The sequence below is a fragment of the Streptomyces sp. NBC_00433 genome, from assembly GCA_036015235.1.
GTDB lineage: Bacteria > Actinomycetota > Actinomycetes > Streptomycetales > Streptomycetaceae > Actinacidiphila.
Window position 1 is genome coordinate 4228046 of sequence record CP107926.1, and the last position, 55976, is coordinate 4284021.

56 protein-coding genes and 1 pseudogene (2 of these 57 running past the window's edge) are annotated in these 55976 nt (G+C 72.9%); 30 read left to right on the plus strand and 27 right to left on the minus strand.

The features are described from left to right. A protein-coding gene (locus tag OG900_17840; protein WUH91789.1) for an aminoglycoside phosphotransferase family protein crosses the window boundary here: on the minus strand, nucleotides 1-165 show its start. 750 nt of this gene lie to the left of the window's left edge; only the first 165 of its 915 coding nucleotides appear in the window; it begins with the start codon at nucleotides 163-165; its stop codon lies off the left edge, out of view. A gap of 55 nt (nucleotides 166-220) precedes the next feature. Continuing rightward, nucleotides 221-1096 (minus strand): sigma-70 family RNA polymerase sigma factor, encoded by an 876-nt coding sequence (locus OG900_17845; protein ID WUH91790.1) that lies wholly within the window; start codon nucleotides 1094-1096, stop codon nucleotides 221-223. Between the two features lie 74 nt (nucleotides 1097-1170). Between OG900_17845 and OG900_17850 the strand changes: the two genes are divergently transcribed. Next, complete coding sequence (locus OG900_17850; protein WUH91791.1) at nucleotides 1171-1938, plus strand: NAD(P)H-binding protein; 768 nt, start codon at nucleotides 1171-1173, stop codon at nucleotides 1936-1938. Between the two features lie 92 nt (nucleotides 1939-2030). On the opposite strand, the gene OG900_17855 is transcribed toward OG900_17850, so the two are convergent. Next, nucleotides 2031-3287: an MFS transporter gene (locus OG900_17855; protein ID WUH91792.1), complete on the minus strand. Its 1257-nt coding sequence runs from the start codon at nucleotides 3285-3287 to the stop codon at nucleotides 2031-2033. 124 nt (nucleotides 3288-3411) lie between these two features. On the opposite strand from OG900_17855, the gene OG900_17860 reads away from it, so the two are divergent. The 3 genes from OG900_17860 (at nucleotide 3412) to OG900_17870 (ending at nucleotide 6588) form a co-directional block, all read left to right on the plus strand. Continuing rightward, entirely contained in the window at nucleotides 3412-4338 is a 927-nt protein-coding gene (locus tag OG900_17860) for a LysR family transcriptional regulator (GenBank protein ID WUH91793.1), read from the plus strand. A 66-nt stretch (nucleotides 4339-4404) separates the two neighbouring features. Further along, nucleotides 4405-5133 (plus strand): flavin reductase family protein, encoded by a 729-nt coding sequence (locus OG900_17865; protein ID WUH91794.1) that lies wholly within the window; start codon nucleotides 4405-4407, stop codon nucleotides 5131-5133. Nucleotides 5134-5286: 153 nt separating this feature from the next. Continuing rightward, nucleotides 5287-6588 carry a M14 family zinc carboxypeptidase gene (locus OG900_17870; protein WUH91795.1) on the plus strand — a complete coding sequence of 434 codons (1302 nt, stop codon included), beginning with the start codon at nucleotides 5287-5289 and terminating at the stop codon, nucleotides 6586-6588. A gap of 7 nt (nucleotides 6589-6595) precedes the next feature. On the opposite strand, the gene OG900_17875 is transcribed toward OG900_17870, so the two are convergent. Beyond that, entirely contained in the window at nucleotides 6596-7699 is a 1104-nt protein-coding gene (locus tag OG900_17875; GenBank protein ID WUH95811.1) for a ThiF family adenylyltransferase, read from the minus strand. A 265-nt stretch (nucleotides 7700-7964) separates the two neighbouring features. Here OG900_17875 and OG900_17880 point away from each other — a divergent pair, with 265 nt between their 5' ends. After that, nucleotides 7965-9254, plus strand: a complete 1290-nt coding sequence (locus tag OG900_17880) for a M14 family zinc carboxypeptidase (protein WUH91796.1) — start codon at nucleotides 7965-7967, stop codon at nucleotides 9252-9254. Nucleotides 9255-9465: 211 nt separating this feature from the next. Here OG900_17880 and OG900_17885 read toward each other — a convergent pair whose 3' ends face one another. The 4 genes from OG900_17885 to OG900_17900 all read right to left on the minus strand — a co-directional run bounded on the left by OG900_17885 (nucleotide 9466) and on the right by OG900_17900 (nucleotide 13592). Beyond that, entirely contained in the window at nucleotides 9466-10488 is a 1023-nt protein-coding gene (locus OG900_17885) for an aspartate-semialdehyde dehydrogenase (protein ID WUH91797.1), read from the minus strand. 95 nt (nucleotides 10489-10583) lie between these two features. Then, complete coding sequence (locus OG900_17890) at nucleotides 10584-11411, minus strand: dihydrodipicolinate synthase family protein (protein WUH91798.1); 828 nt, start codon at nucleotides 11409-11411, stop codon at nucleotides 10584-10586. A 276-nt stretch (nucleotides 11412-11687) separates the two neighbouring features. Continuing rightward, nucleotides 11688-12944 (minus strand): GNAT family N-acetyltransferase, encoded by a 1257-nt coding sequence (locus tag OG900_17895; protein ID WUH91799.1) that lies wholly within the window; start codon nucleotides 12942-12944, stop codon nucleotides 11688-11690. 66 nt (nucleotides 12945-13010) lie between these two features. Then, on the minus strand, nucleotides 13011-13592 hold the full coding sequence (locus OG900_17900) for a hypothetical protein (protein ID WUH91800.1): 582 nt from the start codon (nucleotides 13590-13592) through the stop codon (nucleotides 13011-13013). 375 nt (nucleotides 13593-13967) lie between these two features. Here OG900_17900 and dtd point away from each other — a divergent pair, with 375 nt between their 5' ends. Next, nucleotides 13968-14393: a D-aminoacyl-tRNA deacylase gene (gene dtd, locus OG900_17905; protein WUH91801.1), complete on the plus strand. Its 426-nt coding sequence runs from the start codon at nucleotides 13968-13970 to the stop codon at nucleotides 14391-14393. A 27-nt stretch (nucleotides 14394-14420) separates the two neighbouring features. Here the strand turns inward: dtd and OG900_17910 are convergent, their stop codons facing one another. From OG900_17910 to OG900_17935, 6 genes are all read right to left on the minus strand, one after another. Continuing rightward, on the minus strand, nucleotides 14421-15389 hold the full coding sequence (locus OG900_17910) for a folate-binding protein (protein WUH91802.1): 969 nt from the start codon (nucleotides 15387-15389) through the stop codon (nucleotides 14421-14423). 135 nt (nucleotides 15390-15524) lie between these two features. Continuing rightward, nucleotides 15525-15956 (minus strand): transcriptional repressor, encoded by a 432-nt coding sequence (locus OG900_17915; protein WUH91803.1) that lies wholly within the window; start codon nucleotides 15954-15956, stop codon nucleotides 15525-15527. Between the two features lie 131 nt (nucleotides 15957-16087). Next, nucleotides 16088-16651, minus strand: coding sequence for an FABP family protein (locus tag OG900_17920; protein WUH91804.1), 564 nt, complete (start codon nucleotides 16649-16651; stop codon nucleotides 16088-16090). Between the two features lie 200 nt (nucleotides 16652-16851). Beyond that, on the minus strand, nucleotides 16852-17688 hold the full coding sequence (locus tag OG900_17925; protein ID WUH91805.1) for a hypothetical protein: 837 nt from the start codon (nucleotides 17686-17688) through the stop codon (nucleotides 16852-16854). Then, a complete protein-coding gene (locus tag OG900_17930; GenBank protein ID WUH91806.1) occupies nucleotides 17688-18071 on the minus strand; it encodes a hypothetical protein in 384 nt (127 codons plus the stop codon). Before OG900_17930 ends, OG900_17925 begins: the two co-directional genes overlap by 1 nt. Before the next feature lie 520 nt (nucleotides 18072-18591). After that, nucleotides 18592-19425, minus strand: a complete 834-nt coding sequence (locus tag OG900_17935; GenBank protein ID WUH91807.1) for a hypothetical protein — start codon at nucleotides 19423-19425, stop codon at nucleotides 18592-18594. Nucleotides 19426-19572: 147 nt separating this feature from the next. On the opposite strand from OG900_17935, the gene OG900_17940 reads away from it, so the two are divergent. Continuing rightward, nucleotides 19573-19935, plus strand: coding sequence for a DsrE family protein (locus OG900_17940; GenBank protein WUH91808.1), 363 nt, complete (start codon nucleotides 19573-19575; stop codon nucleotides 19933-19935). A gap of 30 nt (nucleotides 19936-19965) precedes the next feature. Here OG900_17940 and OG900_17945 read toward each other — a convergent pair whose 3' ends face one another. From OG900_17945 to OG900_17975, 7 genes are all read right to left on the minus strand, one after another. Next, nucleotides 19966-20259 carry a DUF3099 domain-containing protein gene (locus OG900_17945; protein ID WUH91809.1) on the minus strand — a complete coding sequence of 98 codons (294 nt, stop codon included), beginning with the start codon at nucleotides 20257-20259 and terminating at the stop codon, nucleotides 19966-19968. Nucleotides 20260-20387: 128 nt separating this feature from the next. After that, nucleotides 20388-20678, minus strand: a complete 291-nt coding sequence (locus OG900_17950; protein ID WUH91810.1) for a DUF1416 domain-containing protein — start codon at nucleotides 20676-20678, stop codon at nucleotides 20388-20390. 19 nt (nucleotides 20679-20697) lie between these two features. Then, the gene (locus OG900_17955; GenBank protein ID WUH91811.1) at nucleotides 20698-21534 is read right to left on the minus strand and encodes a sulfurtransferase; all 837 of its coding nucleotides are present in this window, start codon (nucleotides 21532-21534) and stop codon (nucleotides 20698-20700) included. 376 nt (nucleotides 21535-21910) lie between these two features. Next, nucleotides 21911-22612, minus strand: a complete 702-nt coding sequence (locus OG900_17960) for a DUF2993 domain-containing protein (GenBank protein ID WUH91812.1) — start codon at nucleotides 22610-22612, stop codon at nucleotides 21911-21913. Between the two features lie 124 nt (nucleotides 22613-22736). Then, entirely contained in the window at nucleotides 22737-24068 is a 1332-nt protein-coding gene (locus OG900_17965) for a hypothetical protein (GenBank protein ID WUH91813.1), read from the minus strand. Continuing rightward, nucleotides 24065-24358 carry a MoaD/ThiS family protein gene (locus OG900_17970; GenBank protein WUH91814.1) on the minus strand — a complete coding sequence of 98 codons (294 nt, stop codon included), beginning with the start codon at nucleotides 24356-24358 and terminating at the stop codon, nucleotides 24065-24067. Before OG900_17970 ends, OG900_17965 begins: the two co-directional genes overlap by 4 nt. A gap of 131 nt (nucleotides 24359-24489) precedes the next feature. Next, nucleotides 24490-25290 (minus strand): alpha/beta hydrolase, encoded by an 801-nt coding sequence (locus tag OG900_17975; GenBank protein WUH95812.1) that lies wholly within the window; start codon nucleotides 25288-25290, stop codon nucleotides 24490-24492. Nucleotides 25291-25426: 136 nt separating this feature from the next. Here OG900_17975 and OG900_17980 point away from each other — a divergent pair, with 136 nt between their 5' ends. From OG900_17980 to pstB, 15 genes and pseudogenes are all read left to right on the plus strand, one after another. Next, nucleotides 25427-25570 carry a hypothetical protein gene (locus OG900_17980; GenBank protein ID WUH91815.1) on the plus strand — a complete coding sequence of 48 codons (144 nt, stop codon included), beginning with the start codon at nucleotides 25427-25429 and terminating at the stop codon, nucleotides 25568-25570. Continuing rightward, entirely contained in the window at nucleotides 25567-26349 is a 783-nt protein-coding gene (locus OG900_17985; GenBank protein WUH91816.1) for a response regulator transcription factor, read from the plus strand. The genes OG900_17980 and OG900_17985 overlap by 4 nt, the downstream gene beginning before the upstream one ends. A 43-nt stretch (nucleotides 26350-26392) precedes the next feature. After that, nucleotides 26393-27418 (plus strand): LacI family transcriptional regulator, encoded by a 1026-nt coding sequence (locus OG900_17990; GenBank protein WUH91817.1) that lies wholly within the window; start codon nucleotides 26393-26395, stop codon nucleotides 27416-27418. 651 nt (nucleotides 27419-28069) lie between these two features. Further along, nucleotides 28070-29065 (plus strand): annotated as a pseudogene (locus OG900_17995) (trypsin-like peptidase domain-containing protein). A gap of 191 nt (nucleotides 29066-29256) precedes the next feature. Then, nucleotides 29257-30018 (plus strand): response regulator transcription factor, encoded by a 762-nt coding sequence (locus tag OG900_18000; protein WUH91818.1) that lies wholly within the window; start codon nucleotides 29257-29259, stop codon nucleotides 30016-30018. Beyond that, entirely contained in the window at nucleotides 30015-31415 is a 1401-nt protein-coding gene (locus tag OG900_18005; GenBank protein ID WUH91819.1) for a HAMP domain-containing histidine kinase, read from the plus strand. The genes OG900_18000 and OG900_18005 overlap by 4 nt, the downstream gene beginning before the upstream one ends. Before the next feature lie 91 nt (nucleotides 31416-31506). Continuing rightward, nucleotides 31507-32703 (plus strand): MFS transporter, encoded by a 1197-nt coding sequence (locus OG900_18010; protein WUH91820.1) that lies wholly within the window; start codon nucleotides 31507-31509, stop codon nucleotides 32701-32703. After that, nucleotides 32700-33599 carry a mycothiol synthase gene (mshD, locus tag OG900_18015; protein WUH91821.1) on the plus strand — a complete coding sequence of 300 codons (900 nt, stop codon included), beginning with the start codon at nucleotides 32700-32702 and terminating at the stop codon, nucleotides 33597-33599. Before OG900_18010 ends, mshD begins: the two co-directional genes overlap by 4 nt. Nucleotides 33600-34262: 663 nt before the next feature. Beyond that, nucleotides 34263-36491, plus strand: a complete 2229-nt coding sequence (locus tag OG900_18020) for an RNA degradosome polyphosphate kinase (GenBank protein WUH91822.1) — start codon at nucleotides 34263-34265, stop codon at nucleotides 36489-36491. Nucleotides 36492-36651: 160 nt separating this feature from the next. After that, nucleotides 36652-37674, plus strand: a complete 1023-nt coding sequence (locus OG900_18025) for a CHAD domain-containing protein (GenBank protein ID WUH91823.1) — start codon at nucleotides 36652-36654, stop codon at nucleotides 37672-37674. Continuing rightward, nucleotides 37671-38078, plus strand: coding sequence for an NUDIX hydrolase (locus tag OG900_18030; protein ID WUH91824.1), 408 nt, complete (start codon nucleotides 37671-37673; stop codon nucleotides 38076-38078). The genes OG900_18025 and OG900_18030 overlap by 4 nt, the downstream gene beginning before the upstream one ends. Nucleotides 38079-38669: 591 nt before the next feature. Next, complete coding sequence (gene pstS / locus OG900_18035; protein WUH91825.1) at nucleotides 38670-39836, plus strand: phosphate ABC transporter substrate-binding protein PstS; 1167 nt, start codon at nucleotides 38670-38672, stop codon at nucleotides 39834-39836. Between the two features lie 106 nt (nucleotides 39837-39942). Next, nucleotides 39943-40929, plus strand: coding sequence for a phosphate ABC transporter permease subunit PstC (pstC, locus tag OG900_18040; protein ID WUH91826.1), 987 nt, complete (start codon nucleotides 39943-39945; stop codon nucleotides 40927-40929). Then, nucleotides 40926-42005 carry a phosphate ABC transporter permease PstA gene (pstA, locus tag OG900_18045; protein WUH91827.1) on the plus strand — a complete coding sequence of 360 codons (1080 nt, stop codon included), beginning with the start codon at nucleotides 40926-40928 and terminating at the stop codon, nucleotides 42003-42005. The genes pstC and pstA overlap by 4 nt, the downstream gene beginning before the upstream one ends. 51 nt (nucleotides 42006-42056) lie before the next feature. Then, nucleotides 42057-42833 (plus strand): phosphate ABC transporter ATP-binding protein PstB, encoded by a 777-nt coding sequence (gene pstB / locus OG900_18050; protein ID WUH91828.1) that lies wholly within the window; start codon nucleotides 42057-42059, stop codon nucleotides 42831-42833. Nucleotides 42834-42937: 104 nt separating this feature from the next. Here the strand turns inward: pstB and OG900_18055 are convergent, their stop codons facing one another. Beyond that, on the minus strand, nucleotides 42938-43933 hold the full coding sequence (locus tag OG900_18055) for an inorganic phosphate transporter (GenBank protein WUH91829.1): 996 nt from the start codon (nucleotides 43931-43933) through the stop codon (nucleotides 42938-42940). Between the two features lie 5 nt (nucleotides 43934-43938). Further along, a complete protein-coding gene (locus tag OG900_18060) occupies nucleotides 43939-44559 on the minus strand; it encodes a DUF47 family protein (protein WUH91830.1) in 621 nt (206 codons plus the stop codon). 236 nt (nucleotides 44560-44795) lie between these two features. Here OG900_18060 and OG900_18065 point away from each other — a divergent pair, with 236 nt between their 5' ends. Then, nucleotides 44796-45095: a metal-sensitive transcriptional regulator gene (locus OG900_18065; GenBank protein ID WUH95813.1), complete on the plus strand. Its 300-nt coding sequence runs from the start codon at nucleotides 44796-44798 to the stop codon at nucleotides 45093-45095. A 38-nt stretch (nucleotides 45096-45133) separates the two neighbouring features. Here OG900_18065 and OG900_18070 read toward each other — a convergent pair whose 3' ends face one another. Together OG900_18070 and OG900_18075 are read right to left on the minus strand one after the other, a co-directional pair. Beyond that, nucleotides 45134-45286 (minus strand): hypothetical protein, encoded by a 153-nt coding sequence (locus OG900_18070; GenBank protein ID WUH91831.1) that lies wholly within the window; start codon nucleotides 45284-45286, stop codon nucleotides 45134-45136. 125 nt (nucleotides 45287-45411) lie between these two features. Further along, nucleotides 45412-46269, minus strand: a complete 858-nt coding sequence (locus OG900_18075; GenBank protein WUH91832.1) for a hypothetical protein — start codon at nucleotides 46267-46269, stop codon at nucleotides 45412-45414. 84 nt (nucleotides 46270-46353) lie between these two features. Here OG900_18075 and OG900_18080 point away from each other — a divergent pair, with 84 nt between their 5' ends. Continuing rightward, entirely contained in the window at nucleotides 46354-46521 is a 168-nt protein-coding gene (locus OG900_18080; GenBank protein ID WUH96092.1) for a hypothetical protein, read from the plus strand. Nucleotides 46522-46649: 128 nt separating this feature from the next. Next, a complete protein-coding gene (locus OG900_18085) occupies nucleotides 46650-48245 on the plus strand; it encodes an FAD-binding oxidoreductase (protein WUH91833.1) in 1596 nt (531 codons plus the stop codon). 112 nt (nucleotides 48246-48357) lie between these two features. Here OG900_18085 and OG900_18090 read toward each other — a convergent pair whose 3' ends face one another. Continuing rightward, nucleotides 48358-49053, minus strand: a complete 696-nt coding sequence (locus OG900_18090; protein WUH91834.1) for a phosphatase PAP2 family protein — start codon at nucleotides 49051-49053, stop codon at nucleotides 48358-48360. A gap of 217 nt (nucleotides 49054-49270) precedes the next feature. Beyond that, nucleotides 49271-50278 carry a bifunctional lytic transglycosylase/C40 family peptidase gene (locus OG900_18095; GenBank protein WUH91835.1) on the minus strand — a complete coding sequence of 336 codons (1008 nt, stop codon included), beginning with the start codon at nucleotides 50276-50278 and terminating at the stop codon, nucleotides 49271-49273. Between the two features lie 290 nt (nucleotides 50279-50568). On the opposite strand from OG900_18095, the gene OG900_18100 reads away from it, so the two are divergent. From OG900_18100 to OG900_18120, 5 genes are all read left to right on the plus strand, one after another. Then, a complete protein-coding gene (locus tag OG900_18100) occupies nucleotides 50569-50877 on the plus strand; it encodes a hypothetical protein (protein ID WUH91836.1) in 309 nt (102 codons plus the stop codon). A 177-nt stretch (nucleotides 50878-51054) separates the two neighbouring features. After that, nucleotides 51055-51918 carry a hypothetical protein gene (locus tag OG900_18105; protein ID WUH91837.1) on the plus strand — a complete coding sequence of 288 codons (864 nt, stop codon included), beginning with the start codon at nucleotides 51055-51057 and terminating at the stop codon, nucleotides 51916-51918. After that, a complete protein-coding gene (locus OG900_18110; protein WUH91838.1) occupies nucleotides 51908-53251 on the plus strand; it encodes a hypothetical protein in 1344 nt (447 codons plus the stop codon). Before OG900_18105 ends, OG900_18110 begins: the two co-directional genes overlap by 11 nt. Then, nucleotides 53248-54792 (plus strand): hypothetical protein, encoded by a 1545-nt coding sequence (locus tag OG900_18115; protein ID WUH91839.1) that lies wholly within the window; start codon nucleotides 53248-53250, stop codon nucleotides 54790-54792. The genes OG900_18110 and OG900_18115 overlap by 4 nt, the downstream gene beginning before the upstream one ends. Nucleotides 54793-54823: 31 nt before the next feature. After that, nucleotides 54824-55976: the 5' portion of an ATP-binding protein gene (locus tag OG900_18120; GenBank protein ID WUH95814.1), read on the plus strand. It continues 275 nt past the right edge of the window; 1153 of the gene's 1428 nt are visible here — the first part of the coding sequence; its start codon is at nucleotides 54824-54826; the stop codon falls past the right edge of the window.

A 55976-nucleotide genomic window follows, 5' to 3' on the forward strand; every position in this document is an offset into this window, starting at 1 on the left:
CATGTCGTCGCCCAGCCGGTACGTGCGGTTGTCCCACCCGTCGACCGGGACCGGCCTCACCGGCAGGTCGCGCCACTGCGGGAACTGCGCCGCGATCAGCCGCCGTACCAGCCCCGCGTCGATGCCCGCACGGCCGTCCTCGCCTTCCGAACCGTCCATGGTCATCCGGGCATGATCGCCACGGCTCCCCGGCGTCCGCAACCGGTTTCCGCGCCCGCGCCTACAGCACCTCGATCCGTACGCCGCGCAGCCGCTCGGGGTCGGCGACGACGTCGATGCCGCTGATCACACCGCCGGAGAAGCTGAACACCAGCACCAGGCGGAGCCGCCCTGCCGGTGCCATGACCAGGCCCACCGAACCGTTGACCAGGGCGGGTTCCGTGAAGGCGACGCGGGCCGCGGCGGCCGACGAGCCGTGGGCCACCCGCAGGCGGCCGCGGACGTCGACGGGTCGCGGGGTGGGGCCGGCGGCGCGGTCGGCGTGCAGGACGACGTCCGGGTCGAGGACCGCGACCAGCGCGTCGATGTCACCGCGGCGGGAGGCGGCGAGGAAGGCCTCGACCAGGCCGCGCTGCCTGTCGCGCTCGTCGTCGTCCGGGACCGGGGCCGCGCCCCTGACCCGGCGCCGGGCGCGGCTGGCGAGCTGGCGGGCCGCCGCCGGGGTGCGCTCGGTCATCCGGCCGATCTCGTCGAAGGGCACCGCGAACATGTCGTGCAGCACGAAGGCGACCCGCTCGGCGGGAGCGAGGGTGTCGAGCACCACCAGCATCGCCAGGCCCACCGACTCGGTGAGCACCGCCTCCTGTTCGGGGTCGGCGCCGGCCTCCTCGACGGGCTCGGGCAGCGCGCTGTCGAGCGGGTACTCGCGGCGGGTGCCGCGGGTCCTGAGCATGTTCAGGCACAGCCGGGCCACCACGGTCGTCAGCCACGCGGGCAGGCTGTCGATCTCGTCGGCGCCGGTGCGGCTCAGCCGCAGCCAGGCCTCCTGCACCGCGTCGTCGGCCTCCGCGGCCGAGCCGAGCATCCGGTACGCCACCGACCGCAGACGGGGCCGCTGCTCCTCGAAACGCCCGGCCAGCGCCGCTTCGTCGTCCATCGGTCACGTTCCTCTTCCGCCGCGGGTCACCAAAATAACCCGCCCTCCACGAGCGAACGCACAGGAGAAACCACATGATCACCTCGACCGTCCTGGTCACCGGCGGCACCGGCACCCTGGGCCGCCACGTCGTACCGATGCTGCGCGACGCCGGCCGTACCGTACGGGTGCTCAGCAGGCACAGCCGCCCGCCGGCGGACGACGGCGTCGAACACGCCACCGGCGACCTGCTCGCGGACACCGGCGTCGAGCCCGCGGTCGCCGGAGTGCGCACGGTCCTGCACCTGGCGGGCAGCAACAAGGGCGACGACATCGCGACCCGCCACCTGGTGCGGGCCGCCGCCGGCGCCGGGGTGCGGCACCTGGTCCTCATATCGGTCATCGGCGCCGACACCGTGCCGCTCGGCTTCCTGCGCACCAAGCTCGCCGCCGAGCGGATCGTCGCCGACTCGGGAATACCGTGGACGGTGCTGCGGGCCGCCCAATTCCACGACCTCACCCTCACGATGGCCAAGGGCATGGCGAGACTCCCGGTCGTGCCCGTCCCCTCGGGCATGCGCCTCCAGCCGGTCGACGCCCGCGACGTCGCCGCCCGGCTCACCGAACTGGCCCTCGGCGAACCCGCCGGCCGCGTCCCCGACCTGGCGGGCCCCGCCGTCTACCCGATGGGCGACCTGGTGCGCGGCTACCTCGCCGCCCGGGCCAAGCGCCGCCCGCTGCTCCCCGTCCCCCTCCCCGGCAAGGCCGGCCGCGCCTACCGCGCCGGCGCCAACCTCACCCTGGAGGGCGCCGACACCGGCGCCAGGACCTGGGAGGACTTCCTGGCGGAACGCGTGGCCTGAGCAGGGCGCCCACCTGGGTGTCGAGCGCCTCGACGTCCACCGGCGCAGTCCCCACCGGGTCGCAGGCAAGCGCGCCGCAAGGTGCAGGCCGGTTACACGCCGCCCGGGGCGGGGACTCGGGGGCTCGCGCCCTCGGGGCGGGTGGGGGCGGCAGGGCGTGGGAGGAGGAGGGGGGTCGCCAGGAGGAGGGCGCCGGCCAGGGCGATGGCGACGCGCGGGGTCGTCACCGCCCCGAGCACCCCCCACAGAGCCGTCGCGCCGGCGATCCCCGCACTGGTGCTGACCGACCACGCGGAAAGCGTGCGAGCCACCCGCGAGGGCTCCGTTTGGGTGAGCCGGTACGTCGCGAGGACCGGGTTGAAGACGCCGATGCAGGTCACGAGGCCGAACTGGAGGGTGACGATCAGCAGGATGCCGGGCACGCCCGGCATGGCGAAGGCGAGGCCGAGGGGCCAGACGGCGCGGAGGATCCCGGAGGTGCGCAGGACCGCGGCGGGGCCGTGGCGGGCGACGAGGCGGCGGGCGAGGCGGGAGCCGAGGAGGCCGCCGACGCAGGGGGCCGCGAAGGCGAGGCCGTACTGCCAGGGGGCGAAGCCGAGGTGGCCGAGGAGGAGGACGGCGAGCAGCGGCTCGGCGGCCATGATCAGGCCGTTGACGGCGACGACGTTGAAGAAGAGGGGCCGCAGCACGGGGTGGGCGAGGATGTAGCGCCATCCGTCGAGGAGGTCGGCTGCCCGCAGCCGGGTGGCCGCGGGCTTGGCGGGGCGCGGCTCGGTGCCGCCGATGGCGCGGATGCCCAGCGCGGAGAGCAGGTAGCTGACGGCGTCGGCGGCGATCGTGGTGACGGGGCCGAGCAGGCCGATCGCGGCGCCGCCCAGCGGTGGGCCGACGACGGTCGCGGTCCAGGTCGTGGATTCGAACCTGCCGTTCGCGACGAGCAGGTCCGCCGGCGGCACGAGCGCCTTGAGGTGGGCGCCGCTGGCCGCTTTGAAGGCGATGTCGCAGGCGGCGACGACGATGGAGACGGCGAGGAGTTGGGCGAAGGTGAGGAGCCCGAGGGCGAAGGCGGCGGGGACGGTGGCCAGTGCGGCGCAGCGGGTGAGGTCCGTCGCCACCATGACCGGGCGTTTGCGGCGGAATTCCACCCAGGGGCCGAGCGGTACGGCGACGAGCGCCCCCACCGCCCGTCCCGCCGCGGCCAGTGCCGCGACCTGGGCGGGCCCGGAGTGCAGCACCAGGACCGCGATGATCGGGAAGGCGCCGAAGCCGAAGCCCGTGCCGTACGCGCTGACCGCGTAGGCCGCCCACAGCCATCCGAACGGCCGCCCCAGTGCCCGCCTGCCCGCCATACCCACCGCTTTTCTCGTCGACCGACCCCGGCATCCAACCGACTGGGACACGCGGGGAGCAAGCAACCGGCGGGCCGCCCGGCCACAACCGGCGGTTGTCCGCGGGCGCGGATACGCTGCCGGCGTGGATCTCGAAGCCGTGCGCACCTTCGTGGCCGCCGCGGACGCCGGGCGCTTCCAGGACGCGGCCGCCGAGCTGTCGGTGACCCAGCAGGCGGTTTCCAAGCGCATCGCCGCGCTGGAGAAGGCGCTGGGTGTGCGGCTGTTCACCCGTACCGCGCGGGGGGCGCGGCTCACCGTCGACGGGCAGGCCTTCCTGCCGCATGCCCGTGACCTGCTGCGGGCCGCGGCGCGGGCGGTCGGCTCGGTGCGGCCCGGACGGCGGGCGCTGCGGGTCGACGTGATCGGGCGGCGGCTGGCCCCGGCCGGTCTGCTGGGCGAATTCCGCCGGGCGCATCCGGAGGTGGAGCTGGACGTGGTGACCCTCTTCGACGCGGACGCGGCCGTCGACGCCATCCGGTCGGGCACGATCGACGCGTCCTTCCGGGCCGTCACCATGCCGGGCCGGCAGCTCCCGGACGACATCGGGGCGGTCCGGGCCTTCGACGAGCCCATCCAGCTCCTCACCGGACCTGGCCACCCGCTGGCCGGGGCCCGCGCGGTGACGCCCGCGCAGCTCGGCGGGCAGCGGATCTGGATGCCGGGGATCGTCGCGGGTACGGAGTGGGCCGCCTACTACGACGACCTGGCGGCCGCATTCGGGCTCACCATCGAGGTGACCGGGCCGGACTTCGGCACCGAGCCGGTGCTCGACACCATCGCCGGGTCAGGGTCGCTGGCGACCTTCGTGGGCGAGCAGACCCGCCTGGTGTGGCCGGCCGACCACGGCCTGCGGCGTATCGGCGTACGGGATCCGGCGCCGGTCTACCCGCATTCGCTGCTGTGGCACCGCGGCAATCCGCACCCGGCGCTGGCGGCCCTGCGCGACCATCTGCGCTCGGGGCGCCGCGACGTGTCGGCCGCCGGGAGCTGGACGCCGGCGTGGGCGTAGCAGGGGTGTGATCACACCGTCCGAATACCGCCAGCCGGGGAAGGGCGTGCGGGGCAGGGTGGGGGCATGACCACCCAGGACAGCACCACGATCGACCACACCCGTATCGAGCCGGGCATCCTCTACTTCGGCACGCCCGTCGTGCTGCTCTCGACCCTCAACGAGGACGGGGCGACGGCGAATCTCGCGCCGATGTCGTCGGCCTTCTGGCTCGGCTGGCGGTGCATGCTCGGGCTGGGCGCGCGGTCGCAGACGGCACGCAATCTGCTGCGGGACCGGGAGTGCGTGCTGAACCTGCCCGACGACGGGCTGGCCGCGGCGGTGGACCGGCTGGCGCTGACCACCGGGCGCGATCCGGTGCCGCCGGGGAAGGCGGAGCGCGGCTACCGCCACGAGGGCGACAAGTTCGGGCGGGCCGGGCTGACGGCGGTGGCGTCGCAGACCGTGCGGCCGCCGCGGGCGGCGGAGTGCCCGGTGGCGATGGAGGCCGTCGTGGAGGCCACGCACCCGCTGGCCGAGGACGACCCCGAGCAGCGCGGCGGCATCGTCGTCTTCGAGGTGCGCGTCCAGCGCGTGCTGGTGCACGACGCGATCCGGCTGCCGGGCAGCACCGACCGCATCGATCCGGACCGCTGGCGTCCGCTGATCATGAGCTTCCAGCAGCTGTACGGGCTCGGCCCGCGGGTGCGGGAGTCGGCGCTGGCGCGGATCCCCGAGCGGATGTACCGCGGGCCCGACATCGCGCGGTCCCGGGCGGCCGGGACGGGCCGGGGCGCCCTTGACACCTGGCAGTGACCCGCAGAGTCTGAGCAGGGCGCGCTCGCGGTCCCCGCGGGGGCGCACCGTCAACTCCCCTGCGCGAGAACGGAATCGGACCGGCACCACCCGCACTGTTGAGCAGACGAACAGACGAGCAGCTGACAGCCGCCCAGCCGAGGAGGAGCCGCCATGCGCGGGCCAGACGCGTATCCGACCGTGTCCGGTGTCGCGGCGGCGGCCCGCCTGCTCAGCGCGCGGCACCCGGACCTGTGCCGGATGCGGCTGGCCGGGGAGTCCAGGACCGGGCGGCCGCTGTGGCTGCTGTCGGTCGGGCACGGCAGGCGGCACGTGCTGGTGGTCGCCGGTCCGCACGCGGACGAGCAGGCGGGCGGCGGCACCGTGCTGTGGCTGGCCGAGCAGGCGGTCGCCGACCGCCGCCGGATGGCTGACGCCGACCTGACCTGGGACTTCCTGCTGTGCCTCGACCCGGACGGCACCGTGCTCAACGAGACGGGCCCGGCAGGGCCGCGGCCGCCCGCCGTCCACTTCCGGCACACCTACCGGCCCGCGGTCGGCGAACAGCCCGAGTGGGCGGGCTCCTTCCGCGACCCGGGCGACGAACTCCCGGAGACCTACGCGCTGCTGGCCGTCATAGACGAACTTCGGCCGATCCTGCAGTGCACCCTGCACGGCACGGACGTCGGCGGCAGTTGGGTGCAGCTGACCGCCGACATCCCGGGACTGGCCGAGCCGTTCGGGAAATACGCCGCCGAACTCGACATCCCCGTGCAGGTCGGCACCTACGACACGCTGTTCTGGCACAGCTCGGGACCCGGGGTGTACGTGCTGCCGCCCGACGGCCGCCGGGACCGCACCGCGGGCGAGCCGGAGAAGGTCGCCGGCTCGACCTGGACCCGCCCGCACCGGCACGGCGGGCTCACCGCGCTGGTCGAGGTCCCCATGTGGGCCACCCGCCGGGTCTGCGACCCCACCCCGCACCCCGAACCGTCCCACGCGGTCGCCGTGATGGCCGCCAGGCTCCGCAAGGACGGCGCCGCCCTCACCTCGACCCTGGACCGGGCCCTGCCGGTCATCGGCTCGGCCGGCCCGCCGGCCGGCGGCACCGCGCTGCTGCTGCGCGGGGTGGAGCACACGGTGGGCGCCTTCGCGGCGCTCGCCGCCGACTACGACGCGCTCGCGGCGGACCCGCCCGTGTCGCTGACGGTGGCGCATGTCGCCGCCCTCGACATCGCCTCCCGCCGCATGCCGCTGCGCGCCGCCGGGATGCTCCTGCGGCTGCTGGACGAGCAGCCCATCGGCGACCCCGACCCGGCCGCGGAGCCCGGCCGCCTGCGCGGCCGGCTCGAACGCCGCCTCGACGCGGGCGCGCGCGAGCTGGTCTCGACGCTCGACGCCCGCTGGGTGCCGGTCTTCGACCAGGTCGAACTCCAGGCCAGGACGGTGCTCGCGGCGGTGGACCGGCTGACCTGAGCCGCGCTCACGCGGCGGAGTCGCCGCAGGCGGGGCAGCCGGGGCGGCGGGGGTGGATCTGCAGGACGGGGTCGCCGAGGGACATCAGGTTGATGCCGTAGCGGAAGCCGGGGCGCATCGGCGGGATGCCGGTCAGCAGGGCCAGGGCGGCGTGGGCGACGAGGGTGCCCGACAGGGTCGCGGTGACCGCGCTCGCCGGATTCCACGGCATCCGGGGGGAGGCGGCGGTCTCGTCCTGGCCGGGCGCCAGGCGCAGGTCGCGGCGCTCGGACTCGCCGACCCGCTGGCATTCCCAGCAGGGGCCGCGGCCGGGTACGTGGACGCCCGCGGTGACCAGCGGCCCGCGGTAACCGCCCTCCACCCAGGGGAGGTTCGCGGCCAGGCAGACCCGGTTCGCCCAGCGGCGGATCTCCGGCGGCCGGTCCGCGCCGAGCACCAGCACGTCGTAGGGGCCGCCTTCGGCGATCAGCTCGGCCAGCGCGTCCTGGCCGCGGATCTCCCGGCGCTCGCCGGTCACCGCCACGTCGGAGTTCAGGGCACGCAGCGCGGCCACCGCCGCCTCGGACTTGGGGTGCCCGATGTCGGCCTCGCCGTAGAGCAACTGGCGGTTGAGATTGGACAGTTCGACGGTGTCCGGGTCCACCACGTGCAGCCGCCCCACCCCCGCGGCGGTGAGGATCTGCGCGGCGGCCCCACCCGTGCCGCCGACGCCGAGCACCAGCGCGCGGGCCCGGCGTAATCGCAGCTGCGCGTGCCAGGGGCTGGCCCGCGGGCTGAGGTCCATCCAGCGCAGCAGCGCCACCCCGCGGGTGTGCCGCAACCGGTCGCGCTCGGCCAGGCCCTGCGGCAGCGGGGCCGCGGCGTCCTCCACGTAACCGGCCTGCCGCAGCTCGCCGATGGCCGCGCCGACCGTCTCCGGCCGCACCGCCGCCGGGTGCAGCGCCGCGACCTCGGCGGCGATCCGCGGCCCGCTGCGGGTGCCGTCCATCAGCTGGGTGAGCGTCCAGATCCAGCCGTCGGGGTCGGTGATCTCCGCGCCGATGCCGTAGATGACGCTGCCGATCCTGACGTTGCCGTCGACCGTGCGGTACGCCCGGTGCTCCGGTTTGATCCGCGGCCGCAGCAATTCCGCGTCCGCTCCACCGACTTCCGTCTCCGTCGCCCCTGCCGCCATCCGGGCCCCCTTCCCCGTCGCCCTCCTTGACACTGTCGCCGTGGCGCCGGACTCTGACAAGGCGTGGGAGTCACCCGGGGTGAGTCAACTCCCTTGCATTGCAACCGACTTGGACCGGGAGGGGAGTCAACATGGCGAGCACCATCGTCATACGGCAACTGGACAAGAAGGAGACCACCGGCGACAGCAACTCCAACGGGACGTGAGCCAATTCACGGTCGATGCGTATCCGGGCGTCGCGGGGGTCGTCGCAGCGGCCTCCGCGTTCGTCCGGTTCCGGCCGGGACTGTGCTCCCTGCGGGTGGCCGGCCGGTCGCGGGAGGGCCGCCCGCTGCATCTGCTCACCGTCGGCCTCGACCGGCCCCGGGTACGCAACGTCCTGGTCGTCGCGGGGCCGCACTCCGACGAGCGGGTCGGAGCCGCGAGCGCGTTGCGGATCGCCGAGCGCGTCGCGCTCGACCCGCACCTGCACGTCGGCTCCGACGCGGCCTGGCACTTCCTGCTCTGCCTCGACCCCGACGGCACCGCCCGCACCGAAGCCGGGCCCCCCGTCCGCCGCACCCCCGCGGACCACTTCCGCCACGCCTACCGGCCGCCGGCCGACGAACAGCCCGAATGGGCGCCCTCGATCCGCCCGGCCGACGACCAGCTCCCCGAGTCCCAGGCGCTGATCAGGCTCATCGACGAGCTGCGCCCGGTGCTCCAGTGCTCGTTGCACGGCAACGACATCGGCGGCAGCTGGGTCCAGCTCACCCGTGACCTGCCAGGGCTCGCGGAACGCCTCGGCAAGCTCTCCGCCGAGCGGGACGTGCCCGTCCAGACCGGCACCTACGACGCCCTCTACTGGCGCTCCTCAGGCCCCGGCGTCTACCTCATGCCGGACCCCGGCGAACGCGCCCAGTTCGACAGCCTGCCCGAGGACGTCAGCCGGTCCACGTGGATACGGCCGCACACCCACGACGGGATGACCGCGCTGTTCGAGGTGCCGATGTGGGCGAGCCCCGGCGTCTCCGACTCCAGCCCCCACCCCGACCCCGCCCGCGCCCTCGCCGACCTCGCGGTCCTGCTGCGGCACCAGTCCGGGCTGAACCGCACGACGCTCTCCGAACTGCGGCAGGCGGTGCCCCGGCTCTCGGCCGACGAGGCCCGGCTGCTGCGCGTGGCCGACGGGCTCGTCGCGATGGGCCCGCGGGTCGCCGAGGAATGGGAAGGGCTGCACCAGTCGCCCGTACGGCTGTCCCGCGCGCACGTGGCCGCACTCGACATCGCGGCCCGCCGCATGTCCCTGCGAGCCGCGGGCGCTCTCCTGCAGATCCTCGCGCCTTCCCCCCTGCCCGACGCGGCACGCCTCCGCGCCGCGGCCACCCGCCGCCTCTCCCGCTGGGCGGACGAGCTGGCCGCGAGCCACGACCTGACCTGGCTCCCCGTCCCGACCCAGGTCGACCTCCAGTCCGAAACCGTCCTCACCACTTTCCGCCTCCTCCCGCGCTAAGGGCTGTCCTGTGATCCGCGGTGGACCGGCGCGCGGCGTCAGATGCGGTACATCGCAAGGCGAAGGGCCGCCCTCGTACCGGGTCGGCGAGCCCGACAACGCAGCGAGGTGCCGTAGCTGTCGTCGCGCGCCCGCCGGGGATTACGGGACAGCCCTTGGGAAGCGGCCCCGCCACGGCGGTGCCGCAGTCGCACCCCCACCCGGCCGCGGGTCAGAGCTCGGCGGCGACCAGCTCCGCGATCTGCACCGCGTTGAGGGCGGCGCCCTTCCGCAGGTTGTCGCTGGACAGGAAAAGCGCCAGCCCGTGCTCGACGGTCTCGTCGCGCCGGATGCGCCCGACGTACGAGGGGTCGCGCCCCGCGGCCTGCAGCGGAGTGGGGATGTCCGACACCTCGACCCCCGGCGCCTGCGCGAGCAGCTCATACGCCCGCTCCACACTGATCTCGCGGGCGAACCTCGCGTTGACCTGGAGGGAGTGGCCGGAGAAGACCGGCACCCGGACGCAGGTGCCGGACACCTTGAGGTCGGGGATCTCCAGGATCTTGCGGGACTCGTGCCGCAGCTTCTGCTCCTCGTCGGTCTCGAAGCTGCCGTCGTCGACGAGGGACCCGGCGAGCGGGACGACGTTGAAGGCGATGGGCCGGGCGTAGACGGCGGGCTCGGGGAAGGCGACCGCGCCGCCGTCGAAGGTGAGGCGGTCGGCGTCGCCGGCGACCTCGCGGGCCTGGCCGTGCAGCTCGGCCACACCGGACAGGCCGGAGCCGGAGACGGCCTGGTAGGTGGTGGCGACCAGCGCCACCAGGCCGGCTTCCTGGTGCAGTGGCTTGAGGACCGGCATCGCGGCCATCGTGGTGCAGTTCGGGTTGGCGACGATGCCCTTGGGGCGGTCGGCCAGGGCGTGCGGGTTGACCTCGGAGACGACGAGCGGGACGTCGGGGTCGCGGCGCCAGGCGGAGGAGTTGTCGATCACGACGGCGCCCTGGGCGGCGACCTTCTCCGCGAGGGCGCGGCTGGTGGCGCCGCCGGCCGAGAAGATCACGATGTCGAGCCCGCTGTAGTCGGCGGTGCCGGCGTCCTCCACGGTGACCTCGCCGCCGTCCCACGGCAGCGTGAGGCCCGCGGACCGCGCCGAGGCGAAGAGCCGCAGCTCCTTCACCGGGAAGGCGCGCTCGGCCAGCACCTTGCGTACGACTCCGCCGACCTGCCCGGTCGCTCCGACGATTCCGATCCTCATGCGGTCTCTCTCCGATCTGGTGGCGCCCGTCCGTGGCGCTGGGTGTGCCCGCGCGTTCGAGTATCACCGCAGCGGCGGGCGGGCGGCGAATGGTTTCAGGTGCCGAGACGTACGCCTGCCAGCGCCTGCGGGCTCGCGGGCAGCAGCGGCAGCCGTACGTCGGGGGTCGGGATGCGGCCCTGCGCGTGCAGGGCGGCCTTGATCACCGTCGGGTTCGGCTCCCGGAAGAGCGCGGCGGCCCGTGCGGCCAGCCGGTGGCCGAGCGCCCGGTCGCCGGTGGCGGCCAGCTCGGCCCACGCGGCGGTGTCCAGGTGCGCGGACGCGGTGACGGCGCCGGTCGCGCCCAGGGCGAGCAGCGCTGGTGCGAAGACGTCGTCGCCGGCGAGCACGTCGAAGCCTGCCGGGCGGTCGCCGAGCAGGTCGACGGTCTCGGCGTCGATGCCGCCGACGGCGTGCTTCACCCCGGTCACGCCGGGGATCGCGGCCAGTTCCCGCAGCGCGCGGGCGGTGAGCTGCTGCCCGGTGCGGAGGGGGACGTGGTAGACGAGCAGCGGTACGTCGCTGCGCGCGGCCAGGGCGGTGAAGTGCGCGACGACCCCGGCTTCACCCGGACGGGTGAAGGCCGGCACGGTCGCCAGCGCCGCGTCGGGCGCCGCCTTCCACCGCCCGAGCCCGCGCCGCCCGTCCCCCACCCCGACCACGAACCGCGCCCCGGCCCGCCGGCACACCCGCCCGACGACCTCGACGACCAGGTCCCGCTCGGCCTCGTCCAGGCTTTCCGGCTCCCCGGTCGTCCCGAGCGCCACCAGTCCCCGCGCCCCGTCCGCCAGGACCTCCCCGGCGAGCGCTTCGAGCGCGTCCCGGGCGATGTCGCCCGCGGCGGTGAAGGGGGTGATGAGCGGTACGTACAGGTCCGGGGTCATGGTGCGAGTCTCACCCGGCGCAATACGGTAGGTCCAGTTACATCTCGTGCGGTGGATCGTTAAGAATCTCTGATCCATGTGAGGCCGGCCACGCCCCGACCGCCGCCTCCACCGCCACGACCGGCGGCACCTTCTCTGCGGGATCGGGCCGCGGTCCCGGGCGCACGGCACGCACGCATGGTGCGCCGGCGGAATCCTGATCGCGCCGGCCTATCTCGCGCAGCTGAGCCCACGGGCCTTCTCGGCCCGCGGGCTCGGCACGTGTCCGGGTGCGGGTCAGAAGACCTCGGGGCACCAGGGGCGGCGCGGGGTGCGGAAGAGGACGTCGGCGGTGGCGGCGGCCTCCGGGCGGTGTTCGGCCACCAGGCCGAGGGCCGCGAGGCGCAGGGCGGACTCGTCGCCGAGGTAGAGGCGGGCGAGGGTGGCGGCGTCCAGGGCCAGGTCGGGGGCCGCGGACGGCGCCGGGGTGCAGCGCGGGGCGGCGCCCGGGGCGGTCTCCAGGCGGAAGGTGCCGCCCGCGAGCCCGGCCGGGTCGTGGACGTCCAGGACGAGGTCGGCGGTCAGCGGGGCGTAGCCGCGGGCGGACAGCGCGGCGGGGATGTCGAGCAGCCGCAGCCACATGTAGTCGGCGTGGGTCTCGGTGCGGGCGGCGCGCGGGTCGCCGAGGAGCAGCGGGAGGATGTCGTCCGGCGGGCGGTGGCCGGACTTGAGCCGCACCACCCAGTCCAGCGAGAGCAGGTAGCGCCACAGGGCGGCGTCGGCGGCCGGGGTGGCGGCGATCAGCCAGAGCACCTCGGCGTCGGCATTGGGCAGCTTGCCCGGCCAGTCGGGGTCGTTGACCTGATACGCGGCCATGCCGTCGACCTCGCCCGCCGCATCGCGGTGGACGACGAAGAAGGACTCCTTGTATCCGAAGGAGGGCAGGACGATCGCGCCGGTGGCGCGCTTCCACCAGCGGTCGTCGCGGCTGATGGCGCCGGGCGTACGGGCGCGGACCCGCTCGTGCAGCGCCGGGCCGAGTTCGCGCACCTCGGCGGCGGTGACCAGCCCGACGGTGCCCTCGGCGGGATCGGGTCCCGCGTGCCGGCGGTCGAGGGCCGCCCTGGGCACGTCGACCTCCCATTCGGTGACCCAGGTGGCCGGGCCGAAGCCGTACCGCCCGTAGATCGGGTATTCGGCGGCGATCAGGATCGACACGGCCTCGCCGCGCTCCTTGGCCGCCGCGAGGTCGGCGGCCATCATGCGGGTGGCCAGGCCCCGGCGGCGGTGGGTGGCGGTCACGGTGACGTTCGTGACGGCGGAGGCGGGCACCGAGCCGCCGCCCGGCACGGTCAGGTCACGGGGCATGCTGCGGAAGGTCGCCACGCACCGGTCCCCGTCGAAGGCGCCGCGGGTGCGGTCCAGGTCGTAGGCGGGCCGCGAGAGCGCGACCTCATCGGGGCCGGCGACCTGCGACCGGTGGAAGCCGGTGTGCACCGCCCGCACCCATGCGCCGACCTCGGACTCGGTGATCGTGCGTATCTCAAGACCCATATCCGCACGTTACGCAGCCGCGCCCGCGCCCCGCATCCGGTTAACGGGCGCCGCCCCGAGGGACGCTCAGTCGTCCGCGAGCAGGTCGTCGATGTGGGCCTCGCCCTCGCGGTAGCGGCGGGTGATCTCGGCCGAGCAGTCGTCGACGCTCTGCTGGAGGCGCTGCCTGCGGCCGGAGACCTGCTGCTCGTGGCGGGCCAGCCGGCCCATCGCGGCGTGCAGCTCGGGGTCGGTGCGGGCGTCGAGGTCGGACAGCTCGACCTCGGCGAGCATGTCGGCGGCGAGCCGCTGCACTCGCGGGCTCAGCGGGGTGCCCAGCGTGACGTGCCGGGCGGAGCGGACCCGGGACGGGCCGTCGGCGAGGATCTCCGGGAGCCGGTCGAGCACCGGCCCCTCCGGGCCGCCGGGCGCGCCCTCGGCAGACGCCGAGGCGCCGGCCCTGCGGCTCAGCTCGGCCCGCAGGATGTCGATCCGCCCGTGCAGCAGCCGGCGCAGATACGACAGGTCGGCCTCCTCGCGCTGGGCGTCCCCGCGCAGGGTGCGCAGCGCCGCCAGGTCGAGGTCGCCCAGGCCGGCTGCCGGGGTGTCCGCCAGCGGGCCGCGGGGCGCGGGCGGGCGGGACGGCCCTGGTGCGTCGGCCTTCAGCATGCGGTGGCCCTTCCTGGTGGGCGCCGGGGTTGGCGCCGCCGGCCCAGCGGCCCGCGGTGCCGGGAGTCTGTCCAGCGCCGGATGTGATCATGCCTGTCGTCCCCCGCCCGCAGCAGCCCGGGTGTGCCGGCCCCTGGGGGGCGGCGCGGACCCGGCGGAAGGCCGCCGGCGGAGATCCTGCCGTCGATGCTGCCACCTGCCCCCGGCACGGCGCAGCGAGTCTGCACCCGAACGGCCGTCGCGACAGTTGTGCGAGGCGGGCGGTCCGGCGCGCGCCGGAGCCCGTACGCGCCCCCGCGGTTTTTTCGCGAGCCCCCGCGTACCCACCGCCGACCCGGGTACGGGCGGTGTTCGCGCAACCGACACAATGAGGCCATGCGTGCGGTGGCCCAGCGGGTGAGCGAGGCGAAGGTCGTGGTCGACGGGCGGACCGTCGGCGCCGTCGAGGGTCCGGGGCTGTGCGTCCTGGTCGGGGTGACGCACGACGACACCCCGGAGAAGGCTGCGGCACTGGCCCGCAAGCTGTGGACGCTGCGCATCCTGCCCGACGAGCGGTCCTGCTCCGACATCGGGGCACCGCTGCTGGTGATCAGTCAGTTCACGCTCTACGGTGACGCCCGCAAGGGCCGCCGCCCCACCTGGAATTCCGCCGCGCCCGGCCAGGTCGCCGAGCCGCTGGTCGACGAGGTCGTCGCCCAGCTGCGTGCGCTGGGCGCGACGGTCGAGACCGGGGTCTTCGGCGCCGACATGAAGGTGTCGCTCACCAACGACGGGCCCTTCACCGTCGTACTGGAGCTGTGAAGGGCCCCGCTGTCGAGCTGGGCCGCGTCAGGGCGCGACGACCGTCTCCTGGGTCGCCGCGGTGTCCTCGGCCAGCAGCGTCGCACCCTCCGGGGTGTTGCGCTTGACGACCGCGAGCGCGATCGGACCCAGCTCCCAGTGCCTGGCCGACGAGGTGATCGTGCCGACCGGCCTGCCGTCCTCGCCGTCTGCCGCGATCCGCACCTGGGCGCCGTGGCCGGGCAGCCGCACCTCGCTGCCGTCCAGGTGCAGGAAGACCAGCCGGCGCGGCGGGCGGCCCAGGTTGTGCACCCGGGCGACCGTCTCCTGGCCGCGGTAGCAGCCCTTCTGCAAGTGCACGGCCGCGTCCAGCCAGCCCAGCTCGTGCGGGATGGTGCGGTGGTCGGTCTCCAGGCCGAGCCGCGGGCGGTGCGCCTCGATGCGCAGCGCCTCGTGCGCCAGCACCCCGATGGGGGGACCCGCCTGGGCGGCGAATTCCTCCAGGCGCTCGCGCGGGACGAAGACCTCCCGGCCGTACGGCGTCTCCCTCACGGCCCATTCCGCGGGCGGCGCCGTGATCGACCCGGCGGGCAGGTACACGACGGCGAACTGATCGGAGGCGTCGGCGGCCTCGACCCGGTAGAAGAACTTCATGCTCTCCAGGTACGCGAGCAGCGCCCCCTGCGTGCCGGGCTCGACGTGCATCCAGGTGGTGGCGCCGTCGTCGACCAGGTAGAGGGCGTGCTCGATGTGGCCGTGCGCGGACAGGACGAGCGCCTCGGTGGCCTGGCCCGGCGGCAGGCTCTCCACGTGCTGGGTGAGCAGCAGGTGCAGCCACGACAGGCGGTCGGCGCCGCTGACCGTCACCACACCGCGGTGCGAGAGGTCCACGAAACCGGTGCCGTCGGCGAGCGAGCGCTGCTCGCGGAAGAGGTCGCCGTAGTGTGCGGCCACCCCTTCGTCGGGGCCTTCCGCAGCGACGGCTCCGGGCAGCGACAGCAGGGGGCTCTTGGTCATGCCGTCAAGACTACGACCAGGCCGGTCGTATGACCGGATCGGCATTCCCCGAGGGGGCGGACGGCGGGGCTGCGGGGGCGGCACGGCTACGGGCCGGCGGGCTGCCGGGGCGGGAGGGCTACGGGGGCGGGACGGCTACGAGTCCGCCGCCTTGGCCGCGCAGTCCCGGCAGCGGCCGAAGATCGCGAAGTGCTTCATGTCGGTCTCGAAGCCGAACTCCGCCCGCAACCGGTCGCCGAGCGGCGCCGCCAGGTCCACGTCGGCCTCGGTGACCACGTCGCAGTCGCGGCACACCAGGTGCATGTGGTCGTGCCGGTCCGCGAGGTGGTAGGTGGGAGCGCCGTGCCCGAGGTGGGCGTGGCTGACCAGGCCCAGCTCCTCCAGCAGCTCCAGGGTGCGGTAGACAGTGGAGATGTTGATGCCGGACGCGGTCCTGCGCACCTCGGAGAGGATGGCGTCGGGTGTCGCGTGCTCCAGGCACTCGACGGCCTCCAGCACCAGCTGCCGCTGCGGCGTCAGCCGGTAGCCGCGCCGGCGCAGGTCGGTCTTCCAGTCGGTGGTGACCATCCGGCCAGTGTAGGTCGCCCGGCGCGCGCAGGACCGTGCCGCGCGACCGCGGACCGCCGGCGGCGCTTCGGCCGACGGCTGTCGCGCGGCCGCTCGGAGGCGGCCCCGCGACGACGGCTGCCTGGTGACGGCTACTTGAAGAAGGCGATGCCGTCGTCGGGAAGGTCCTTGAGGTCGGCGACCCATTCCCGCGGGTCCACGACCTTCTTCAGGTGCGCCGACATGTACGCCCGCAGCGGCACCGACGGGGTGGCCTTCTCGCCGACCCACATCAGGTCGCTGTTGACGTAGCCGTACAGCCGCTTGCCGCCGCTGTATTCGGGGGCGAAGGGCAGCCGGGCGACCGCGTCGGTGACCAGGTCGATCTGCGGCTTGCCCTCGGCCAGCTCGCCGGTCCAGATCTCCACCACGCCCTCGTCGCGGGTGGTGGTGACGTCGACCTTGCGGTCCTCGCCGATGCGCCAGAAGCCGCTCTCGCTCTCCAGCGGCCCGACCTTCTTGCCCTCGTCGTCCAGGACCCAGGTGTGCGAGACGTACTCCAGGAAGGGCCGGCCGTCGTGGGTGAAGGAGACGGACTGCCCGAAGTTGCACTTCTCGGCGCCCGGGAAGTCGAAGACGCCCGCGCCCTCCCAGCGGCCGAGCAGGAAGACCAGCGGCACGAGGTCGGGGTGCAGGTCGGAAGGGATCTCGATCATGTCAGCGCTGGCCCTGGTAGAGCTTCTTCACCGCGTAGAAGGCGAACGCGGCCACGCCGACGCAGACCAGCACGAGCAGGATGTCGAAGTAATACTCAATGCGCACGGGTCGTGCTCCTCGCGAGGGCAGCGGGCAGGGCCGCGCACAAGTCTAGTGCGCGGCCCTGTCCCGGGCGCGGTCACCCCACGTGACGTGCCGCTCAGCCGAGCAGCTGGGCCTGCAGCCGTACGGTCTGCCGGAAGGCCTGCTCGGGCACGGCGCCGCCCTTGCGGGTCTGCCGGACCAGGGCGACGGTGTCGCCCGCGGTCACGAAGGCGTAGCGCGACATGCTCTCGCCGTAGGGGGCGGTCTCGCCGTAGCCGGAGATGTCCACGCCCTTGGGGACCGTGCGGTCGGCGAGGGTCCGGTCGGGCTTGTCGGTGGCGATGCCCTCCAGCGGCCTGCCGTCGGCGTCCGAGCCGATGACGTTGGCGTAGCCGGCGGAGATCGCCTGCAGCAGGTACACCTCGGTCCTGGTGCCGTCCGGCATCGTCCAGGCGCGGCCGGCGATGTGCCGCAGGCCCTGCTCCTTGAGGAACAGTTCCTTCTGCGCGCCGCCCCCGCCGTTCATCGCCTTCAGATACGTGGCCGTCGGCAGCCAGCCCCCGGCGCCGGGGAAGGCCGGGTCGGCGGTCGCGCCCTCGGGCAGCGGGACCAGCAGGGACCGGACGTCGGCGTAGTGGATGCCGCCGGGATTGCGGGCGGTGTCCAGCGGGCGCGGCTTGCGCGCGGGCAGCAGCGGCAGCGCGAGCGGCGGGTAGGTCCAGCGCCCGTCGTCCGGCGTCGCGAGCCCGGGGAGCTTCGTACGCTCCGGGCGTGTCACCGCGTAGGCCGTCCCGGCGCCGAAGACCGCGAAGACCAGCAGCACGGACGTCCAGCGCAGCGTGACCCGCAGCGGCGGGGCCATGCCGCGGCGCGGGGCGGCGGCCTCCTGCGGGGCGTACGGCGGGGGCGGCGGCAGACGCGGGGGCGGCGGCGGTGCGGAGACCTCGGACATCAGACGCCCTCCCCCGGTGCCTGGACACGGTCGAGCTGCTTGGCCATCAGCGCCACGGCGGCGCTCTCGCGCGCCTCGGGGCCCTCGACACGGAAGGTGACCATCAGGTCCCCCTCGGTGGCCTGGCAGTACAGCGCCTTGAGCCAGTCCAGCTGGTCGTCGTCCTTCGTCGTGGCGGTGCCGGGCACCACGCAGACCGCGTGCGGGTGGCCGGGCACCGCGGGGCCCTTGCCGAAGACGTCGGAGCCCTCGCTGAGCTTGCGGAAGGCCTCGGGCGCGGCGCCCGCGGCCAGCTTGTTGCCGACCTGCACGATCGTGATCTCGTAGGTGTCGCTGCTGTCCTCGCGGCGGAAGGTCCGCAGGGCCGCGCCCTTGATGTGCATGGCTCCAGCTCGGAGTCGATCTGCTTGCGCTCCTTCGCGGTGAGCTGGGAGGCGCCGTCGCCGCCCTCGGCCATCGACTTCGCCTGGGCGGCGTCGAGCACGGTGTCGTTGCCGTACTGCTGGTCGTCGGGGCCGGGCGCCAGCATCGGCTGCATCGGGAGCAGCAGCTCGCCGAGGTCGCCGTAGTGGGTGCCGCCGGCCGTCACTCCGTAGGCCTTGGTGGCGGCGGGGGCGGGCGCGGCGGTGGACGTGGCCCCGGCCTCGGCAGCGGGTCCGCCGTCCCCGCCGCCCCTGCCGAACAGCAGGTAGCCGCCGCCGACCAGGGCCGCGACGACCAGCAGCGCGCCGGCGACCAGCAGGTCCCGCCGCTCCTTGGACCGCGCGGGCGGGGCGGGTACGGGCTCCGCGGGTGCGGGTACGGGTACGGCTACGGGCTCGGCGGATACGGATACGGATATGGGCTCGGGAGGGGCCGCGGGCGCCGTCTCAGGTGCCGGCGCCGGCTCCGGGTGCTGCTCGGTCACAGCCGCTCCAGCTGCTTGGTGATCACGGACATGACGGCGTTCCTGGACACCGGGTGGACCGAGGTCACGTAGACCTCCACGTAGATGGAGCCGACCCTGGCCATCCCCACACCGACGTAGACCTTCAGGCCGTAGCCCTCGTCGTACGGGTCGGCGGAGGGCATGACCTCGCCGTCCTCGGTGCCGGGGACCGGGGTGGCGTAGTCCTGGTGGTCGCCGTCGCCGGCCTCGTTCTCCCGCAGCAGCTGCGAGGTGTACGGGCTCTGGTCGTCGCGGAACTGCGTGAGGCTGACATCGGTGTCGGTGAAGCTGCTGCTGCGGCCCACCGTCCAGCGGGCCTCGGCCGCCCGGCGGAAGCCGTTCTCCCCCAGCTCGCCGTATTCGGACGCCGGATCGTCCCACTGGTCGGCGACATCGGCCTGGGTGAGCCAGCCGCGGTCCGTCTGCTTGGCGCCCTTGGGCGTCGGCAGGACCAGCTTGAGCAGGTCGGCCTCGTAGACCGCGTTGCGGTCGTCGGCGGCCTTGGGCGAGGGCTGGGCCGGGGCCGCGCCCTTGGGCTGGGCGGGCGCGGCGGCGACCAGCGGCGGCAGCGGGGTGGGCGTGCGCCCGCGCTGCACCTGGTATCCGGCGCCCGCGCCGGCCAGCACGCCGAGCACGGCCGCGGCGGCGACGACCAGCGTCAGCCGCCCGCGGGCCATCGGCCGGTAGGGCTCGGGCGGCGGCGCGACCGAGGACGAGACGAGTTCGGGTTCGAACAGCGGGGCCGGGGGCGGGGTCGCGTCCCCGTCCTGACCTGTGTCACGGCGTGTTTCGCCGTCGGCGTCGTGCATGGAGCCCCCCCAGGCGAAAGACGTACAAGCGTGCGATCAGCGGCACGCGGATTCGTATTATGTCCAGCCGGCGCGCGGTGCCCCCACCAATTTCCGGCCCGCGGGATGTGACCTGCCCCACAAGGTCGCACCGCCTACGCTGGGCGGATGGCGAAGAAGCTCGTGATCAAGGTGACGGCGGGCGCGGACGCGCCCGAGCGGTGCTCGCAGGCCTTCACGGTGGCGGCGGTCGCGGTGGCCAGCGGCGTGGAGGTCTCGCTCTGGCTGACCGGCGAGTCGGCGTGGTTCGCGCTGCCGGGGCGGGCGGCGGAGTTCGAACTGCCCCACGCGGCGCCGCTTCCCGACCTGATCGACGCGGTGCTGGCCGCCGGGGCGATCACCCTGTGCAGCCAGTGCGCGGCTCGGCGCGACATCGCCGAGAAGGACGTGATCGAGGGCGTGCGCGTCGCGGGCGCGCAGCTCTTCGTCAGCGAGATCATGCCCGACGGTGTGCAGGCGCTGGTCTACTGAGGGCTTTCCCGCGGAAGCCGCGTTCCGGGGTCATTTGCGGCGGTCGTTGCGGCGCTTGCCCTCGAGTTCGTTCCACCACGCGTCGGACTCCGGGTCCCCGGTGTGCGGGTCGGTGTCCTTCTCCCGCGCCTCGTCGAACCACCGCTCGTTCGGACCGCGCCGGTTGGCGACGATCGCCGCTACCGGCGGGATGACCGCGGCCACCAGGCACATTCCGATGGCGGCCTGCACCGACCAGAGGCGAACGACCGCCCATGCCATGACGAACAGCACCACACAGGTGCTCATCATGGCGAAATACCAATGTCGGCGTCGTGCGTCCACGCTTTCAACGTTACGTCCGCCAGGCCGATACCGAAACATCTCGGACAGCGGCCCGGAGGGCCGCACCCCCTTGCGCGGGGTGCGGCCCTCCGGGCATGTCGGGCGGCGTCCGGGACGCCGTACCGCCGTCAGACGGCGATGGCCACCTCGGCTGCCGCGCCCTGCTGGGCGACGACCGTGCGGTCCACCGTGGCGCCGGGCACGAGCGCGCGCAGCGTCCAGGTGCCGGGCGCCGCGAAGAAGCGGAACTGCCCGGTCGCCGAGGTCGGCACCTCCGCGGTGAACTCGCCACCGCCGTCCAGCAGTCGGACGTATCCGCTCACGGGCTCGCCGTCGCGGGTCACAGAACCCTGGATGATGGTCTCGTTCGCCACGTCAACTCCTGCCAGATCCGGCCCACCGGCCTTGGCTCCACACATAACGGTCTACCTCCGGGGTTCAGTTGGCGCCGAGTTCGATCGGCACGCCGACGAGCGAGCCGTACTCGGTCCACGAGCCGTCGTAGTTCTTGACGTTGTCCTGGTCGAGCAGCTCGTGCAGCACGAACCAGGTGAGCGCGGAGCGCTCGCCGATCCGGCAGTACGCGATGGTGTCCTTGGCCAGGTCGACGCTCTCGTCCTGGTAGAGCTTGACCAGTTCGGCGTCGGACTTGAAGGTGCCGTCGTCGTTGGCGTTCTTCGACCACGGGATGTTGCGGGCGCTCGGCACGTGGCCGGGGCGCTGCGACTGCTCCTGCGGGAGGTGGGCCGGGGCGAGCAGCTTGCCGGAGAACTCGTCGGGCGAGCGCACGTCGACCAGGTTCAGCGTGCCGATCGCGGCGACGACGTCGTCGCGGAAGGCGCGGATCGCGGTGTTCTGCGCCTTCGCCTTGTAGTCGGTCGCGGCGCGCTCGGGAACGGCGGCGACCAGGTCGCGCGAGTCCAGCTCCCACTTCTTGCGGCCGCCGTCCAGCAGCCGGACGGCCTCGTGGCCGTAGAGCTTGAAGTACCAGTACGCGTAGGACGCGAACCAGTTGTTGTTGCCGCCGTAGAGGACGACGGTGTCGTCGTTCGCGATGCCCTTGGCGGACAGCAGCGCCTCGAAGCCGGCCTGGTCCACGAAGTCGCGGCGGACCGGGTCCTGGAGGTCCTTCTTCCAGTCGATGCGGACGGCGTTCTTGATGTGGTTCTTGTCGTACGCCGAGGTGTCCTCGTCCACCTCCACGATGACCACCTTGGGGTCGTCGATGTGGGCCTCGACCCAGTCGGCGTCGACCAGGACGTCACTGCGGCTCATGCTGTTCTCCTCCGGGGCAGTACGGATGGTGCGGTTGCGCGACGCGCAGGGGCTGTGGAGCGGTGCGTTGCGGTGCGGTCAAGCGGCTCGGTCGGCGCTCTACGGCGCGGGGCAGTCAGGCTGCGCCGGGGGCCTTGCGGCCGGCTTCGGCACGGGGGAGCTGCTGCCCCTAGGGCATGCGACAGAGCATGGCGGCGACGCGGCACAGGTCGACTGCCCGCCGCTTCGTGAGATCCGCCTGTCGCTTCATGAGTCCCGATCGTAGGGAAATGAACGCGTAGGTGTCACCGGCGTGTCATATGGCGAGACAAGATTGTCCGCATATTGGACACACTCTTTACTGCCCCCGAAATCCCGGGGGAAGGGCGTCCGGATCTCAGCCGGCGAGCGTCACGTGCCTTCCGCCGGCCGCCACGGATATGCCTTCCGGCGCGGTCGTCACCGAGGTCAGCGAGATCCCGGACGGCAGGTGGGTCAGCTGCCGCTCGAAGTCGATCTGCTGCCTGACGTTGTCCTCCAGGCCGAGCGCGGTCAGCTCCTTGGGCAGGCTCACCGCGTGCAGCCCTATCGAGTCCGCGCCGCGCACGGTCACCTGGCTGAGCACGCTGATCTTCACGCCGATGCCGGGGATGGTCCCGGTCAGCTTGACCATCGCCTTGCCGTCCGCGCTGGTGCCCGCCGAGGCGACGGTGATGCCGTGAGGCGCCGCCTTGGACAGGTCCGCGTAGGTGATGAAGGCGACGCCGTCGGCGCTGTCCGCGATCGCCGTGCGGTAGCCGTTGGAGAACTTCACCCCGTGCAGGTCGGCCTTGAAGGTCGCGATCCGCAGGCTCTGCCCGCCGTCGCCCGCCGCGATGTCGTCGGCCGAGATCTTCACGTCGTCCAGCTTGCCGAACGCCGCCTGGGTCAGGAACGGGAAACCCTCGATCGACACCTTCGGCTTGTGGTCGAGCCCCTGCGTGGCCTGGGCGCGCTCCGCCGCCTTGTTCTGCGCCACCGAGACCGCGATCCGGTCGGCGGCGACGAACAGGCCGCCGAGCACCACCACCGCGATCAGGACCATCCGCCACACTCGCATGCGCCCGTACTCCCCGGCTCGTTCCGCCTCGACTTCCGCAACGCCTGACGGGCGGCGGGGGGTCCGCGGTTCCCCGCAGGCACCGATCGTTACCTGGCTCCCAGGTGGCGAGCGGGAGAACCGCTCAGGTCAGCGCCCGGCCCAGAGCGTAGACGACCGGTGCCGCGGCGGTGAGCGGGAGGGCCACGCCCGCCGTGAAGTGGACGAAGCGGGACGGGAAGTCGTAGCTGGCCACCCGCAGGCCGATCAGGGCGCAGGCGCCGCAGGACACCGCGAGCAGGATGCCGTCGCCGGTGCCGAGGCCGCCTCCCCCGCCGGTCAGCGCGCCGGTGGCCGCCGCCGCCAGCAGGGCGCCCGCCACGGACAGCGGTTCGCCGGGCAGCGGCAGGGCGCGTACGAGGGTCGCGGCGGCCACCGCGACCGCGCCGGCCACCACCGGGTCCTTCCCCGCGTCGGAGACCGCGGCCGCCAGATAGCCGCAGGCCAGCACCGTGATCAGGGTGGAGGCCGAGGTCGCGGTGAGCGAGGAGAGCCGCTCGTCGGCGCTGCCGTGGTGGCGCAGTTGCAGCACCAAGACCAGCAGCAGCCACACGCCGAGGGTGCCGGCCGCCACCTCGGGCGCGTGGCCGCCGTCGGCGGCCAGCATCGCGGCGTCGGCCGTCACACCGGCCAGGAAGGCCAGCACGATGCCCTGGCGGGCGGGCCACATGCCGTTGAGCCGGAACCAGCCCGCGGCGGTGACCGCCTGGAGCAGCACAAGGACGACCGTCAGGCCGGGCTTGCCGAGCGCCGCGCCGCCCGCGAGCAGCAGGCCGAGCGCCGCGGTGAGGGCGGCGGGCTGGATGCCGGGCGCGATGATCGGCGAGCCCGTACGCCCGTCGGGCCGCACCGGCGCGGTCCTGGCGCTCTCCCGGCGCGCGGCACGGCCGCCCGGGAGGACGGCGGGCTCGTCGCCGATCACCGGCAGGACGGCGGTGTGCTCGGCGCCCTGCGGCCCGGCCGGGTAGGCCTGCGGGTCGGCGTAGGAGTCGGCGTAGGAGTGGGCCTGCGGCTGGTGCCAGTCGGCGCCCTGCGGGTAGCCGGGCGCGTCCGCCTGGTAGGCGGGCGCCCCGGCCTGGTGGGCGGCCTGCGCCGGCTCCCAGCCGCCCTGCGGGTATTCCTGCGGCGCCGTCCACGGGTGCGCGGCCGGCGGTGTGGCACCCCAGCCGTCACCGGACGCGGGGGCGCCGTAGGGCTGGCCGTCCTGGGCGGCGGCGTGCCCCGACCAGTCGTCGCCGGCCGGCGGGGCGCCGTAGGCGGCGTCCTGGCCCTGCTGCGGGGGCGGGGCGGCATGCATCGGCTCGGGGACGTAGGTGCCGTCGGTGTCGTAGGGGGCCGCGCCGCCGTAGGCCTGCTCGTCGTGGCCGCGGCCCTGGCCGTAGCCGTCGCCGTACTCGTAAGAGCCGTGGTCGCTCATACCGACCCCCCGGCGAAGGGCGGCAGCACCTCGACGGTGCCGCGGTCGGGCAGCGGCACCTGCTCGTGGTCCCGGGTGCCGACCGGGTGGCCGTCGACCAGGAAGGAGCAGCGCAGCAGCACGCGGGCGAAGTCCGGCCGCCCCGCGTGCCGCCGCCGGGCCGCGGCCAGCGCGTCGGCGAGCGTGGCCGCGCGGTAGGGCTCCTCCGCCGTGCCCGCGGCGGCCTTGGCGGCGGCCCAGTAGCGGATCGTGCCCGCCGCCGGGCGCGCGGCCGTGTCGGTTGCAGCCATCGCGGCTCCGTCTCCTCGTCCTTCGTCGTGCTCGTGGTGCGGGTCGTGCGCGCGGTGCCTGCCGCGCCCGTGCCGTACGCGCGTTGCGCCCGTACACCGGTGCGGACCGCCTCCATCATGGACCGTCGGCGTCACCGCACTCCAATACGGGCGGTCAGCCAGTCGCCGATCCGGCCGAGCAGGGCCGCGTCCGCGGCATTCTCCGCGTGGCCGAAGCCGGGCTCGATCCACAGGTCGGCGCCGCCCTCGCCCGCCGCGGCGGCCAGCGAATACGGGTGGTCGAGCGGGAAGTAGCCGTCGCGGTCGCCGTGCACGATCAGCAGCGGCGTCGGCGCGATGTACGGCACCGACTCGACCGGCGAGCGCGGCACCGGGTCCCAGTCCGCGGAGTGGACGCGGGTGCCGAGGCCGACCCGGGAGACCAGCCGGCCCGCGGGCCTGGTCACCACCCAGTGCAGCCGCCGCATCGGCGCCGTACCGCGGTAATACCAGCGGGCGGGCGAACTGACCGAGACGACCGCGTCGACCCCTGACAGGCCCGCGCCGGCGCCCGCGCCCGCGTGCCGCAGCACCACGGAGGCGCCCATCGAGAAGCCGACCACGGCCACTTTGGCGTAGCCGAGCCGCCGCGCCCAGCCGACCGCCGCGTCCAGGTCGAGGACCTCGCGGTCGCCCACCGTGGACTGCCCGCCGGAGCGGCCGTGCCCGCGGAAGGAGAAGGTCAGCACCCCGCCGCTGCCGCGCAGCACCGCCGCGGCCCTGCGCACCGCGGGGCGCTCCAGCGCGCCGGTGAATCCGTGCGCGACGACGATGGCCAGATCGCGCCCACCCCCCGCACCGCTCACGTGTTCGGCCTCGATCGGTATACGGTCCGACGTCAACAGAACCGCGCTGAGACCACCCGAAGTGAGCGGCGAAACACGGAAACGCATGTCCTTGGCCTCGGCAGCGCTCTCCATGTGGGCTATTCTTCCGTGCAAGAGGACCTGGGCAATGCCGCCCCCGGGTCCTTTCGTGCTTTTCGCGCGAAATCTGTCGTCCTCGCAGGCACCGAGGAGGAGTTCGAAAATGAGCCAGTCCGACCCACCCGGCCGCTCTCCGGTGGCCACGCCGCCGCGTCCTGTCCTCCACGATGTGCTGAACCGCGAACCGCTCGACCGCGACGCGCTGTACGCCCTTGATGTCCGCACGACCGACGGGAGCCCCCGGTGAGTTCTCTGCTGCTGCTGACCAACGCACTCCAGCCGTCCACCGAGGTGCTGCCCGCGCTCGGGCTGCTGCTGCACAGCGTGCGGGTGGCCCCCGCCGAGGGCCCCGCCCTCGTGGACACCCCCGGTGCCGACGTGATCCTCATCGACGGGCGCCGCGACCTGCCGCAGGTGCGCAGCCTGTGCCAACTGCTCCGCTCGACGGGCCCCGGCTGTCCGCTGATGCTGGTCGTCACCGAGGGCGGCCTCGCCGCGGTGACCGCGGACTGGGGCATCGACGACGTGCTGCTCGACACCGCCGGCCCCGCAGAGGTCGAGGCGCGGCTGCGCCTCGCGATGGGCCGCCAGCAGATCACCGGCGACGACAGCCCGATGGAGATCCGCAACGGCGACCTGTCGGTGGACGAGGCGACCTACAGCGCCAAGCTCAAGGGCCGGGTCCTCGACCTGACCTTCAAGGAGTTCGAGCTGCTGAAGTACCTGGCGCAGCACCCGGGCCGGGTCTTCACCCGCGCCCAACTGCTCCAGGAGGTCTGGGGCTACGACTACTTCGGCGGTACGCGCACGGTGGACGTGCACGTGCGGCGGCTGCGCGCCAAACTCGGCGTGGAGCACGAGTCGCTGATCGGCACCGTACGCAACGTCGGCTACCGCTTCGTCACCCCGGAGAAGGTCGAGCGGGCCGCCGAGGAGGCCGCGCGCAGCGAGGCCGCGCAGGGCCGCGGGACCGCTGCGCGGGACGGGCGGCAGGACAGCCGCTCTTCCGCTGAGCAGACCGTATGACCAGCCGTATGACGGGCGGATAGACACGCGTAGACTTCGCGTCGTGCCCAAGGTGACGCGCGACGACGTGGCCAGGCTGGCGGGGACCTCCACCGCGGTCGTCAGCTACGTCATCAACAACGGACCCCGGCCGGTAGCCCCGGCCACCCGCGAGCGAGTGCTCGCGGCCATCAAGCAGCTCGGCTATCGCCCGGACCGTGTGGCCCAGGCGATGGCCAGCCGCCGTACCGACCTGATCGGCCTGATCGTCCCCGACGCGCGCCAGCCCTTCTTCGCGGAGATGGCGCACGCGGTGGAACAGGCCGCGTCCGAGCGCGGAAAAATGGTGCTGGTCGGCAACTCCGACTACCTCGACGAGCGCGAGGTCCACTACCTGCGGGCCTTCCTCGGGATGCGGGTCTCCGGGCTGATCCTGATCAGCCAGGGACTCAGCGACAACGCCGCCACCGAGATCGACGCCTGGGACGCCCGGGTGGTGCTGCTGCACGAGCGGCCCGAGGCCATCGACGACATCGCGGTGCGCACCGACGACATCGGCGGCGCGCAACTCGCCGTGCGCCACCTGCTGGAGCACGGCCACGACTACGTGGCCTGCCTCGGCGGCACCGAGGTCACCCCGGTGATCGGCGACCCCGTCACCGACCACGTCGTCGGCTGGCGGCGGGCCATGGAGGAAGCCGGGCGGTCCACCGAGGGCCGCCTTTTCCAGGCCCCCTACAACCGCTACGACGCCTACGAGGTCGCGCTCGACCTGCTGGCCGGCCCCGACCGGCCGCCTGCCATCTTCTGCGCCACCGACGACCAGGCGATCGGCGTCCTGCGGGCCGCCCGCGAACTGCGCATCGACGTCCCCGAACAGCTCGCCGTGGCCGGCTTCGACGACGTCAAGGAGGCGGCACTCGCCGACCCCCCGCTGACCACGGTGGCCTCCGACCGCCAGGCCATGGCCCGCGCCGCCGTCGACGCGGTCCTCGACGACTCCCTCCGCGTCCCCGGCGCCCGCCGCGAACGCCTCCGCCAATTCCCTTCCCGCCTCGTGGTCCGCGGCTCCTGCGGCTGCCACCGCTAGCCTGCGGCTCGCTTCTGCGGGGTACGTCACCCTCCGCCCGCGGACGGCGCCCCCTCCCGGGGGCGTGGGGGGCTGCATCTGATCCGCGGCCGGCGCCGCGCGGACGCGCGCAACCCACCACCGGCCGGTGGTCCGGCACGGACCGAACAGCCCCTTTCGCACGGTGGCGACGTGCACCTCGTCGACGGCCGGCCGCGCCGTTCCCCGCGCCCCTATCGGGCGCCGCCCGCCGCAGAGGGCAACCGCCCAGGGGCGCGAGGCTGCATCCAATCTGCGGCAGAGCCGAGCCACTCAGGGGCGCGAGGAACTGCGCGCGCAACCCACCACCGGCCGGTGGTCCGGATACGACAGAAACAGCCCCCCACGGCCGGTGACGACATGCACCTTGTCGACGGCTAGTCGCGCCGTTCCCCGCGCCCCTGAGGGGCGCCGCCTGCCGCGGAGGGCAACTCACCGGCCGGTGGTCCGGATACGACAGCAACAACCCCTCACGGCCGGTGATGACGGGCACCCCGTCGTGGGGGCGGGTGGTGGCGGGCCGTCGCCATGTGACGGCGGGTGGAGGGCCGATCTTGTTTACATCGGGCATATTGTCTGGGTTCTCAGCGTGTGCTCAGCCGGCTCTCATTTTCTGGGCCCAGAGTCATTGACATGACCGAGAGCAGCCGCAACGGCGGCGAACCCCAGCACCCGCAGGACCCGCAGCTTCCGCTCTACTTCGGCCCCCAGGCCCCGGTCCCCTCCTCCTCCGCGCCCGGGGGCGCCTACGCCGGCTTCCCGCCGCCGCCCCCGCCGTACGGCCCGACCGCCGAGACCGGCGGGCCCGGTGAGCCCGGCGGGCACCGGCGGCGCCCCCGCAGGCCCGTCGCCCTCTTCGCCGCGGCCGCGATCGCGGCCGGCGTGATCGGCGGCGGCGTCGGCGCCCTCATCGGCAATGCCACCGACCACTCGGGCAGCACCAGCGCCGGCGTAACCGGCGGCGGTTCCGCCGTGGTCAACGCCGCCGCGCTGAACGGCACCGTCGCCGGTGTCGTCAAGGCGGTCGACCCCAGCGTCGTGGAGATCAACGCCACCTCGGGCCAGGGCAAGGCCACCGGCTCCGGCGTGATCATCACCGCCGACGGCCAGGTCGTCACCAACAACCACGTCGTGGCCGGCGCCGGCCGGATCAGCGTCACGTACGCCAACGGCAAGACCGCCGCCGCGAGCGTCGTCGGCACCGACCCGGCCAAGGACCTGGCGCTGATCAAGATCCAGGGCGCGGGCGCCCTGCCCGCCGCGACCCTCGGCGACTCCTCCGCCGTCGCCATCGGCGACCAGGTCGTCGCCATCGGCTCCCCCGAGGGCCTGAGCAACACCGTGACCAGCGGCATCGTGTCCGCGCTCGACCGCGACGTGACCGTCCCGGTCGAGGACGGCCAGAGCCAGAGCCAAGGCCAGGGCTTCGGCGGCAACGGCAGCGGGCGCGGCGACCAGTGGCCGTTCTCCTTCGGCGGCAACCAGTACAACGGCAACACCGGCGACTCCACCACCACGTACAAGGCGATCCAGACCGACGCCTCGCTCAACCCCGGCAATTCCGGCGGCGCCCTGATCAACATGGCCGGCCAGGTCGTCGGCATCAACTCGGCGATGTTCTCCAACTCCTCGTCCGGTTCGTCCTCGTCGGCGTCCGGCAGCGTCGGCCTCGGCTTCGCCATCCCGATCAACACCGTGAAGGCCGACCTCGGGACGCTGCGCGGCGGCGGCACCAACTGAGCCACTCGGACCAGCGGCGCCGTGCGACGCTGGGAGGGTCAGCGGCACCACCCATGTCGAGCAGCGAGGTATTCCCCACCATGAGCCCTGGTCCCGGCTCCGCCCCCAGCGCCGGCGAGTCCGGCGAGGCGCCCGCCCGCATCCTGATCGTGGACGACGAGCCCGCCGTACGCGAGGCGCTGCGCCGGAGCCTGGCCTTCGAGGGCTACGACACGGAGCTGGCCGCGGACGGCATGGCCGCGCTGGAGACCGCCGACACGTACCGCCCCGACGCGATCGTGCTGGACGTCCTGATGCCGCGGATGGACGGCCTGACCACCGCCCGCCGGCTGCGGGCCACCGGGGTCACCACCCCCATCCTGATGCTCACCGCCAGGGACACCGTCGGCGACCGCGTCACCGGGCTCGACGCGGGCGCCGACGACTACCTGGTCAAGCCCTTCGAGCTGGACGAGCTGCTGGCGCGGCTGCGCGCCCTGCTGCGGCGCAGCTCCTACGCCGCCGCCGCGGGGGGCGAGCTCGCGGACCACATCCTGGCCTTCGCCGACCTGCGGATGGACGCCACCACCCGCGAGGTCACCCGCGACGGCCACCCCGTGGAGCTGACCCGCACCGAATACACCCTGCTCGAACTGTTCCTGACCCACCCCCGCCAGGTGCTCACCCGCGAGCAGATCCTGAAGGCGGTGTGGGGCTTCGACTTCGAGCCGTCCTCCAACTCCCTCGACGTGTACGTGATGTACCTGCGGCGCAAGACCGAGGCCGGCGGCATGCGGCGCCTGGTGCACACCGTGCGCGGGGTGGGCTACGTCCTGCGCGCCCCCGACGGCGGTCCCGCGTGAAGAAGCTCGCCCTGCGCTCGCGGCTGACCCTGCTGACAGCCGTGGCGGTGGCGGTCGCGGTCGCGGCCGTCGCGCTCGCGTCGTGGTTCATCACCCGCGACCAGCTGGTCACCCAGCTCGACTCGACGCTGCACAGCACCGCGGTCGCCCCCGGCTACCTGACCAAGACGATCCAGGACTGCATGTCGTCCGTGCAGTCCGGCGGCAACCTGCCGCCGAGCGCGGTCGGCGTCCAGATCGTCAAGGCGGACGGGACCCGCTGCGTCGGTGACGGCACACCGCCGATCAAGGTCCAGGCCCGCGACATCGAGGTGGCGGAGGGCGCCGTGGACAGCGTGACGCACAACGGCCGTACCGACAGCGGCCAAGCCGTCCGCGTCTTCACCGAGCCGCTGACCAGCGGGCCCTCCCGGGCGTCCACCGGCTACGCCCTGTCCATCTCCCGTCCGCTGGCCGAGATCGACAAGACCCTCACCACCCTGGCGTGGGTGCTGCTCGCCGTCGCCGGGATCGGTGTGATCGGCGCGTCCAGCGCCGGGCTGTGGATCGCCCGTACGGGACTGCGGCCCGTCGACCAGCTGACGGAGGCCGTCGAGCACGTCGCCCGCACCGAGGACCTGAACGTCCGCATCCCGGTCGAGGGGGAGGACGAGATCGCCAGGCTCGGCAAGTCCTTCAACGCGATGACGGCCGCGCTGGCGTCGTCCCGGGACCGCCAGCAGCAGCTGATCGCCGACGCGGGGCACGAGCTGCGCACCCCGCTGACGTCGCTGCGCACCAACATCGAGCTGCTGGAGCGCAGCGAGGCGACGGGCCGGGCCATCCCGCCGGAGGACCGGCGGGCGCTGCTGGCCTCGGTGAAGGCGCAGATGACCGAACTGGCCGCGCTGATCGGCGACCTCCAGGAGCTGTCCCGCCCGGACGCCGCCCCGACGCTGCAGGTCGTGCCGCTGCACGAGATCACCGGCACCGCCCTGGAGCGCGCCCGGCTGCGCGGGCCCGACCTGACCATCACCGCCGACGTGTCGCCGTGGTTCGTCCGCGGCGAGGCGGCGGCCCTGGAGCGGGCCCTGGTCAACCTGCTGGACAACGCGGTGAAGTTCAGCCCGCCGGCCGGCCGGATCGACGTGACGCTGTACGGCGGCCGGCTGACCGTACGCGACCACGGGCCCGGCATCCCGGCCGAGGAACTGCCGCACGTCTTCGAGCGCTTCTGGCGTTCGCCGAGCGCCCGCTCGCTGCCCGGCAGCGGTCTCGGCCTGTCCATCGTGGCCCGCACGGTGCACCAGGCCGGCGGCACGGTCGCCCTGACCCCGGCCCAGGGCGGCGGCACCGAGGCCACGTTGTATCTGCCGGGCGCCCCCACGGCCCCGCCGGACGCCCCGCCGACAACCTGACCGCGTCTCGGAATATGAAACACCCGTCTCAGATTGCGGCGGCAGGCGAATACTTGGCGGCACCATCCACTTCACGGGAGGTGCGTCAACCGTGCGTCGCTGGATCATGCTCGCGCTGGGGACCGCCGCGCAGACCGCGGCCTGTGCGTTCGTCTACGGCATCCCGTATCTCGCCGACGACCTGCGCACGCAGCAGGACCTGACCCTCACCCAGGTCGGACTCCTGGTGGCCTGCCCGACGGCGGGCCTGGTGCTCGCCCTCTACGGCTGGGGCGCCGCGGCCGACCGGTGGGGGGAGCGGGTGGTCATCTCGGTGGGGCTCGGCGCCGCGGCGGCGGCACTCGGCGGGGCCGCCCGGGGAGCGCACGGGATGGTCGCGCTCGGCGCGCTGCTGGTGCTGGCGGGCGCCGCGGGCGCCTCGGTCTACTCGGCCAGCGGGCGGCTGGTCATGGGGTGGTTCGCGGCGCGCGAACGCGGCCTCGCGATGGGCATCAGGCAGACGTCCACCCCGCTGGGCATGGGCCTGGCCGCGCTCGCCATGCCGCCACTGGCCGGAGCGCACGGGCTGCGCGGCGCCATCGGCTTCCTGGCCGTGCTGTGCGCGGTGATCGCGGTGCTCATCGCGCTGTTCGCCGCCGACCCGGTGCGGCCCGCCGCGAAGACCGCGGAGCCCGCGTCCAACCCCTACCGCGGCTCGCGCCTGCTGTGGCGCATCCACGGCTCCGCCGCGCTGCTGGTCGTCCCGCAGTTCACCGCCGGGGCCTTCGCGCTGGTGCTGCTGGTGGACGTACGCGGCTGGTCCCCGGTGCACGCCGGGCAGCTGATCGCCGTCGGCCAGGGACTGGGCGCGGTCTCCCGCATCCTGGTCGGCCGCTGGTCGGACCGCGTCGGCGACCGGCTGCGGCCCATGCGGCAGCTGGCCGTGCTCACCGCGGCCGTGGTCGCCTGCGCCGCGCTGACCACCGCCTTCCCCTCACCGCTGACCGCGGCCGCGCTGGTGGCCGCCATCGCGATCACGTCGAGCACCAACGGGCTGTCCTTCACCTCCACCGCCGAGCACGCCGGGCCCGCCTGGTCGGGCCGCGCCCTCGGCGTCCACAACACCGGCCAGAACCTGACCGCCGCGGTCGTGCCGCCCGCCATGGCCGCGGTCATCTCCGCCACCGCCTACTGGCCCGGGTTCGCCCTGGCCGCGGTCACCGCCTGCGCGTCGGCCGCGATCATCCCGGTGGCGTCCGCGATGCCCGCCCGCCCCGAGCCGGACCGGCCCCGTACGATTCCGGCATGACCGACCGGCGGATCGACACCCTGACCGACCTCCCCGCCGACACCGCGCGGGCGGTGCTCGACCTGATCTCCGGCGCGGCCGCCGCGGACGGCCAGCCGGCGGTGTCCGAGCAGGGCCGACTGCACGTGCGCGGGGGCGGCCGGGAGGGCGTAAGGCACCTGCTGCTCTTCTCCGGCGACGACCTCGCCGGATACGGGCAGATCGAGGGCACCGACCCCGTCGAGGCACCCGCCGCGGAATTCGTCGTCCGGCCCGAGCACCGGCTGCACGGCCACGGGCGGGCGCTCGGCGACGCGCTGCTCGCCGCGAGCGAGCACCGGCTGCGGGTGTGGGCGCACGGCGGCCACCCCGCCGCGCGGCACCTGTCCGTGCTGCTCGGCCTCAAGCTCTTCCGCGAGCTGCGCCAGCTGCGGATGCCGCTGGACGGGCCCCTCCCCGAGCCGGTGCTGCCCGACGGGGTGACCGTGCGGGCCTTCCGCCCCGGGCAGGACGACGCGCAGTGGCTCGCCCTCAACGCGGCGGCCTTCGCCCACCACCCGGAGCAGGGCTCACTCACCCAGCGTGACCTCGACGACCGCATGGCCGAACCCTGGTTCGACCCGGCCGGCTTCTTCCTGGCCTTCCGCGGCCCCACCCTCGTCGGCTTCCACTGGACCAAGGTCCACGACGACCTCGGCCTCGGCGAGGTCTACGTCGTGGCCGTCGCCCCCACCGAACAGGGCAGCGGCCTCGGCCGCGCCCTGACCACGATCGGCCTGACCCACCTGGCCACCACCCGCGCCCTCCCGGGCGCCCTCCTCTACGTCGACGCCGACAACCCGGCCGCTCTCGCGGTCTACGAACGCCTCGGCTTCACCACGTACGAGGTCGACCTGATGTACCGCACCGAGACCTAGCCGGAGGCTTCCCCGAGCCTGCCACTTGCGGTGCCGCCGCTTGCCCGCGGCCCGGCGGGGCTTGCCGCGCAGTTCCCCGCGCCCCTGAAAAACGCTCACCCTCTGCCGCAGAGGCAACGCTGAGCGTAGGAGGACGCAGGCCACAAGGGGCGCGGGGAACTGCGCGCCCCGCCGACAAGGCGGGAAAGATGCGAACGCCACCGCAAGGGGCACCCACCCAGGGGCGCGGGGAACTGCGCGCCCCATCACGATGCACGCGCAGGCAGGCAGCGCACCGCAAGGGGCAATCACCTGGGGGCGCGGGGAACTGCGCGCGCAACCACGACGGCGGCCGCGGGCAAGCACCGCACCGCAGGCCCGGCCGCTGGAAGCGGAACAGGCGTGCGGGACGTCCCGCGAACGGCCGACGGGGGCACCCCGAGGACCCGAAGCAACCCCGCCGGAGGCGCTGCGCTTGCCTGACGGCAATGCTCTCGTTACCGGCGGTTCAACCGCCCTTGCAAGCATCTCAGGATGCAGCCCGCTGCCCCCCACCACCCACCCCCGCCCGACCTGCCGAAACCCCCATGGGCACGAGACAATGGAACGACGGCTGCTGGCCGCCTGATGGGGAGTGTCGGCCGCGTGTACGACGTGCCGGAACCGGAGGAGGGCTCGCACATCATGGCCCAGACGAATCACCCCAGCGTCCCAGCCCAGCCCCAGTCGAGGCAGGGCGAGGGCACCACCGACGCGTTCGGCACCTTCCGGCCCCGCGTCGTACCCGATCTGGAACCGGAACCGCCGGGGCTCGACGCGGCGAGCGAGGAATACGGGGAAGAGCTGCCGCAGGGCCGCTTCCTCGACCGGGAGCGCAGCTGGCTGGCCTTCAACGAGCGGGTGCTCGAACTGGCCGAGGACCCGGCCACCCCGCTACTCGAACGGGCTAACTACCTGGCGATATTCGCCAGCAATCTGGACGAGTTCTTCATGGTCAGGGTCGCGGGCCTGAAGCGCCGCATGGCCACCGGGGTGGCGACGCGCTCCGCGTCCGGCCTGCAGCCCAGGGACGTGCTCGACCTGATCCTGACCAGGTCCCGCGAGCTCATGGCCAGGCACGCCGCCTGCTTCCAGAACGACATCGCCCCGCAGCTGGCCGACGAGGGCATCCACGTCATCCGCTGGGGCGAGCTGACCGAGAAGGAGCAGGCGCGGCTCGCCACGCTCTTCCGGCAGCAGATCTTCCCGGTGCTGACCCCGCTGGCCGTCGACCCGGCGCACCCCTTCCCGTACATCTCCGGCCTGTCGCTGAACCTGGCGGTGGTCGTACGCAATCCCGTCTCCGGCCACGAGCACTTCGCGCGGGTGAAGGTGCCGCCGATCCTGTCCCGCTTCCTGGAGGCCGGGCCGCAGCGCTACGTCCCGCTGGAGGACGTGATCGCCGCGCACCTGGAGGAGCTCTTCCCGGGGATGGACGTCCTGGACCACCACATGTTCCGCGTGACCAGGAACGAGGACCTGGAGGTCGAGGAGGACGACGCGGAGAACCTGCTCCAGGCGCTGGAGAAGGAGCTGATGCGGCGCCGCTTCGGGCCGCCGGTACGCCTGGAGGTCGAGGAGTCGATCGCCCCCCGTGTGCTGGACCTGCTGGTGCACGAGCTGAAGATGAAGCACACCGAGGTCTATCCGCTGCCCGGCCCGCTGGACCTGACCGGCCTGTTCGCGATCGCGCGGCTGGACAGGCCCGAGCTGAAGTTCCAGAGCTTCATCGCGGGCACCCACCGCGACCTGGCCGAGGTGGAGTCCGCGACACCGCCGGACATCTTCGCGGCGATGCGGGAGCGGGACATCCTGCTGCACCACCCGTACGACTCGTTCTCCACGTCCGTGCAGGCCTTCCTCGACCAGGCGGCCGCCGACCCGGCCGTGCTGGCGATCAAGCAGACCCTCTACCGCACCTCGGGCGACTCGCCGATCGTGGACGCGCTGATAGACGCGGCCGAGGCGGGCAAGCAGGTGCTGGTGCTGGTCGAGATCAAGGCGCGCTTCGACGAGCAGGCCAACATCAAATGGGCCAGGAAGCTCGAAGAGGCCGGCTGCCACGTCGTCTACGGCCTGGTGGGCCTCAAGACGCACTGCAAGCTCTCGCTGGTGGTCAGGCAGGAGGGCGACACCCTGCGCCGCTACAGCCATGTGGGCACCGGGAACTACCACCCCAAGACGGCCAGGCTCTACGAGGACCTGGGCCTGCTGACCGCCGACCCGCAGGTCGGGGCGGACCTCTCGCACCTGTTCAACCGGCTGTCCGGCTACTCGCGGCGGGCCACCTACAACCGGCTGCTGGTCGCGCCGCGCAGCCTGCGCGACGGCCTGGTCGCCCGGATCATGGCGGAGATCGAGCACCACCGGGCCGGCAAGCCGTCGTTCGTCCGCATCAAGGTCAACTCGATCGTGGACGAGGCGCTGATCGACGCGCTCTACCGCGCCTCGCAGGCCGGCGTCCCGGTGGACATCTGGGTGCGCGGGATCTGCGCGGTACGCCCGGGTGTGGCCGGGCTGTCGGAGAACATCAGGGTCCGCAGTGTCCTGGGCCGATTCCTCGAGCACTCCCGGGTGTTCGCGTTCGGCAACGGCGGCGAGCCCGAAGTGTGGTTCGGCAGCGCCGACATGATGCACCGTAACCTCGACCGCCGCATCGAGGCGCTGGTCAGGGTCGCCGACCCGGCCCACCGCGCCACCCTCAACCGCCTGCTGGAGACCGGGATGTCGGACACCACGTCCTCCTGGCACCTGGCGGCTGACGGCAACTGGACCCGGCACAGCACCGACGCCGAAGGGCGCCCGCTGCGCAATGTCCAGGAGATGCTCATCGACGCCCGGAGGCGCCGGCGTGGCCCATCAGCAGCTACCTGACCGGCTGCCGTCGCAGCACAGCCACACCCTGCCGGACGGCGGCGGCGCGCCCGCCCATCCGCCCCCGTCCGCAGCACAGAACAGAGCCAGGCCGCAACGCCTGCCCGCGCTTGGCGGCAGCGCACCGGCAGACAACGGGGACACGGGGACCAGCACCAGCATGAACGCCGAAGCGTACGACGCCACGCCGCCGGGCGGCGGCACCGCGGGCGAGGTGCTGACCCGCTACCTGCACGAGCGCGCCGCCGCCTTCCTGCGCGGCCTCAGCCTGCGCGGTGAGAACGAGGCCGAGGCCGACGCGCTGCTGCGCGGCAGCGCCCGCCGCATCGGCGGGGTCCTGCACATCTACGCGCCGCTGACCGACCCCGCCTGGGCCGAGCCGCTGCGGAGCGAGCTGGGCTGGCTGACCACGACGCTGGGCCGCGAGCCGCGCTACGCCACCCGGCTGGCCCGGCTGCTCGACGCGCTGCGGCGGCTGTCGGTCGCGATCGACGAGCCGGCCGTCGTGGGCGGTGCGGCGGCGCTCGCGCCGGCGCCCTCCGGCGGGCCGCTGGCCCTGGGCGCGGCCCGTGCGGGCGCCCTGCTCGAACGCCAGCTGACGCTGGCGAGGACCCGGGCGCACTCGGCCTCGCTCCAGGCCATGGGCTCCTCCCGCTTCCACGCGCTGGCCGACGCGATCGCCGTCCTGGTCTCCGATGTGCCGCTGGCACCCGCCGCTGCGGCCCCGGCACGCACCGCCCTGCCGCCGCTGGCCGCGCAGGCGTACCGGCGGCTCGGCGACGCCGCGGCCTCACTGCCGCTGCACCGGGCAGGGCACCCGTACAACGCCGACGCGGTCCAGGCCTCGCTGGGCGCCGACCTCACCGCCGACCTGCAGGACGCCCCCTGGCACCAGGTCCGCGTGCTGCTGCGGATGAGCCGCTACGCCGCCGAGGTCAGCCGCCCGGAGGGCGACGCCGACCGGCAGCGGCTCGCCGACGCGGCCGGGCTGCTGGAGCGGCACCGGGAGGCGGCCGAGTCCGCGTCCGCGGTCGCCTCGGCCGCCCGCACCCCGCGTATAGCGCCGGCGACCGCCTACGCCCTCGGCGTGCTGCACGCCGACCAGCGGCACGAGGTCGAAGCGGCCCGCTTCGCCTTCTCCCGGCTGTGGCAGACCGCGGTCCCGGGGCCGCGCGGGCTGTGAGCGGCGACAGCGCGGCCGTCCTGGCGGCCGGTGTGGTGCTCTGGCGCACCGCACCGGCGGGCATCGAGATCGCCCTGATCCACCGGCCGCGCTACGACGACTGGAGCCTTCCCAAGGGCAAGCTCAAGCGGGGCGAGGCCTTCTCCGAGGCCGCGCTGCGCGAGACCCGCGAGGAGACGGGCCTGGCCTGCGACCTGGGCGCCGCGCTGGCCGTCACCCGCTACCTGGTCGACGGCCGCCCCAAGGAGGTCCGCTACTGGGCCGCCCGTGCCCACGCGGGCGACTTCGTCGCCAACACGGAAGTGGACGCCATGGCCTGGCTCCCCCCGACCACCGCCCGCCACCGCCTCACCCACGACCGCGACCGCCCCCTCGTCGACGCCCTCCTGCTGGCGCTGGCCTGAGCGGTAGTGCCTGCCCCTTGCCCAGGGGTTCCGCCGCCCCCGGCCGCGGCGGGCGTGGGTAGCCCCATCGCCAAGGGGGTGCCCCTCAGGGGCGCGGGCTGCGTCCGCTGTGCGGCCGACACGGCGCGCTCTGCTGCGTACGGCGGCGCCCTACAGGGGCGCGGGGCCGCACCTGATGTGCGGCTGGCGCCGCGTGGGCGCGACCAGCCGCAGACGAGCTGCACGTCGTCACCGGCCCGAAAGGGGCTGTTGCTGTCGGAGACGGACCACCGGCCGGTGGTGGGCTGAGCGCGCAGTTCCCCGCGCCCCTGACAGGCACCCCCCTTGCCGAAGGGGCACCCCGCATCCACCGCGCCCGGGGCCGGCGCGACCCGCTGCACAAGGGGAACGTGCGTACCTCCCGCCCCCCTGGAAGGGCCGGCACCGGGCTGACGGGTGAGGTTCACCTTCAGTTAACCCTCTCCCGTTGGTCGCTTCACCTGATCTGCCTAATTTCGGCCTTACCGGTGAGCACCAGCCGCCGGAGCACGCGGATACACAACTCTCTGCTTCGCCGTCGATCCGGCGGGCTCTCGGAAGGAACACACGAAGGTGAAGCTTCAGCGTAAGAGCGGGCTGCGGGCCCTGACCGTCGGCGCGGTCGCGATTACCGGTGCGCTCGTCCTGTCGGCCTGCGGTTCGGACGACAACAGCGACAGCAGCAGCACACCGAGCAACTCGGCCAGCAGCTCGAGCAGCGCGTCGAGCGGCACCGGCACCAACGCGATGGGTATCTCCTGCGCGCCCGGCAAGCTCCTGTCCTCGGGTTCGACCGCCCAGCAGAACGCGATCGAGACCTGGGTCAAGGACTACCAGCAGGCCTGCAGCGGCTCCACGATCAACTACAAGCCGTCCTCCTCCGGCGAGGGCATCATCGACTTCAACAACGGCACGGACGCCTTCGCGGGCTCCGACTCGCCGCTGAAGCCCGAAGAGGTCGCCAAGTCCAAGAGCGTCTGCACCGGTGGCACGGGCATCAACATCCCGATGGTCGGCGGCCCGATCGCGATCGGCTACAACCTGCCGGGCGTCAACAACCTCGTGCTGAACGGCTCCGCGCTGGCGAAGATCTTCAACGGCAAGATCACCACCTGGAACGACGCGGCCATCAAGGCGCTCAACCCGGGTGTCACCCTGCCGAGCACCAAGATCCAGTCCGTCCACCGCCAGGACGACTCCGGCACGACCGACAACCTGACCAAGTACTTCAAGGGCTCCGCGCCGGCCGACTGGCCGTACGAGCACGCCAAGGCGTGGGCCGCCAAGGGTGGCCAGGCCGCCGCGAAGTCCGCGGGTGTCGCCGCGCTGGTGAAGCAGACCGAGGGCTCGATCGGCTACTTCGAGCTGTCCTACGCGACCGCCAGCCAGATCCCCACGGTCAAGATCAACACCGGCGCCTCCGCCCCGGTCGAGGCCACCACCGCCAACGCCTCCGCGGGCATCGCCCAGGCGAAGGTCACCGGCACCGCCCCCGACCTGGCGCTGGACCTCGGCGCCGCGTACACCACCAAGGCGGACAACGCCTACCCGATCGTCCTGGTGACGTACGAGATCGCCTGCGACAAGGGCAACAAGGCCGACACCCTGGCCCTGACCAAGTCCTTCCTGAACTACATCGCGAGCGACGCCGGCCAGGCCAAGCTCTCGGACGCGGGCTACGCGCCGCTGCCGGCCGCGATCGCCACGCAGGTCCGCACCACCATCTCCGCCCTTTCCTGATCGAAGCGCGGAGGGTCCCGCGGCCGACGGCCGCGGGACCCTCCGCGTATCCGGTGCACCGCCGCCGGGGGAGTCCGCTCCCCCACCCAGACCGGAGAAAACACACATGACAACCACCGCTCCACCCCCGACAAGGCCTGAGCCGCACCGGGCCGCGAAGGCCGTGTCCCGCCCCGGCGACCGGATCTTCGCCGGCATGGCCCGCGGATCCGGCATCCTGCTGCTGGTCGTGATGGCAGCCATCGCGATCTTCCTGACCGTCCGCGCGGTCAACGCCATCTCCAAGGACCACGGCAACTTCCTGACCACCTTCGAGTGGACGCCGAGCCTGAACCCGCCGGTCTTCGGCATCGCGGTCCTGGCCTACGGCACCGTGGTCAGCTCGATCATCGCGATGGCCATCGCCGTGCCGATCGCGATCGGCATCGCGCTGTTCATCACCCACTACGCACCGCGCCGCCTGGGCGGTCCGATCGCCTACGTGATCGACCTGCTCGCCGCGGTCCCCAGCATCGTCTACGGCCTGTGGGGCGCCCTCTTCCTGGTGCCGCACCTGAGGGGCGTCAACCTCTGGCTGGACAACTACTTCAGCTGGACCTACATCTTCCACAAGCAGGACCCGAACTCCGCGGCCCGCTCGCTGTTCACCGTGGGCATCCTGCTGGCGATCATGATCCTGCCGATCATCACCAACGTCAGCCGCGAAGTGATCAACCAGGTGCCGAAGATGCACGAGGAGGCGGCGCTCGCGCTCGGCGCGACCCGCTGGGAGGTCATCCGCCTGTCGGTGCTGCCCTTCGCCCGCTCCGGCATCATCAGCGCGTCCATGCTGGGCCTGGGCCGCGCCCTCGGCGAGACCATGGCGGTCGCCACCGTGCTGTCCGCCTCGCCGGTCCTGTCCGCCCGCATCCTGGACCCGGTCGGCGGCACCTTCTCGCAGAACATCGTCGCGAAGTTCGGTGAGGCCGACGACTTCGGCCGGGACGCGCTGATCGCCTCCGGCCTGGTGCTGTTCCTGATCACCCTGCTGGTCAACGGCGCCGCGCGGATCATCATCCAGCGCCGTAAGGAATACTCGGGGGCCAACGCATGAGCGACACGATCCTGGACGCCAAGCAGGCGTCCGACCGGCCCGCCTCCCCGCGGCTCGCGTCCCGCCACCTGCCGCGCTGGAGCCCGCTGGCCATCGCCGCCGGCGCGATCGCGGCAGGCGTGGCCATCGGCGCCGGCGCCGGGCTGAGCAGCCACATCCAGTGGGGCCTGATCGCCCTGCTGCTCTTCGTGGCCGGCTCGTACGCCATCACCGCCCGGGTCGAGGGCCGCAGGCAGGCCAAGGACCGGGTGGCCACCAGCCTGGTCTGGTCGAGCTTCATCCTGGCCGTCATCCCGCTGTACTCGCTGGTCGAGACCACGGTCCGCAAGGGCGCCGGCGTCATCGACGGCACCTTCCTGACGCACTCGATGAACAACGTGCTGACCATCCAGCCCGGCGGCGGCGTCTACCACGCCATCATCGGCACCCTGGAGCAGGTCGGCATCGCCACCGTCATCGCCGCCCCGCTGGGCATGCTCACCGCGATCTACCTCGTGGAGTACGGCAAGGGGAAGCTCGCGAAGTGGGTGACCTTCTTCGTCGACGTCATGACCGGCATCCCGTCGATCGTGGCGGGTCTGTTCATCCTGTCGGTCTGGTTCGTGGCCTTCGACAAGGCCCCGGCGTCCGGCTTCGCCGGCTCGCTGGCCCTGTCGCTGCTGATGATGCCGGTCGTGGTGCGCTCCACCGAGGAGATGCTCAAGCTCGTCCCGAACGAGCTGCGCGAGGCCTCGCTCGCACTCGGCGTCCCGAAGTGGCGCACCACCGTCAAGGTGGTCCTGCCGACGGCCGTCGGCGGCATCACCACCGGCATCATGCTGGCCATCGCGCGTATCGCGGGTGAGAGCGCCCCGATCGCCCTGCTGGTCTTCGGCAGTGCGGCGATCAACACCAACCCGTTCAAGGACCCGCAGTCCTCGCTGCCGTACTACATCTTCGAGCAGTACAACAACGGGAACCAGCCCAGCTACGACCGCGCGTGGGGCGCCGCCCTGGTCCTCATCGCGTTCGTGATGATCCTGAACCTGATCGCCCGGCTCATCTCCCGCTGGAAGGCGCCCAAGGCCGGTCGCTGACGCGGCCACTCCCAGCAGTCAGCGACCGCCCGCAGAAATGAAGTGATCCCCATGGCCAAACGAATCGACATCAGCGGCCTGTCCGCGTACTACAGCGCCTTCAAGGCGATCGACGACATCTCGATGACCATCGAGCCCGGCTCGGTGACGGCCTTCATCGGCCCGTCCGGCTGCGGCAAGTCGACCTTCCTGCGCACCCTGAACCGCATGCACGAGGTCACCCCCGGCGGCCGCGTCGAGGGCAAGGTGCTGCTGGACGACGAGAACCTCTACGGCGCCGGCGTCGACCCGGTGACCGTCCGCCGCACCGTCGGCATGGTCTTCCAGCGCCCGAACCCCTTCCCCACCATGTCGATCTACGACAACGTGGCGGCCGGCCTCAAGCTGAACGGCGTCCGCAAGAAGAACGAGCTGGACTCCATCGTCGAGAAGTCCCTCAAGGGCGCCAACCTCTGGAACGAGGTCAAGGACCGGCTGAACAAGCCCGGCTCCGGCCTGTCCGGCGGCCAGCAGCAGCGGCTGTGCATCGCCCGCGCCATCGCGGTCGAGCCGCAGGTGCTGCTGATGGACGAGCCGTGCTCCGCGCTCGACCCGATCTCCACCCTCGCCATCGAGGACCTGATCGGCGAGCTGAAGACCCGGTTCACCATCGTCATCGTGACCCACAACATGCAGCAGGCCGCCCGCGTCTCGGACCGTACGGCCTTCTTCAACCTGTCGGCGGTGGGCCAGCCCGGCAAGCTCATCGAGATCGACGACACCCAGCGGATCTTCTCCAACCCGTCCGTGCAGGCCACCGAGGACTACATCTCCGGCCGCTTCGGATAACCAGGACCGCCGTGCGGTGCTGCATGGCGGTGCCACCGCAAGGCGCAGGCCCCGCCCCCTGTCACAGGGGGCGGGGCCTGATCCGCTTCCGGGGCCCGGCGGGCTCAGCCGAAGACCAGCTTGACGACGTAGTAGCAGGCGGCGGCGACCAGCGCGGCGGCCGGCATGGTGATGAACCAGCCCGCCACGATGTTCTTGGCCACGCCCCAGCGGACCGCCTTGACCCGGCGGGTCGCGCCGACACCCATGATCGACGATGTGATGACGTGGGTGGTCGAGACCGGCGCCTGGAAGATGTACGAGGTCGCGTAGAGGATCGACGCGGACGTCGTCTCGGCGGCGAAGCCCTGCGGCGGGTCCAGGTCGATGATCCGCCGGCCCAGGGTGCGCATGATCCGCCAGCCGCCGGCGTACGTGCCGAGCGACATCATCGCCGCGCACACGAACTTGACCCAGATCGGGATGCCGAAGCCCTTGGACGGGTCGTGGATCACCAGCGCGAGCACCACGACGCCCATGGTCTTCTGCGCGTCCTGCAGACCGTGGCCCAGCGCCATGCCGGCCGCCGAGACGGTCTGCGCGATACGGAAGCCGCGCTTGGCCTTGTGCGGGTTGGTCTTCCGGAAGAACCACAGGATCGCCAGCATGATCAGGAAGCCGAGGACCAGGCCGACGACGGGCGACACGAACATCGGCACGATGACCTTGTCGACCACGCCCGACCAGTGCACGGTCGTACCGCCGGCGAGCGCCGCGCCCACCAGCCCGCCGAACAGCGCGTGGCTGGAACTCGACGGCAGTCCGAAATACCAGGTGGCCAGATTCCAGAAGATCGCGCCGGCCAGCGCCGCGAAGAGGATGGCCATGCCGGAGCGGCCGTGCGGGGTGCCGATCAGGCCCTCGCTGACCGTCTTGGCCACGCCGCTGCCCAGGAAGGCGCCGGCCAGGTTCATCACCGCGGCCATGGCCAGCGCCGCCTTGGGCGTCAGCGCCCGGGTGGAGACCGAGGTGGCGATGGCGTTCGCCGAGTCGTGGAAACCGTTGGTGTAGGTGAAGAAGAGCGCCACCAGGATGGTGACGATCAGCACAAAGGTGTCCACGTGGGTCAGGACTCCTTGACCGCGATGGTCTCCACCGTGTTCGCCACGTGCTCGAACGCGTCCGCGGCCTCCTCCAGCACATCCACGATCTGCTTGAGCTTGAGCACCTCCATGGCGTCGTACTTGCCGTTGAAGAGCTGGGCGAGCAGCTTGCGGTGGATCTGGTCGGCCTGGTTCTCCAGCCGGTTGACCTCGATCCAGTACTCGGTGAGGTTGGACATCGTCCGCAGGTTCGGCATCGCCTCGGCGGTCAGCTCCGCCGCCCTGGCCAACACCTCGATCTGCTGCTCGACGCCCTTCGGCAGCTCCTCGACGTTGTAGAGGACGACCAGGTCGACGGCCTCCTCCATGAAGTCCATGATGTCGTCGAGCGAACCGGCGAGGGTGTAGATGTCCTCCCGGTCGAAGGGGGTGATGAAGGAGGAGTTCAGCTGGTGGAAGATCGCGTGGGTGGCGTCGTCTCCCGCGTGCTCCGCCGCCCGCATCCTCTCGGCGATCTCGATGCGGGTAGCCGAATCGGCTCCGAGCAGTTCCATGAGGAGCTTCGAACCGGTGACGATGTTGTCCGCGGACGCGGCGAACATGTCGTAGAAGCTCGTCTCCCTGGGGGTCAGACGAAAGCGCACGTGGGTTCCTCGGGATACATCGGAGTCGGTCTCGTTGATGCTAGGCGCAACATCCGGCCACAGCTAACCGGCGTCATCCAGTGTCGCCCATGGGACAGAGTCCCCCGGACGGGGGATGCGTCGCACACGGTACCGATTCGGTAAGATATACCCACCAGGGGTATAAGGGGACAGAGAGGGCGGGCGGGATGACGGAGACGGCAGTGACGGATTCAACAGCGGGACCGGCAGACGAGATTGTGTCGCCGCCCGGGCCGCATGGCTATAGCCACGACAAGGAGTCCCATCTCAAACGGCTGCGCAGGATCGAGGGCCAGATCCGCGGGCTGCAGCGGATGGTCGAGCAGGACGTCTACTGCGTCGACATCCTGACCCAGGTCTCCGCCAGCACGAAGGGGCTGCAGTCCTTCGCGCTGCAACTGCTCGAAGAGCACCTGCGGCACTGCGTCGCCGCGGCGGCGGTCGGCGGCGGCCCGGAGATCGACGAGAAGGTCGCCGAGGCGACGGCGGCGATAGCGCGCCTGCTGCGGACCTAGCGGACGGCGCTGGTGGGCCTGGCGGCCCTGCCGGCCCACTAGCGGTCGACTTCCAGCACCTCGTCGATACGGGCGAAGCTCAGCCGCTCCTCGTCAGCGGTGGAAGCGGCGATGATCAGCTCCCCGCACAGTTCGATCTCGGCGAGGGCCACGGGGTCGTCCTGGACTGTTGCCCCGGGCGACGGCACCATCTCCGCACCACCTCCTCCGCCAAGCGTCCCGTCCAACGGCCGCCATCCAGCGTAAGGACCACCCCTGCCCCGGCGCATGGCACGTAAGGACCATTTTCCGGGCCCCCCCCCGGCCCGGCGCCCGATCAGCCGGGAGAAACGATCTTGCCGGTCCAGATGTCGCCACCCCCGGGCATCACGACGGCCACCGGCGTGCCGAAGCCGTCGAAAACGGTCGTCGACTGCACCCCGACCCCCTTCCCCTTCCCCCCGAAGCTGAACTGCTCGGTGAGCCGGCGCAGGCGCCCGTCCGCGTCCAGCCACGCGTCGAAGGGCACCCGGGTGACGGCGAAGCCCCTGGCCGCCGCGGCGAGCGCGCCCTGCGCACCCGGGCCCGCGAGGCGCGCGGCCCGCGCGATGTCCGCGACGCCGCGGAAGTGTCGTACCGGCGTGCCGCCCACCGTCCCGGCTCCGACCAGCACCACGTCGAGCGCCCCGCGCAGCAGCTCGGCGGCGGCGAGCGGCTCGGTCGCCCCGCCGGTGACCAGGTTGCCGTCGGGCAGCGTCGTGGTGTCCACCCTCACCCACTTGCCCGGGGGCACACCCTCGCCGCGGTCCTTCATATAGAGGGCGCCCGGCGTCAGCAGCTCGGTGACCGGCTTGTGCTCCTCCGCCCCCGCCGCGTCCCTGGGCAGCACCAGGGTCAGCTCGCCCTGCCGCCTGGCGTAGTCGAAGCGGCCGGTGCCCTCGACGGTCACCCAGGTGCCGCCGCTGGCCATCCGCATCGACGTGTCCACCAACGAGCTGCCGGCCCGCACCAGCGCGTCGGCGGCGTCCCGTACCGCCGCGGCGGGGTCACCGCCCGCGTCCTTGGCGCCGCCGGACCCGGTGTCGGCCGCGGCCCCGTGCTCCACGCACCCGGCGACCAGGGCCACCGCACACCCCGCAGCGGCCAGCGCCGTCGCCGTACGCCCGAGCCGCCGCCTGGCCATCGCCGCCACCATCCCTGCACCGTCCCTGTCCGCGCCTGGGCCCCACCTCGGTAACGACGGTCGGAAGCGGCCCGTCACGCCCGTTACCGTGGTGAGGTGCTGAAGTTGCCCACCGGTCAGGAGCCGAAGGCCGACGACCACCGGACCTCCGTCGTGGAAAACGGCTCCTTCGCCGGCGCCCGCTGCTCGTGCGGCTGGAAGGGCCCCGCCCGCCGGGCCCGCGACCGGGCCAGACGCGACGCCCGGGAGCACACCGAGGGCTGACGCCCGAGCGGGAAGGCCGGCCGGGCCGCGGCGAAGACTGATCCACCCGCCTGGCCCACGGCCGCAACCAGCACATCCTCCGCCACGTCTAGGACATGCAGAGTCCCCCTGATTGCGGCGGTGAAAGAGTGGACGTTCAGGCCCCCCGGCCCCTGTCCCCGACCCGGGTGCGGCGGCGTACCGCGCTCACGGCGGGCGGCGGCGCCCTCGCCGCGGCCTGGCTGACCGGCTGCGGCCCGGACGGCGGTGACAGCGGCAAAAGCGGCGGCGACGGCAAGCCGCCCCCGCCGCGTACGGCCACCGCGACCCCCACCCGCACCCCGAGCCCGACCTTCTCGCCGGTCGCCCCCGACTGGCGCGCGCTCGGCACGGCCCTGCACGGCCGGCTGGTCCGCCCGCAGGACGCGGCCTACGCCACCGACCGGCGGCTGTACAACACCCGCTTCGACCACCTGCGCCCGGCCGCCATCGCCTACGTCGACGACGCCGACGACATCCGCCGCTGCCTGGACTTCGCGCACCGCACCGCGACCGTGCCGGTCATCCGCAGCGGCGGCCACTCCTACGCGGGCTGGTCGAGCGGAGACGGCAAGCTGGTCATCGACGTCTCCCGGCTCAACTCGATCCACGTGGACGGCACCACGGCCACGGTCGGCGCCGGCGCCAAGCTCATAGACGTCTACTCCACCCTCGGCGAGCAGGGCAGGACGATCCCGGCCGGGTCCTGCCCCTCCGTCGGCGTCTCCGGGCTCACCCTCGGCGGCGGCCACGGCGTGATGAGCCGATCCATGGGCCTGACCTGCGACAACCTGATCGGCGCCACCCTGATCACCGCCGACGGCACGACCCACGAGGTCTCCGCCGACCACGAGCCCGACATCTTCTGGGCGCTGCGCGGCGCCGGCTGCGGCAACTTCGGCGTCGTCACCTCGCTGCGCTTCGCCACCCACCCGGTGCCCCAGGTCGTCACCGGCTACCTGACGTGGCCCTGGAGCCGGGCCGCCGACGTGATCGCCGGCTGGCAGGGCTGGGGCCCCGACCAGCCGGACCACCTGTGGTCCGCGCTGCATCTGGACTGCGCCCCCGGCGGCTCGCCGACCGTGTCCGTACCGATGCTGTCCACCGGTTCGCGGGCCGACCTGTCCGCCGCCGCCGACCGGCTCGCCGACGCGGCCGGCGCCCCCGCCTCCTCGGTCTCCCTACACCCGCACACCTACCTGGAGGCGACCTTCTCCTACGCGGGCTGCGCGGGCCTGTCCGCGGCCCAGTGCCATCTGGCGCCCACCGGCCGGCTGCAACGCGAGACGTACACCGCGCGCTCCGACTTCTACGACACCGACCTGCCGGCCGCCGGTGTCAGCGCCCTGCTCTCGCAGGTCGAGCGGCTGGCGAGCGCCTCGGGCGGCGGCGCGGGCAGCATCGCCCTGATCGCGCTCGGCGGCGCCGTCAACCGGGTCTCCCCCACCGCGACCGCCTTCAGCCACCGGGGCTCGCGCTTCCTGGCCCAATACCTGGCTTCCGACGCCCTGTCGACGACCTCCTGGCTGGACACCACCCACAGCGCGATGCGCCGCTACGCCTCGGGCGGCGCCTACCAGAACTACACCGACCCGTCCCTCACCGACTGGCGCACCGCCTACTACGGGCAGAACGCCGACCGGCTGGCGTCCCTCAAGCACACCCTCGACCCGCAGCGCCTCTTCGACTTCCCGCAGGCCCTGTGACGCCCGCCCTGTGACGCCCGTCTTGTGGCACCGTCTTGTGACGCCCGCCTTGTGACGCCGCCGCCGCGAACGGCCGGAAGTCGCCTTGACCGGAGGCGGGCCCAGAGGGGTGTCAGGCAGCCAGGTCCTTGTCGTCCGCGCTGTGCCAGCGGTGCGGCGAGGCGGTGCGGGGCGGCCTGCGGTAGGGCGCCGGGCGGGCCACGACCAGGAAGGCCGCCCGGGTGCGGGCCAGCCGGGTGGTCAGCGCGGTGAGCAGGGCCAGGCCGAGAGGCGCGAGCAGCAGCACGGTCGCGGCGCCGAGGGCGAAGCCGCCGACCACGTCGGTCGGGTAGTGCGCGCCCAGGTAGACCTGGGCGAATCCCTCGGCCAGGGCCGCGCCTACGGCGATGAGGCCCGCCTTGCGGCTGACCATGAAGAGGCCGACCGCGACGGCCGCGGTGAGCGCGACATGGTCGCTGACGAAGGACGAGGCATGCTGCCCGCGCACCAGGACGTCCAGGCCGTCGTGGTCGACGTACGGCCGGGGGCGCTGGACCAGCGCCCGCACCGGGATGTCGAGCAGCAGCGCGGCACCGGCGGCCAGGCAGGCCCACAGGACCCCGGCGACCGCGGCGGGCGCGTCGGCGGAGCGCCTGGCGACCCGCCACCAGCACCATCCGGCCAGCAGCGCGGTCAGGGCGATCAGGCCGTATCCGCCGGCCACTTCCACGGCCCGGTCGACACCGCGGGGCGCGTGCTTGGCGAGATCGTTGATGGAGCGGAGCAGGGTGATGTCGGGGTTCGTGCTGTCGCTGGCGACCTCTGCCATGGCGGTGGTGCCCCTTACCACTAGCAACTGACCGTGCCTCAGTGGATCGGCACGTCCGCAACCTCCGTCGCTTGCGTACCAACCCATTGTCGCCCGTACAACGGCCGACACGGTACGTAGCGTTCCGGTCTTCGCCAGAAGATCACCATGCTGTTATCCAAGGGTGACCGGCGGCCCTTCGCGTACGCCAAGCGTGGGCCAGAGGGTGACGCGCCGTTCAGGCCGCGGCCACCGGAAGCGCCGCGGCGCCCGCCTGGGTGACCCGGGTGGCGCCGATGTAGTCGGCGCTGTCGATGCGGTCGAACCTGATCACGGCGCCGGTGTGCGGGGCGTCGATCATGTAGCCGCCGCCGACGTAGAGCCCGACGTGGTGGATCGAGCGCGGGTCGTCCAGGTCGTAGGCGAAGAAGACCAGGTCGCCCGGCAGCAGTTCGCTCCTGCCCGGGTGCGCGCCGGCATTCCACTGGTCCACGGCGACGCGCGGCAGCGTGATGCCGACCGAGGCGTACGCCGCCTGCGTCAGCCCCGAGCAGTCGAACCGCCCGCCCTGCGCCGCCGTCCCCTCACCGCCCCACAGATACGGGGTGCCGATCCGGGTCTGCGCGAAGTAGATCGCCCCCGCCGCCTGCTGCGACGGCTCCACCGACCCGACCGGCGCGGCGAAGCTCTTCTCCAGGGTGCGGATGGTCTTCACGTAATTCTGCGTCTCGGAGTACGGCGGCACCCCGGCGTACTTGATCACGGCATAGGCCCCCGCGTTGTACGCCGCCAGCATGTTGTCGGTGTTGTCGCCCGGGACGTTCTTCACATACGACGCCAGGTCGCAGTCGTAGCTCGCCGCCGACGGGATCGCGTCCTGCGGGTCCCACACGTCGGCCTTGCCGTCGCCATTGCCGTCGATGCCGTGGGTGGCCCAGGTGCCCGGGATGAACTGGGCGATGCCCTGCGCCTCCGCCCCGCTCTGCGCCCGCGGGTCCCAGCCGCTCTCCTGGTAGAGCTGGGCGGCCAGCAGCGCCGGATTGAGCGCCGGGCACAGATTGCCCCACTTCTGCACGATCGGCTGGTAGATGTCCGGCACCGCGCCCTTGGCCAGCCGCACCGCGCCGCCAGACCCGCCGCCGGCCAGACCCGCGGCCGCCGAATACGTCCCGACCACCAGCAGGGCCATGAAGGAGAAGAACAGCCCGCCGCCGAAGATGACGGCCAGCCAGACCTTACGCGCCATCAGCGCCGCCTCCCCTTCCGCACCTTGTCAGCCACCCCGCCGTCCACCTGGCAGGAACACACGTTCCTATCGTTGCCCAGCGGTTATCCTCGTGATACACAGAGTAGTCATCCATGTCCCATCGAACACCGGTCCGCGCACCAGTCTGACGTCTCAGGGCCGGATCACACGGACGATCCGCCGAGAAAGTCGCTCAGCGGCGTGCAACAGCGGAAACGTCGGTCAAGATAGATGCTGGCCCCTTGCGCCCCGGCAGGGGAGCCAACTGACAGAGCGGGGTGGTGAGTTCAATGTACGTGGCAGCCCCCAAGGGCGACATCAACACCATCATCGGCGGCATCGCACCGGACTGGGGGCCTTTCGGGTCCCTCGGCCAGGAAGCACGTGTGATGATCGAGGTGGTTATGGCGGTGGCGATCCTGCTGTGCCTGGCCATGGCGATCTGGGGTGCGGCGAAGCAACGGATCGGCGCGACGGCTCTGCGCGACACGTTCAGCGCGGAGCAGGGCAAGGGATTGATCATCGCCGGGCTGACCGGCGTGTTCATCATCGGTTCGCTCGGCACGCTGTTCACCATCGTCTACGGAATGGCCGTGTAGCCGGGCGGCCCCGCCGCCCGCCCGCAGGCCGCTCCCCCGCCAAGTCCCAGGAGCCCGTCCCAGGCTCCACCTTCCCACCCGAGGCTGCGTGCTGATGCCCACTCGACCAAGCAGCGGAGCCGTCCGCCCGACGCGGTCCTCCCGCGCGCCCGCGGCGCCCCGAGGGGCGGCCGCGCGATGAGCCTCGGCCAGGACGGACCCCCGACCAGGACCCGGATGCCGGAGGGCCACACGACCCACGGCGGCGGCACCCGCCGCGCGCAGCCCCGGCGCGCCCTGGTCACCGTGGTGGGCATCGTCGTCCTGCTGATCGCCGCCCTGGCCTTCGCCAACCGCGGCGACGGCCCGTCAGCCGGAGCCGACGGCACGGACACCGGCACCGGCACCTCGGGCGGCTCCGGCGGCACCCACGGCTCCGGCGCCGCGCCCACCGCGCCCACCGGGCAGAAGCCGGTGGACGGCAAGAGCGGCGCGGGCATCCCGGCGGGCTTCGCGCACACCGAGCAGGGCGCCCAGTCGGCGGCCGCCAACTTCGCGGTGGCGCTGGGCTCCGCCGACATGTTCGTCGCCGACCGCAGGCACCGCATCGTCAGCTCGATCTACGACCCGGCCGTCAGCGCCGGCCTGCAGACCGACCTGGACCAGGCCTACTCGGGCCAGGCGCTCAAGAACCTCGGACTCACCGCCGACGGCGCCGCGCCGGCCGGCTTCACCTTCGTCTCCCGCACCGTGCCGATCGGCACCAAGGTCACCGCGAACCCGGCGGGCACCGGCTCCGGCTCGGCCTCCGCCGACACGAAGACCGTCGAGGTGTGGTGCACCGACCTGGTCGGCCTGGCCGGCTCCGGCTCCACCAAGCCGGTCAGCACCGCCTGGTTCACCATCACCGAGCAGCTGGTCTGGTCCGGCGGCGACTGGAAGATCCGTTCCTCCTCGCAGAAGGACGGCCCCGCCCCGGTCGCCGCCGACAACCAGGCCGCCTCCGCCGACGAAATCGCCGGCGCGGTCCGGGACTACGGAGGGTTCACGTATGCCAGGTAGCCGTCTGCGCCGGTCCTTCGTGGCCGCCGCGGTCCTCGCACTCACGACCGGCCCGGTCTCGTCCGCCCTGGCCGCGACACCGCCTCCTGGGACGCCGACGCCCTCGGCGACCTCGGGCACGGGCAGCGACTCGTGTCGGCTGCTCGTGGGCTCCGCCAAGGACTTCTGCGAGAAGGACAACAAGGGCGGGGGAGGCGGTGGCGGGAGCAACAGCATCACCGACACCCTCGACCCGCTCACCTCGCTCGCCAAGGGCTGCGCCAACGCCGCCTCGTGGACGATCGACAAGCTGTCGGTCGCGGTGACGAAGACGACGCAGGTCGACTTCACCAACACCTCCTTCCTTCGGCAATATGCCGTGGTCTTCGCCGCGTCCACGATCCTGACGCTGATCCTGTGGCTGCTCGCGGTGGCCAAGCGGGCGGTGCGCGGGGCGCCGATGACCGAGGCGCTGACCGAGGCGGTCGGCTTCCTGTGGCTGACGGTGCTGGCGTCGGCCTTCACCCCGCTGATCCTCTACACGGTGGTGTCGGCGACCGACGCGGTCACCGATGTGGTGGCCTCGGGCACCAAGTCCGACACCGAGGTCTTCTTCGGGTCCTTCTCCGGCGCCCTGACCAAGGGCACCGACATCGGCGGCGGCCCGATCATGCTGATCGTGGTGTCGATGGTCTCGGTGCTCGCCGCCGGTGTGCTGTGGCTCGAACTGGTCATCAGGGCGGCGCTGCTGTACGTGGGCGCGCTGCTGGGCACCGCGGTCTACGCGGGCCTGGTGGACAAGAACATGTGGCACCACGTGAGGCGCTGGGCGGGCATCATGATCGCGGTGATCCTGGTCAAACCGGTGATAGTGATCGTGCTGGGCCTTGCCGGCGCGCTGTCCTCGTCCGACAACGGGCCCGACGCCTTCTCCGCGGTCGTCTCGGGCCTGGCCATCATCCTGCTGGCGATCTTCGCGAGCTTCATGATCTACCGCTTCGTGCCGGGCTTCGGCGACGACGTGGTGAACCTGCGCAACAGCCGCAAGGCCAGCGGGCAGAGCCAGGCCGCCGCGGTCATCTCCTCGCCCGCCGCGCTGGTCAAGCAGGGCATCAAGACGCACAGCGCCCGCGGCGGCCCGCAGGAGCAGGCCCAGGGCGGCGGCGCCCAGCCGTCGAACGCGGTGGCGGGCGGCATGGCCGCGCACAGCTCCCGCGGCGGCCAGGGCGGCGGCGCCGCACCGCCGCCGCGGCCCGCCGGCGGCCAAGGAGGCGGCGGCGGAGGCGGCTTCGGGTCGCCTTTCCGCGCGAACCAGGGATCGAACAACGGCACGCAGGGAGGTGATCGCGGGTGACGACCCAGCCCTTCACCCAGCCGCGCCGCACTTATCTCATCGGCAAGGCACGGCCCAACGCGATCGTGGGCAAGAACCGCGAGACCGGCGAGATCGTGCTGATCGTGCTCGGCGCCGGGCTCGGTATGCTCAACGGCCTGCTGGTCCCGTTCCTGCTGCTGCGCATCGTCGGCCTGATCGGCTGGCCGCTGCTGGCACTGGCCGCGGTCTTCCTGCCCTACCGGCGGCGCACTTTCTACCGCTGGTTCGAGATCAACCGCACCTACCGCCGTACGCTGCGGGTCTCGCCCACCTACCGCTCGGCGGTCCAGGAGGCCGGCATCGCGCTGGACGGGCGGGAGATCGAGGTGGGGCCGCCGCCGGGGATCGGCCGGATCAGCTGGCTCGCGGCGCCCTTCGGGCCCGACGAGATCGCGGTGCTGCTGCACGTGGACCGGCGTACGGTGACGGCGGCCATCGAGATCGAGGGCCCGGGTGTCGGCCTGCGGGACAGCGAGGACCAGGAGGCCCTGGTCGAGCGGTTCGGCACCCTGCTCAAGCACGTGGCGAACGGCGACGGTTTCGTCACCCGGATCCAGATGCTGGCCCGTACGCTGCCCGCCGACCCGGACGCGCACGCCAAGGACGTCGCCCAGCGCGGCGACCCGGACGCCGACCGGTGGCTCAAGGAGTCCTACGAGCAGCTCCAGTCGATGGTGTCGACGTCGTCCGAGCAGCACCGGGCATATCTGGTGGCGTGCATGCACTTCACCCGGGAGCTGTCCGCCGAGGGCAATGCGATGGCCCGCGCCACGGCGGTGCGCGGCACCAAGGTCGACAAGGACGCCGGCCTCGCCGCGGTGATGGCCCGCGAGCTGAACGACATCTGCGCCCGGCTCGCCGAGGCCGACATCCGGGTCAGGCAGCCGCTGGGCCAGGCGCGGCTGGCGTCGCTGGTGCACTCGATGTACGACCCCGACCACCCGATCGACCACATCCAGGCGATGACCCGGCGCAATGCGTGGCCGGCCGAGCTGGACGCGACCGAGCCGACCTTCCTGCAGGCCAAGACCCGCGAGTCGATGACCCGCGCGCCCTGGCACCATGCGACGGCCTGGATCAAGGAGTGGCCGCTGACGCCGGTCGGGGTGAACTTCCTGGCCCCGCTGCTGGTGCACACCCCGGACGTGATCCGCACGGTCGCGGTGACGATGGACCTGGAGCCGACCGACGTGGCCATCGAGCGGATGCTCACCGAGAAGACCAACGACGACGCCGAGGCCAGCCGCGCCGCGAAGATGAACCGTACGGTCGACCCGCGGGACCTCGCCCACCACGGCCGGATCGACCAGCGCGGCGAGGACCTGGCCAGCGGTGCCGCGGGGGTGAACCTGGTGGGTTACATCACGGTCTCCTCGCGCTCCCCGGAAGCGCTGGCGCGCGACAAGCGCACCATCCGCGCTTCGGCCGGTAAGTCGTATTTGAAGCTTGAGTGGTGCGATCGTGAGCACTACCGGGCATTCGTCAATACGTTGCCGTTCGCAACCGGCATCCGCCGCTAGCCGTCGCCACGAGGAGGCCATCGCCATGCCCATGCTGGACCCTCTTGCGGCGCTCACCGACGCGTTCACCAGCTTCCTGTTCGGCCGGGTCGAGTCGACCCGGCTGCCGGTGCGCACCTCGACAGGACAGGCGCAGGCGGTCTACCTGCCCACCGCGGCGCCAGGACTCGGCGACTCCGGGGTGATCATCGGCCGCGAGGTCTACTCGGGCAAGGGCTACATCTACGACCCCTTCCAGCTCTACGGCCAGCAGCTGCCCGCCCCGCACTGGCTGGTGCTCGGCGAGTCGGGCAACGGCAAGTCGGCGCTGGAGAAGACGTACGTGCTGCGCCAGTTGCGCTTCCGCGACCGGCAGGTCGTGGTGCTCGACGCACAGGGCGAGGACGGCGTCGGCGAGTGGAACCTGATCGCCAGGGCCATGGGCCTGACCCCGATCAGGCTCGACCCGATGGCGGCCCTGGACGGCGGCATCAAGCTCAACCCGCTGGACCCGGCGATCACGGTGACCGGTCAGCTGGCGCTGCTGCGCACCATCATCGAGGTGGCGATGGGCCGCGGCCTGGACGAGCGGTCGGGCTTCGCCCTGAAGGTCGCGCACGCCTTTGTGGCCGAGACGGTGACGGAGCGCCAGCCGATCCTCACCGACATCGTGGACCGGCTGCGGCACCCGATGCCGGAGTCCGCCGAGGCGATGAACGTCGCCCTGGACGATGTGCGGGCCTGGGGCCTGGACGTGGCCCTGGTGCTCGACCGGCTGGTCGACGGCGACCTGCGCGGCATGTTCGACGGGCCGACCAGCGCCGGCATCGACCTGGACTCGCCGCTGATCGTCTTCGACCTGTCGCACATCGACCGCAATTCCATCGCCATGCCGATCCTGATGGCGATCGTCGGGGTGTGGCTGGAGCACACCTGGATCCGCCCCGACCGGAAGAAGCGCATCTTCCTGGTCGAGGAGGCCTGGCACATCATCAACTCGCCCTTCGTGGCGCAGCTCTTCCAGCGGCTGCTGAAGTTCGGCCGCCGGCTCGGCCTGTCCTTCGTCGCCGTCGTCCACCACCTGTCCGACGTGGTCGACGGGGCCGCGGCGAAGGAGGCGGCGGCGATCCTGAAGATGGCCTCCACCCGCACCATCTACGCCCAGAAGGCCGACGAGGCGCGGGCCACCGGGCGGGTGCTGGGGC

Bases quoted from the DNA above. Each gene is read 5' to 3' on its own strand.
- OG900_17845 (WUH91790.1), bottom strand. From the start codon at position 1,096: ATGGACGACGAAGCGGCGCTGGCCGGGCGTTTCGAGGAGCAGCGGCCC.
- OG900_17850 (WUH91791.1), top strand. From the start codon at position 1,171: ATGATCACCTCGACCGTCCTGGTCACCGGCGGCACCGGCACCCTGGGC.
- OG900_17855 (WUH91792.1), bottom strand. From the start codon at position 3,287: ATGGCGGGCAGGCGGGCACTGGGGCGGCCGTTCGGATGGCTGTGGGCG.
- OG900_17865 (WUH91794.1), top strand. From the start codon at position 4,405: ATGACCACCCAGGACAGCACCACGATCGACCACACCCGTATCGAGCCG.
- OG900_17870 (WUH91795.1), top strand. From the start codon at position 5,287: ATGCGCGGGCCAGACGCGTATCCGACCGTGTCCGGTGTCGCGGCGGCG.
- OG900_17885 (WUH91797.1), bottom strand. From the start codon at position 10,488: ATGAGGATCGGAATCGTCGGAGCGACCGGGCAGGTCGGCGGAGTCGTA.
- OG900_17890 (WUH91798.1), bottom strand. From the start codon at position 11,411: ATGACCCCGGACCTGTACGTACCGCTCATCACCCCCTTCACCGCCGCG.
- OG900_17895 (WUH91799.1), bottom strand. From the start codon at position 12,944: ATGGGTCTTGAGATACGCACGATCACCGAGTCCGAGGTCGGCGCATGG.
- OG900_17900 (WUH91800.1), bottom strand. From the start codon at position 13,592: ATGCTGAAGGCCGACGCACCAGGGCCGTCCCGCCCGCCCGCGCCCCGC.
- dtd (WUH91801.1), top strand. From the start codon at position 13,968: ATGCGTGCGGTGGCCCAGCGGGTGAGCGAGGCGAAGGTCGTGGTCGAC.
- OG900_17910 (WUH91802.1), bottom strand. From the start codon at position 15,389: ATGACCAAGAGCCCCCTGCTGTCGCTGCCCGGAGCCGTCGCTGCGGAA.
- OG900_17915 (WUH91803.1), bottom strand. From the start codon at position 15,956: ATGGTCACCACCGACTGGAAGACCGACCTGCGCCGGCGCGGCTACCGG.
- OG900_17920 (WUH91804.1), bottom strand. From the start codon at position 16,651: ATGATCGAGATCCCTTCCGACCTGCACCCCGACCTCGTGCCGCTGGTC.
- OG900_17925 (WUH91805.1), bottom strand. From the start codon at position 17,688: ATGTCCGAGGTCTCCGCACCGCCGCCGCCCCCGCGTCTGCCGCCGCCC.
- OG900_17930 (WUH91806.1), bottom strand. From the start codon at position 18,071: ATGCACATCAAGGGCGCGGCCCTGCGGACCTTCCGCCGCGAGGACAGC.
- OG900_17935 (WUH91807.1), bottom strand. From the start codon at position 19,425: ATGCACGACGCCGACGGCGAAACACGCCGTGACACAGGTCAGGACGGG.
- OG900_17940 (WUH91808.1), top strand. From the start codon at position 19,573: ATGGCGAAGAAGCTCGTGATCAAGGTGACGGCGGGCGCGGACGCGCCC.
- OG900_17950 (WUH91810.1), bottom strand. From the start codon at position 20,678: ATGTGTGGAGCCAAGGCCGGTGGGCCGGATCTGGCAGGAGTTGACGTG.
- OG900_17955 (WUH91811.1), bottom strand. From the start codon at position 21,534: ATGAGCCGCAGTGACGTCCTGGTCGACGCCGACTGGGTCGAGGCCCAC.
- OG900_17960 (WUH91812.1), bottom strand. From the start codon at position 22,612: ATGCGAGTGTGGCGGATGGTCCTGATCGCGGTGGTGGTGCTCGGCGGC.
- OG900_17965 (WUH91813.1), bottom strand. From the start codon at position 24,068: ATGAGCGACCACGGCTCTTACGAGTACGGCGACGGCTACGGCCAGGGC.
- OG900_17970 (WUH91814.1), bottom strand. From the start codon at position 24,358: ATGGCTGCAACCGACACGGCCGCGCGCCCGGCGGCGGGCACGATCCGC.
- OG900_17975 (WUH95812.1), bottom strand. From the start codon at position 25,290: ATGCGTTTCCGTGTTTCGCCGCTCACTTCGGGTGGTCTCAGCGCGGTT.
- OG900_17980 (WUH91815.1), top strand. From the start codon at position 25,427: ATGAGCCAGTCCGACCCACCCGGCCGCTCTCCGGTGGCCACGCCGCCG.
- OG900_18000 (WUH91818.1), top strand. From the start codon at position 29,257: ATGAGCCCTGGTCCCGGCTCCGCCCCCAGCGCCGGCGAGTCCGGCGAG.
- mshD (WUH91821.1), top strand. From the start codon at position 32,700: ATGACCGACCGGCGGATCGACACCCTGACCGACCTCCCCGCCGACACC.
- OG900_18020 (WUH91822.1), top strand. From the start codon at position 34,263: ATGGCCCAGACGAATCACCCCAGCGTCCCAGCCCAGCCCCAGTCGAGG.
- OG900_18025 (WUH91823.1), top strand. From the start codon at position 36,652: ATGAACGCCGAAGCGTACGACGCCACGCCGCCGGGCGGCGGCACCGCG.
- pstC (WUH91826.1), top strand. From the start codon at position 39,943: ATGACAACCACCGCTCCACCCCCGACAAGGCCTGAGCCGCACCGGGCC.
- pstA (WUH91827.1), top strand. From the start codon at position 40,926: ATGAGCGACACGATCCTGGACGCCAAGCAGGCGTCCGACCGGCCCGCC.
- pstB (WUH91828.1), top strand. From the start codon at position 42,057: ATGGCCAAACGAATCGACATCAGCGGCCTGTCCGCGTACTACAGCGCC.
- OG900_18070 (WUH91831.1), bottom strand. From the start codon at position 45,286: ATGGTGCCGTCGCCCGGGGCAACAGTCCAGGACGACCCCGTGGCCCTC.
- OG900_18075 (WUH91832.1), bottom strand. From the start codon at position 46,269: ATGGTGGCGGCGATGGCCAGGCGGCGGCTCGGGCGTACGGCGACGGCG.
- OG900_18090 (WUH91834.1), bottom strand. From the start codon at position 49,053: ATGGCAGAGGTCGCCAGCGACAGCACGAACCCCGACATCACCCTGCTC.
- OG900_18095 (WUH91835.1), bottom strand. From the start codon at position 50,278: ATGGCGCGTAAGGTCTGGCTGGCCGTCATCTTCGGCGGCGGGCTGTTC.
- OG900_18100 (WUH91836.1), top strand. From the start codon at position 50,569: ATGTACGTGGCAGCCCCCAAGGGCGACATCAACACCATCATCGGCGGC.
- OG900_18105 (WUH91837.1), top strand. From the start codon at position 51,055: ATGAGCCTCGGCCAGGACGGACCCCCGACCAGGACCCGGATGCCGGAG.
- OG900_18110 (WUH91838.1), top strand. From the start codon at position 51,908: ATGCCAGGTAGCCGTCTGCGCCGGTCCTTCGTGGCCGCCGCGGTCCTC.